The organism is uncultured Lactobacillus sp. (assembly GCF_948948975.1).
Lineage (GTDB): Bacteria > Bacillota > Bacilli > Lactobacillales > Lactobacillaceae > Lactobacillus.
In genome coordinates, this window is sequence record NZ_CARBVX010000007.1 from 1 (window position 1) to 57,671 (window position 57,671).

The 57,671-nt window shown below is 34.8% G+C and carries 51 protein-coding genes and 1 riboswitch (1 of these 52 running past the window's edge); of the genes, 43 read left to right on the forward strand and 8 right to left on the reverse strand.

Translation table 11 applies throughout. The features are described from left to right. The 4 genes from Q9R40_RS04165 to Q9R40_RS04180 all read right to left on the reverse strand — a co-directional run. The coding region (locus Q9R40_RS04165; RefSeq protein ID WP_304676441.1) for an amino acid permease at window positions 1-321 on the reverse strand (321 nt) is incomplete at its 3' end. Window positions 322-489: 168 nt separating this feature from the next. After that, a complete protein-coding gene (locus Q9R40_RS04170) occupies window positions 490-1,287 on the reverse strand; it encodes a site-specific integrase (protein ID WP_304676442.1) in 798 nt (265 codons plus the stop codon). Window positions 1,288-1,393: 106 nt separating this feature from the next. After that, on the reverse strand, window positions 1,394-2,005 hold the full coding sequence (locus Q9R40_RS04175; RefSeq protein ID WP_304676443.1) for a DedA family protein: 612 nt from the start codon (window positions 2,003-2,005) through the stop codon (window positions 1,394-1,396). A gap of 8 nt (window positions 2,006-2,013) precedes the next feature. Continuing rightward, the gene (locus tag Q9R40_RS04180) at window positions 2,014-2,940 is read right to left on the reverse strand and encodes a nucleoside hydrolase (protein WP_297940872.1); all 927 of its coding nucleotides are present in this window, start codon (window positions 2,938-2,940) and stop codon (window positions 2,014-2,016) included. A 141-nt stretch (window positions 2,941-3,081) separates the two neighbouring features. Here Q9R40_RS04180 and uvrC point away from each other — a divergent pair, with 141 nt between their 5' ends. The 8 genes from uvrC to Q9R40_RS04220 all read left to right on the forward strand — a co-directional run bounded on the left by uvrC (window position 3,082) and on the right by Q9R40_RS04220 (window position 12,244). After that, a complete protein-coding gene (gene uvrC, locus Q9R40_RS04185) occupies window positions 3,082-4,884 on the forward strand; it encodes an excinuclease ABC subunit UvrC (protein ID WP_304676444.1) in 1,803 nt (600 codons plus the stop codon). A gap of 107 nt (window positions 4,885-4,991) precedes the next feature. Continuing rightward, a complete protein-coding gene (gene obgE, locus Q9R40_RS04190; RefSeq protein ID WP_148421505.1) occupies window positions 4,992-6,278 on the forward strand; it encodes a GTPase ObgE in 1,287 nt (428 codons plus the stop codon). A gap of 29 nt (window positions 6,279-6,307) precedes the next feature. Beyond that, window positions 6,308-8,233, forward strand: a complete 1,926-nt coding sequence (locus tag Q9R40_RS04195; RefSeq protein WP_304676445.1) for an acyltransferase family protein — start codon at window positions 6,308-6,310, stop codon at window positions 8,231-8,233. Between the two features lie 13 nt (window positions 8,234-8,246). Continuing rightward, window positions 8,247-9,176 carry a ribonuclease Z gene (rnz, locus tag Q9R40_RS04200; RefSeq protein WP_148421510.1) on the forward strand — a complete coding sequence of 310 codons (930 nt, stop codon included), beginning with the start codon at window positions 8,247-8,249 and terminating at the stop codon, window positions 9,174-9,176. Window positions 9,177-9,180: 4 nt separating this feature from the next. Next, window positions 9,181-9,975 (forward strand): SDR family oxidoreductase, encoded by a 795-nt coding sequence (locus Q9R40_RS04205; protein ID WP_300592340.1) that lies wholly within the window; start codon window positions 9,181-9,183, stop codon window positions 9,973-9,975. A 9-nt stretch (window positions 9,976-9,984) separates the two neighbouring features. Beyond that, window positions 9,985-10,311, forward strand: coding sequence for a lipopolysaccharide assembly protein LapA domain-containing protein (locus Q9R40_RS04210; RefSeq protein WP_004897460.1), 327 nt, complete (start codon window positions 9,985-9,987; stop codon window positions 10,309-10,311). Between the two features lie 116 nt (window positions 10,312-10,427). After that, window positions 10,428-10,619 (forward strand): 50S ribosomal protein L32, encoded by a 192-nt coding sequence (gene rpmF / locus Q9R40_RS04215; protein ID WP_004894461.1) that lies wholly within the window; start codon window positions 10,428-10,430, stop codon window positions 10,617-10,619. A 59-nt stretch (window positions 10,620-10,678) separates the two neighbouring features. Beyond that, on the forward strand, window positions 10,679-12,244 hold the full coding sequence (locus tag Q9R40_RS04220; protein WP_148421514.1) for a bifunctional UDP-sugar hydrolase/5'-nucleotidase: 1,566 nt from the start codon (window positions 10,679-10,681) through the stop codon (window positions 12,242-12,244). Window positions 12,245-12,295: 51 nt separating this feature from the next. Here the strand turns inward: Q9R40_RS04220 and Q9R40_RS04225 are convergent, their stop codons facing one another. Beyond that, on the reverse strand, window positions 12,296-12,496 hold the full coding sequence (locus tag Q9R40_RS04225) for a YjzD family protein (protein WP_012846275.1): 201 nt from the start codon (window positions 12,494-12,496) through the stop codon (window positions 12,296-12,298). Window positions 12,497-12,598: 102 nt separating this feature from the next. On the opposite strand from Q9R40_RS04225, the gene Q9R40_RS04230 reads away from it, so the two are divergent. The 23 genes from Q9R40_RS04230 (at window position 12,599) to Q9R40_RS04340 (ending at window position 42,572) form a co-directional block, all read left to right on the forward strand. Further along, window positions 12,599-15,715, forward strand: a complete 3,117-nt coding sequence (locus Q9R40_RS04230) for a DNA polymerase III subunit alpha (RefSeq protein ID WP_304676446.1) — start codon at window positions 12,599-12,601, stop codon at window positions 15,713-15,715. A gap of 173 nt (window positions 15,716-15,888) precedes the next feature. After that, window positions 15,889-16,848: a 6-phosphofructokinase gene (gene pfkA / locus Q9R40_RS04235; RefSeq protein ID WP_148421518.1), complete on the forward strand. Its 960-nt coding sequence runs from the start codon at window positions 15,889-15,891 to the stop codon at window positions 16,846-16,848. Between the two features lie 34 nt (window positions 16,849-16,882). Then, window positions 16,883-18,652, forward strand: coding sequence for a pyruvate kinase (gene pyk / locus Q9R40_RS04240; RefSeq protein ID WP_148421520.1), 1,770 nt, complete (start codon window positions 16,883-16,885; stop codon window positions 18,650-18,652). Between the two features lie 112 nt (window positions 18,653-18,764). Further along, window positions 18,765-19,658, forward strand: a complete 894-nt coding sequence (locus Q9R40_RS04245; RefSeq protein ID WP_004897451.1) for a S1 RNA-binding domain-containing protein — start codon at window positions 18,765-18,767, stop codon at window positions 19,656-19,658. Next, window positions 19,648-20,538, forward strand: a complete 891-nt coding sequence (gene xerD / locus Q9R40_RS04250) for a site-specific tyrosine recombinase XerD (protein WP_370648926.1) — start codon at window positions 19,648-19,650, stop codon at window positions 20,536-20,538. The genes Q9R40_RS04245 and xerD overlap by 11 nt, the downstream gene beginning before the upstream one ends. 5 nt (window positions 20,539-20,543) lie before the next feature. Next, a complete protein-coding gene (locus tag Q9R40_RS04255; RefSeq protein WP_004897447.1) occupies window positions 20,544-20,906 on the forward strand; it encodes a hypothetical protein in 363 nt (120 codons plus the stop codon). Beyond that, a complete protein-coding gene (locus Q9R40_RS04260; RefSeq protein WP_148421524.1) occupies window positions 20,899-21,642 on the forward strand; it encodes a ScpA family protein in 744 nt (247 codons plus the stop codon). The genes Q9R40_RS04255 and Q9R40_RS04260 overlap by 8 nt, the downstream gene beginning before the upstream one ends. Further along, a complete protein-coding gene (gene scpB, locus Q9R40_RS04265) occupies window positions 21,632-22,222 on the forward strand; it encodes an SMC-Scp complex subunit ScpB (protein WP_300857324.1) in 591 nt (196 codons plus the stop codon). Before Q9R40_RS04260 ends, scpB begins: the two co-directional genes overlap by 11 nt. Before the next feature lies 1 nt (window position 22,223). Then, window positions 22,224-22,943, forward strand: a complete 720-nt coding sequence (locus Q9R40_RS04270) for a pseudouridine synthase (protein WP_300723162.1) — start codon at window positions 22,224-22,226, stop codon at window positions 22,941-22,943. A 61-nt stretch (window positions 22,944-23,004) separates the two neighbouring features. Then, a complete protein-coding gene (locus tag Q9R40_RS04275) occupies window positions 23,005-23,742 on the forward strand; it encodes a LysM domain-containing protein (protein WP_304676448.1) in 738 nt (245 codons plus the stop codon). Window positions 23,743-23,812: 70 nt separating this feature from the next. Continuing rightward, a riboswitch (FMN riboswitch) is annotated at window positions 23,813-23,924 on the forward strand. A gap of 82 nt (window positions 23,925-24,006) precedes the next feature. Continuing rightward, on the forward strand, window positions 24,007-24,600 hold the full coding sequence (locus tag Q9R40_RS04280) for an ECF transporter S component (protein ID WP_004894495.1): 594 nt from the start codon (window positions 24,007-24,009) through the stop codon (window positions 24,598-24,600). A 108-nt stretch (window positions 24,601-24,708) separates the two neighbouring features. Further along, complete coding sequence (cmk, locus tag Q9R40_RS04285; RefSeq protein WP_012846264.1) at window positions 24,709-25,374, forward strand: (d)CMP kinase; 666 nt, start codon at window positions 24,709-24,711, stop codon at window positions 25,372-25,374. 62 nt (window positions 25,375-25,436) lie between these two features. Beyond that, on the forward strand, window positions 25,437-26,639 hold the full coding sequence (rpsA, locus tag Q9R40_RS04290) for a 30S ribosomal protein S1 (RefSeq protein WP_011161934.1): 1,203 nt from the start codon (window positions 25,437-25,439) through the stop codon (window positions 26,637-26,639). A 73-nt stretch (window positions 26,640-26,712) separates the two neighbouring features. Beyond that, window positions 26,713-28,020, forward strand: a complete 1,308-nt coding sequence (gene der / locus Q9R40_RS04295; protein WP_304676449.1) for a ribosome biogenesis GTPase Der — start codon at window positions 26,713-26,715, stop codon at window positions 28,018-28,020. A gap of 164 nt (window positions 28,021-28,184) precedes the next feature. After that, window positions 28,185-28,460, forward strand: coding sequence for an HU family DNA-binding protein (locus Q9R40_RS04300; RefSeq protein ID WP_004894504.1), 276 nt, complete (start codon window positions 28,185-28,187; stop codon window positions 28,458-28,460). A 99-nt stretch (window positions 28,461-28,559) separates the two neighbouring features. Continuing rightward, window positions 28,560-29,819 carry a tetratricopeptide repeat protein gene (locus Q9R40_RS04305; RefSeq protein WP_304676450.1) on the forward strand — a complete coding sequence of 420 codons (1,260 nt, stop codon included), beginning with the start codon at window positions 28,560-28,562 and terminating at the stop codon, window positions 29,817-29,819. A gap of 286 nt (window positions 29,820-30,105) precedes the next feature. Then, on the forward strand, window positions 30,106-31,308 hold the full coding sequence (locus Q9R40_RS04310; RefSeq protein ID WP_300857320.1) for an SIR2 family protein: 1,203 nt from the start codon (window positions 30,106-30,108) through the stop codon (window positions 31,306-31,308). Continuing rightward, window positions 31,301-33,211, forward strand: coding sequence for an ATP-binding protein (locus Q9R40_RS04315; protein WP_304676451.1), 1,911 nt, complete (start codon window positions 31,301-31,303; stop codon window positions 33,209-33,211). The genes Q9R40_RS04310 and Q9R40_RS04315 overlap by 8 nt, the downstream gene beginning before the upstream one ends. A 133-nt stretch (window positions 33,212-33,344) precedes the next feature. Then, complete coding sequence (locus Q9R40_RS04320; protein WP_304676508.1) at window positions 33,345-36,824, forward strand: restriction endonuclease; 3,480 nt, start codon at window positions 33,345-33,347, stop codon at window positions 36,822-36,824. Then, window positions 36,824-40,279, forward strand: coding sequence for a helicase-related protein (locus tag Q9R40_RS04325; RefSeq protein ID WP_304676452.1), 3,456 nt, complete (start codon window positions 36,824-36,826; stop codon window positions 40,277-40,279). The genes Q9R40_RS04320 and Q9R40_RS04325 overlap by 1 nt, the downstream gene beginning before the upstream one ends. 193 nt (window positions 40,280-40,472) lie before the next feature. Beyond that, window positions 40,473-41,387: a restriction endonuclease gene (locus tag Q9R40_RS04330; RefSeq protein WP_304676453.1), complete on the forward strand. Its 915-nt coding sequence runs from the start codon at window positions 40,473-40,475 to the stop codon at window positions 41,385-41,387. Between the two features lie 44 nt (window positions 41,388-41,431). Next, entirely contained in the window at window positions 41,432-41,662 is a 231-nt protein-coding gene (locus tag Q9R40_RS04335; protein WP_304676454.1) for a hypothetical protein, read from the forward strand. Continuing rightward, window positions 41,631-42,572: a restriction endonuclease gene (locus tag Q9R40_RS04340; RefSeq protein ID WP_304676455.1), complete on the forward strand. Its 942-nt coding sequence runs from the start codon at window positions 41,631-41,633 to the stop codon at window positions 42,570-42,572. Before Q9R40_RS04335 ends, Q9R40_RS04340 begins: the two co-directional genes overlap by 32 nt. 152 nt (window positions 42,573-42,724) lie before the next feature. Here Q9R40_RS04340 and Q9R40_RS04345 read toward each other — a convergent pair whose 3' ends face one another. Then, the gene (locus Q9R40_RS04345) at window positions 42,725-43,642 is read right to left on the reverse strand and encodes a prenyltransferase (protein ID WP_304676456.1); all 918 of its coding nucleotides are present in this window, start codon (window positions 43,640-43,642) and stop codon (window positions 42,725-42,727) included. A gap of 120 nt (window positions 43,643-43,762) precedes the next feature. Continuing rightward, window positions 43,763-44,653, reverse strand: a complete 891-nt coding sequence (locus Q9R40_RS04350) for a YitT family protein (RefSeq protein WP_148421094.1) — start codon at window positions 44,651-44,653, stop codon at window positions 43,763-43,765. Window positions 44,654-44,709: 56 nt separating this feature from the next. On the opposite strand from Q9R40_RS04350, the gene Q9R40_RS04355 reads away from it, so the two are divergent. Then, window positions 44,710-45,906, forward strand: a complete 1,197-nt coding sequence (locus tag Q9R40_RS04355) for a CCA tRNA nucleotidyltransferase (RefSeq protein WP_304676458.1) — start codon at window positions 44,710-44,712, stop codon at window positions 45,904-45,906. A gap of 44 nt (window positions 45,907-45,950) precedes the next feature. Here Q9R40_RS04355 and Q9R40_RS04360 read toward each other — a convergent pair whose 3' ends face one another. Continuing rightward, window positions 45,951-46,616 (reverse strand): hemolysin III family protein, encoded by a 666-nt coding sequence (locus Q9R40_RS04360; protein ID WP_304676460.1) that lies wholly within the window; start codon window positions 46,614-46,616, stop codon window positions 45,951-45,953. 144 nt (window positions 46,617-46,760) lie between these two features. On the opposite strand from Q9R40_RS04360, the gene Q9R40_RS04365 reads away from it, so the two are divergent. From Q9R40_RS04365 to hslU, 11 genes are all read left to right on the forward strand, one after another. Continuing rightward, complete coding sequence (locus Q9R40_RS04365) at window positions 46,761-47,618, forward strand: DegV family protein (protein ID WP_300592289.1); 858 nt, start codon at window positions 46,761-46,763, stop codon at window positions 47,616-47,618. Beyond that, entirely contained in the window at window positions 47,618-47,845 is a 228-nt protein-coding gene (locus Q9R40_RS04370) for a YozE family protein (RefSeq protein WP_004894551.1), read from the forward strand. Before Q9R40_RS04365 ends, Q9R40_RS04370 begins: the two co-directional genes overlap by 1 nt. Before the next feature lie 7 nt (window positions 47,846-47,852). Then, entirely contained in the window at window positions 47,853-49,304 is a 1,452-nt protein-coding gene (locus tag Q9R40_RS04375; protein ID WP_304676463.1) for a S41 family peptidase, read from the forward strand. A 1-nt stretch (window position 49,305) separates the two neighbouring features. Next, on the forward strand, window positions 49,306-50,145 hold the full coding sequence (gene ylqF, locus Q9R40_RS04380; RefSeq protein WP_011161945.1) for a ribosome biogenesis GTPase YlqF: 840 nt from the start codon (window positions 49,306-49,308) through the stop codon (window positions 50,143-50,145). Further along, entirely contained in the window at window positions 50,142-50,894 is a 753-nt protein-coding gene (locus Q9R40_RS04385) for a ribonuclease HII (protein ID WP_304676466.1), read from the forward strand. Before ylqF ends, Q9R40_RS04385 begins: the two co-directional genes overlap by 4 nt. 52 nt (window positions 50,895-50,946) lie before the next feature. Further along, entirely contained in the window at window positions 50,947-51,792 is an 846-nt protein-coding gene (gene dprA, locus Q9R40_RS04390; protein ID WP_297940453.1) for a DNA-processing protein DprA, read from the forward strand. 65 nt (window positions 51,793-51,857) lie between these two features. Beyond that, on the forward strand, window positions 51,858-53,939 hold the full coding sequence (topA, locus tag Q9R40_RS04395) for a type I DNA topoisomerase (RefSeq protein ID WP_304676468.1): 2,082 nt from the start codon (window positions 51,858-51,860) through the stop codon (window positions 53,937-53,939). Window positions 53,940-54,036: 97 nt separating this feature from the next. Further along, window positions 54,037-55,353: a methylenetetrahydrofolate--tRNA-(uracil(54)-C(5))-methyltransferase (FADH(2)-oxidizing) TrmFO gene (trmFO, locus tag Q9R40_RS04400; RefSeq protein ID WP_304676470.1), complete on the forward strand. Its 1,317-nt coding sequence runs from the start codon at window positions 54,037-54,039 to the stop codon at window positions 55,351-55,353. A gap of 2 nt (window positions 55,354-55,355) precedes the next feature. Continuing rightward, window positions 55,356-56,279 carry a tyrosine recombinase XerC gene (xerC, locus tag Q9R40_RS04405; protein ID WP_304676472.1) on the forward strand — a complete coding sequence of 308 codons (924 nt, stop codon included), beginning with the start codon at window positions 55,356-55,358 and terminating at the stop codon, window positions 56,277-56,279. Between the two features lie 4 nt (window positions 56,280-56,283). Further along, the gene (gene hslV, locus Q9R40_RS04410; protein ID WP_004894572.1) at window positions 56,284-56,808 is read left to right on the forward strand and encodes an ATP-dependent protease subunit HslV; all 525 of its coding nucleotides are present in this window, start codon (window positions 56,284-56,286) and stop codon (window positions 56,806-56,808) included. A gap of 10 nt (window positions 56,809-56,818) precedes the next feature. Continuing rightward, window positions 56,819-57,671 carry the 5' portion of an ATP-dependent protease ATPase subunit HslU gene (hslU, locus tag Q9R40_RS04415; protein ID WP_304676475.1) on the forward strand. It continues 542 nt past the right edge of the window, so the window shows 853 of its 1,395 coding nt (coding positions 1-853); its start codon is at window positions 56,819-56,821; the stop codon falls past the right edge of the window.

Here is a 57,671-nt window from a genome sequence, read left to right on the forward strand (position 1 = left end):
TACTTCGGCAGAGAGAGTTGTACATCCTAAAAACCAAGTAAAAATACCTAGTTCATAACCCGAAAAACGTCCAAAAGCATTATATGAATAAAGCCAAGCGGCTCCGGATTGTGTAAAACGGCTGGATAAGTCCGCATAGCATAAAGCAATCATACTGACAGTAACAGCAGTACAGAGAAGAACAAGAATAGCTGTTAGGTTCATGTAACGATAAATTACAGAAGGTAACAGGAATGTTCCGGATCCAATAACTGCATTAATACCTAAGAAATAGATGGATATGAAGGAAAGCTTCTTAGGAACAGAACTTTTATTAGTCATATTTTTACCTCTTTATCTAATAACATTCTCCTTTATCTATTGTAGTATTTTTGTAAAGTAAATCTATACGAAATATTTAAAAAAGATAATTAAATTAATCTTAAACAATTTATTTATTAATAATAGAGGCTGCTATTAAATTTAATAAATAAGAAAAAAGAACGGTTTTCAAACCGTTCTTTTTGGTGTAAATGGAGCAAGTTTAAGCTTATCTAGTTGATTACGATAATAAGTTAAACTCTTACGATTACAGTGTAGGATTTCCATTAATTTCAAATCAGAGAGGCTGGGGTCATTTACTTTATAGTAAATGTAAGAAAGGCGAAGTTTCCCTGGGGTAAGATCAAAATTTAAAATATCCTTGTCTGGAGCAATTTTTCTAGTTAAAGAGGTTAAGGCAGAGATTTGTTTACCCGTCTTTGTTTGAAAAATAAGAGGATTTTCTTCAGTATTAGTCAATAGAAGGGAACGATAACTTGAATCTTTAATCCTTGAAATATTAGCTTTACTTAAATTAAGAAATTGTTTTGGATCAAAGCCATGTGCAATTAATATTAGAACTTTTTTACAATCAAGACTAATTTCAGGCCAAGTTATAATTTCATCAAGCTGATCAATCCAGTCAATACAAATATGAGGGGTTCGATCAAAAGTATAGCCATGTAAGTCGGTAAAAAGATAATTTTTGACTAATTGGTGGTCATAGAGAAAAGAAAAATATTTCTTTAAATGGGTAACATACTTATTAATCGTACTAATTGTTTTATTTTGATCTTGCTCTAAGTGGTCAATAAAGGCCCGAATATCCTGAGCAGAAACATTACTAACTTTAGGTTCTGAATTTGAATTTTGTAAAAAATAGTTCCAAAAATAATAGATCGATTGATTAATGGAAGTAAGAGTTCGTGGGGCTAGATTTTGACTAGTGCACCATTGATTAAAATTCTTTTCGTAAGGAAATAACATTTTTATACCTCATTAACAAAAATGTAATTGTTACTTTAACATAAATACAATTATAACAAAAAAGGTTGGCGAACTTCCAGTCCGCCAACCAGTCTACAGTAAAATTTTACTTCTTAATTCGAGTTTTGTACCATTTAATTCCAAAATAAATAAATAAGATTAGTAAAAGGGCAATAATTATAAGGGTATAATCATCAAAGATTTTAACTACTAGCTGCCAATTTTTTCCCATGTAGTGACCTAAGCCAACTAATACACTATTCCAAACTAAACTACCTAAAGTAGTTAAGACTAAGAATTTAGTCCAGCCGACATGTGCAATACCTGCAGGAATTGAAATTAAACTTCTAACGACAGGGATGCAACGTCCATAAAAAATGGCGCCAATTCCATGTTTGTCGAACCAATTGATGGCTTTTTGGGCATCATCTTTTTTAAATCCTAAAAGTTTAAATAATTTAGTTTCAAGTAATTTTTCAAATCGTGGTAGCGTCAGGTTACGACTTATTGAAAACAAAATAATCGCACCAATAATTGATCCTAAAGTTGAAGCTAGGATAACTCCGATTAGAGTTAATTTAGTTCCACTAACTAAGAATCCTCCAAGGGTCAAAATCACCTCTGAAGGAATAGGTGGAAAAATATTTTCAACGGCAATTAAAAGAATAATGGCAAGATAGCCGAAATTTTCGATAAAGTGTGTTAACCAAATTGTCATTTATATATTTATTGTCTTTCTAAAATTTTATCTACTTTCTTAAAGAATAAATCTTTATCTGCTTTTGTTACTTCAGTAATTTCTTTTCCATTAGGATCGATAAACATACGGCCACTTGCCAGTCCTGATGTAATAACATTTGCTTTTACCTGACGTGTCTCAACAAGTTCAGGGTAGAGAGCTGACATAGTAGTTAAAACGTCCCACAAATATAGCTCTGCATTTGGAACAGAAATAATTAAGCTGTATCCTAAACCAACTAAGTCAATAGCTGGATACTTTCTTAAACTAGCCCAGTGCTGGCGAAGTTCATCAGTTAAGGGAAGTTCTTCGGTGCTTTCTAATCCAACCATTTGAATTTCAAGATCTGAATCTAGAACTCTTTTCACTGCATCTGGATCCCAAAAAGCATTCCATTCTTGAGTGCCGTCGGCATCAACGCTGACTACATTTCCATGTCCGTCTAGAGAACCACCCATCCAGTAGACTTTTTCGATTTTTGATTGAATTGAAGCATCTTCGTCTAATGCTCGAGCTAAATCAGTAATTGGACCAGTCATTACTAAGGTAACTGGTCCATCTGCTTTTTTAATTTTATCGATCATATCTAGGTGAGCAGGTAAAGCAGCTTCTGGGGTCTTGATTTCACCGCTCTCATTTAAAATTGGAAAGTAGTTAAATGAGTATGTTGCCATCCGCCACTCTTTAGGAAATTGATGAACAGCACGTGAATTAGAGCGAGCAACTTCTAATTTATCACCACGTAAATTGAATTTATCAACCATTTTTCGACAAGCTTCTACTGAAGGATCAATATATCCATCACCATCAATAGCACTAATCCCAATGAGTTTAATATCAGGCGCTTGTAAGAGTAAAAGAAGTGAAACTAAATCATCGATGTTTCCATCATGATTAAAATAAATATTTTTCATTATTTGCGACCTTTCTTTTTGGCTATTTACTATTCTATAAGAAAATGAAGGATTGAGTAAACAAAAAAGTCATCTTACTTGGTTTTAAGAAGGAACGTGATAAAATACTATGGGAATTTTAATAGGAAGGAAAAATAATTTATGGCAACGGAACATATTGAAAATAAATTAAAGCTTTTGCCCGATAAGCCAGGTTGCTACTTGATGAAAGATGTTAACGGCAATGTGATTTATGTGGGAAAGTCTAAGAACTTAAAGAACCGCGTTCGTTCCTATTTTAAAAGTAAGCAAGTGGGAAGACGTGCTGAACTTGTACGTGAAATACGTGATTTTGATATCATTACTGTCTCATCTGACAAGGAATCTTTTCTGTTAGAAATTACACTAATCAAAAAATATCAGCCTTACTATAATGTCCAATTAAAGCAAGGTACAGGCTATCCTTACATTGAAATTACTAATGAACGTGATCCGCAAACACGTTTAACATCAGTTGTTCATAAGGATCATGGTTATTATTTTGGACCATATCCAAATGTTTATGCAGCACAAGCAACTTTGAAATTTATTCAAAAAGTCTGGCCTCTAAGAAGATGTACAGGTCATCAAGGCCGGCCCTGTCTTTATTATCACATGGGGCAATGTCTGGGAGCTTGCTTTAAGGAAGTGCCAAAGAGCACCTATGATGCTCAGATTAGAAAAATAAAGCGATTTTTAAATGGAGATATCGCACAAGTTAAGCAAGATCTGACAGAAAAAATGACGCAAGCTTCAATGGATCTAGAATTTGAACGTGCTGCTGAAATTAGGGATCAATTGAAATATATTGAACAAACTGTTGAGAAACAAAAGATTATTTCTAATGATCATACTCAGCGGGACATCTTTAATTTTTACGTTGATAAGTCTTGGATTTCAATCCAAATTTTCTTTTTAAGACAGGCTAAGTTATTACGTCGTGAAACAAGACTATTTCCTCTAACTGATGCCAATGATCCACAAGATGCCTTTGTTTCCTTCATTGCTCAATTTTATGGACAGCGCAATCGCGTCTTACCAAAAGAAGTGTTAGTACCAGCTGGAATTGATAATGAATCTTTATCTGAAGTACTAAAGGTACCAGTAAGGACACCACAACGTGGTCAAAAGAAAGCCTTGTTAGAAATGGCTCATGATAATGCTAAGTTGAAACTAGATGAAAAATTCCGACTCTTAGAACTAGGTAATCGTAAAACCAAGGGTGCACAAAAAGAAATTTTTGATGCATTAGGCCTACCATATGGCCATAGAATTGAAAGTTTTGACCACTCACATATTCAGGGAGCTGACCCTGTTTCTGCCTTGGTAGTATTTACTGATGGTGAAGCTGATAAACATGAATATCGTAAATACAAATTAAAGGGTGAGGTTGAACATCAAAATGCGGCTGATGAAGTAGGAAATACCCGTGAAGTAGTTAGAAGACGTTACAGTCGTCTTTTAAAAGAACATAAAAAAATGCCAGATCTTATTTTAATGGATGGTGGTCAGATTCAAGTTGAAGCTTGTTTGGATGTTTTAAGAAATGAATTGAATGTAAATATTCCTGTTGCCGGAATGGTAAAGGATGATCATCACCGAACTAATCACTTGATTTTTGGTGATCCTACGAAGGGAGAGGACTTAAAGTTAATTCCTTTAGATCCGAAATCTGAAGGATTTTATTTAATGACTAGAATTCAGGATGAAGTTCACCGCTTTGCAATTACTTTCCATAGAAGAACTCATGCCAAAAATGCTCTTTCAAGTAAATTAGATGAAATTAAGGGTATTGGGCCTAAGTCTAGAAATAAGCTCCTAAGAAAGTTCGGTTCTTTAAAGAAAATTAAAGAAGCATCAGTGGATGAATTAAGAGGAGCTGGTCTAACTCTTCCGCAAGCACAAACTGTAAAATTGAGTTTATAAATTAACCAATAAAAGACCTGATTTAATGGGGCTTGATATGGTATTATAGTTAAGAAACTTTAAGGAAATTTTTAATTATAACTTGATATATAAAGGAGGCACACATAGTGTTTGTCGACCAAACAAAAATAGATGTACAAGCAGGAAAGGGCGGCGACGGTGCCGTTGCTTTTCGACATGAAAAATATGTTCCACTTGGTGGACCAGCCGGTGGAGATGGTGGCCGTGGAGGTAGTATTATATTAGTTGCTGATTCCGGCCTAAGAACCTTAATGGATTTTCGCTTTAGACGTAAGTTTAAGGCAGATAATGGTGAAAATGGTCGTATTAAATCACAATATGGTCGTGGAGCTAAAGATGTAAGACTAAAAGTTCCAATGGGAACAAGTGTCTACGATTTTAATACTGGTGAACTTTTAGGCGACTTAGTTGAAAATGGTCAAGAATTGGTAGTGGCTCACGGCGGAAAAGGTGGTAGAGGTAATATTCACTTTGCCACTCCAACAAGAACTGCTCCAGAAATTGCTGAAAATGGTGAACCAGGAGAATTCCGTACTTTACGCTTGGAGTTAAAAGTCTTAGCTGATGTCGGGCTAGTAGGATTCCCATCTGTTGGTAAGTCAACCTTGTTATCTGTTGTAACTAAGGCTAAGCCAAAGATTGCAGCCTATGAATTTACAACTTTAACTCCTAACCTAGGAATGGTTGTTCTTCCAGATGGTCGTGACTTTTCAATGGCTGACTTACCGGGATTAATTGAAGGTGCTTCAAAAGGTGTTGGACTTGGAATTCAATTCTTGCGTCATGTTGAACGTACAAAAGTAATCTTGCATTTAGTTTCAATGGATCCAAACAATGGTCGGGATGCTTACGAAGACTATGAGACAATTCGCAAGGAATTAGCAGGCTACACTAAGGACTTAACTACCAAGAAAGAAATTATTGTAGCAACGCAAATGGATATTCCTGGTAGTGAAGAAAAATTTGAGGAATTTAAGAAGAAACTAGGAGATAAAACTGTCTATCCTATTTCTAGTGTTACCCATAAGGGTGTTAGTGAACTAATGGGTAAGACCGCAGATCTTGTTGAAGAAGTTGCTAAAGAAGAAGCTGAAAAACCAGCAGAAATTAAAGTTGCCGAAAAAGAATATGTTTATAAGAAACCAGAAGATGAAGGATTTAAGGTTGAAAGAACTGGCGAACACAGCTTTGTTGTTACAGGCAATAAGCTAGAGCGTCTTGTCCAAAGAACTAACCTTGATCATACTGATGGAATTATGCTTCTAGCTCGTAAATTAAAGCGCTTGGGTGTAGATGAAGCTTTGAGAGAAAATGGAGCAGTAACTGGCGACGATGTTTCAATAGCTGACTTTACTTTTGAATTTGTAGATTAGAAAATTTGAAAAAGTTGGGAGTAAGACTTTTGAATAAAAAGAACCGCTTTATTACAGGTTATGGCGGACTTCGTGCTCTAGCTGTTATTGGAGTAATTCTATATCACCTTAATCCAAACCAGTTTATGGGTGGATATCTAGGAGTACCGATATTTTTAGTATTATCGGGTTATTTAGTTACAGACCACATGTTTCATGCCTATGAGGAGCGGGGAAAGTATAACTTCAAAGCTTTTTACATCAGACGAATAAAGAAGTTATACCCGCAAATGATTACACTGCTGTGGGGATGTAGTGCGTATATCTTACTTTTTCAGCAGAATCTTCTAGCGAAGCTGAATCAAATCGTCGTTACTAATTTACTGAATGTCTATAATTTTTGGCAAATAAAGAACGGCCAAAGCTATTTTGAACGGTTTGCAGCTAATGAATCGCCATTTATTCATTTATGGACTATGTCAATTGAGGGTCAGTTTTACATTATTTGGCCACTAATAATCTTTTTACTAGTTAGATTTGCTAAAAAGAAAAAGGTAATTTTTTGGATTGTTACGGCCTTAACTTTATTTTCTGCTTTAGAAATGGCATTTTTATTTAAGCCCGGTGTAGATACAAGTAGAATTTACTATGGAACTGATACAAGATTTTTCTCTCTTGGCTTAGGGGCAATGCTGGCAGTTATTTGGCCAACTTGGAAGTTAAATGAAAATCTAGAGAAAAGAGATCACTGGTTCTTAAATATTGTTGGAGCAATAGCCTTAGTGGGTATCTTACTAATGGCAACGAGTCCAATTTTTAATCCGCAAAAAGCATTTGCTTATCGCGGAGGGATGTTCTTATTTTCACTAGTAACAACGATTTTTGTCGGAATTATTGCTCATCCAGGTAGTAGCTGGAACAAGTGGTTAACTAATCCAGTATTTAAGTGGATTGGCTCACGTTCGTATGGAATTTACTTATATCAATTTCCAGTAATGATCTTCTTTGAAGATAAGGTTAAAGATATTGCAGATCATGTGGTTTTATATCATTTAATTGAAGTTATTTTAATTTTAATAATTGCTGAACTTAGTTATCGTTTTATTGAAAAACCATTTGGCCGAATTGACTGGGAAAAAATGCGTCAATTCTTAACTAAGGCACTAAATTTACGAGCAAAACACTATCAAGCAAAAATACTTTTTGCAACAGGAATAATAGTTTTTATTCTAGGTAGTTTTGGAATTTTAAAAGCGCCTACTGTCAAAGCGGAAAATCCCAATCACTCTCAACTAGCTAAGCAAATTAAATCAAATCGTAGTAAGCAGCTAAAGAATAATCAGAAATTAATTAAGGAAGCTCAGTCTAGAAAGAAAACAGCATCAACTTCAAAAGCTGCTCTTGTAAAACAAGCTAAGGAAGCAGCAGCTACTAAACCAGTAAATCAGGATTTTGAGAAATATGGAATTTCCCAAGTTGATTTACAACTAGCACAAAAAATTCACGTGACTGCAATTGGAGATTCAGTAATGGCTGGTTCTAGTCAAAATCTGCAAAAAATGATGCCACATTTAATTATTGATGCCGCTGTTTCTAGACAATTGGGTGATACTATTCCGCTTTTTGAACAATACAAAGCAAAGGGTGCTTTAAATGATAATGTGTTAATTGGTTTAGGAACGAATGGGGCTTTTCAACCTCAAGAACTTGATCACTTAATGCAAATTATTGGTCCAAAGAGACATGTTTTTTGGGTTAATACTCATGTCCCAACGCGTGATTGGCAAGATCAAGTTAATAGTGAATTAGATGCAGCAACGAAAAAATATCCCAACTTAACTATTATTAAGTGGCATGAGTTTGCTGGTAGTCATCAAGATTGGTTCTACGATGATCATACACATCCAACTCCAGAAGGATCGAAATTTTATAGTGCCTATATAACTAAAATTTTAGTTACTAAAGGAAAATATTAGAAATAGGGTTTTCATGGAAATACAATTTTTAGGAACAAGTGCGGGGCAACCATCAAAAAGTAGAAATGTTTCTTGTACCGCATTAAAGTTATTAGACGAATTAAATGAAGTATGGCTATTTGATGTGGGAGAAGCAACGCAGCATCAAATTTTAAAGACTAACATTAGACCTAGAAAAGTAACGCGAATCTTTATTTCACATACTCATGGTGACCATATTTTTGGACTTCCAGGTTTTCTCTCATCTCGTTCTTTTCAAGGCGATGGTGGTCCATTAACAATTTATGGACCAGCTGGTATTGAACAATTTGTACAAACTTCTCTCAGAGTTTCTAAAACTCGCGTATCATATCCGATTAAGTATGTGGTTTTAAAAGAAGATGGCTTAATTTTTGAAAATGATATTTTTGCAGTCTACACAGCTCGTTTAGATCATCGAGTACCTAGTTTTGGCTTTCGTGTAGTTGAAAAGCCGCGTCCAGGTGAATTATTAATGGATAAAGTGGCAGAATATAATGTGCCTAATGGGCCGCTTCTTGGTCAATTGAAGGCAGGAAAAACAATTACATTAAGTGATGGGCAAAAACTAGATGGACGCGATTTTCTTGGAGAAGAGCGTCCAGGACGGATTGTGACAATTATTTATGATACTCGGCCAACAAACAATATTGGTGAATTAGCAGATAATGCCGATGTTCTAGTTCATGAATCAACATTTGATGGCGGAGAAGAAAAAATGGCTCATCGCTACTTCCATTCAACTTGCTTGGATGCAGCTCGAGTTGCTCGAGATCATAATGTTGGAGAGCTTTATTTAACTCACATTTCTGCTCGCTATACTGGAAGAGCTGGTAGACAATTAGAACATGATGCTAGAAAGATTTTTAAACATACTCACTTAGCTAATGATCTAGATAATTTTGAAATCACATTGAGGGGGTAATAATATGAGTAATTCATTAAGGGATAAAGTCGTAGTAGTTACAGGAGCTTCTAGTGGTATTGGACGCTCAATTGCTTTAGAAAGTGCAAGTCGTGGTGCAACAGTTATCTTGATGGCACGTCATCAAGATAAGTTAGAAGAAATTGCAAACGAAGCACGTCAGCTTTCTGGAAATGAAGTATATGTATTTCCAACAGATATTAGCAAAGCTGATCAAATTGATCGTACCTTTAATGAAATTGTTAGTCATGTTGACCATATTGATTATCTTGTCAATGCAGCAGGGTTTGGTGTCTTTAAAGAATTTTTAGAGACTTCACCTCAAGTGGTGACTGAAATGTTTCAAACCAATGTTTTAGGTTTGATGTACTTCACTCGTCTTGTTGCGCGCGTCATGATTGATCAAAAACAAGGGCAAATTATTAATTTTGGCTCAATTGCTGGAATTGTACCAACTACTAAGACTGCAGCTTACAGTGCTACTAAGGCAGCTATTATTCAATTTTCAAACGTTTTACGTCTAGAATTGAAACCTTTTGGTGTTAAGGTCATGACAGTAAATCCTGGACCAGTTTATACTAATTTCTTTAATATTGCCGATGAAAGTGGATCTTACGTGAATAATGTTCAACGTTTTATGCTTGATCCAGATGATGTAGCTTGGCAAGTAGTCCACTTCTTTGGTTCTAACCGTCGTGAATTGAATTTACCTCTAAGCTTAGCTACCTTCGCAAAGCTTTACCAAATTTTCCCTCGTATTGGTGACTGGGCAAGTCTAAAGTTTGCTAGCAGAAAGTAGGGAAGAATGATGAATAAGCAAAGAAATTTAGTAATTGGACTAATTATCGTTTTAGTGCTTGTGATTTTTGCATGCCTCAATACTGAACCAGTAGCGATTAATTTTGGCTTTTTTCAACCTAAAATGCCTCTAATCATCGTTTTAGTGATTATGCTTCTATTAGGTGCTTTAGTGTCACTGTTGATTGGCAAAGGAGAAAAAGTTTCTCCCGATGTAAAAAAAGCACTAGCAAAACAGAAGAAAGAATTAGATAATAAATATCGGAGTGAAATTGAATCTAGAGATAAACAAATAGCTGAATTAAAAAAAGTTAATAATTCTGAAGCTACAAAATAAGATTGGACTTGATTTATCAGCTCTTAGATTGTATCATTGAAATACGTGAGTATTTAGTGAATTTGTTTATTTAAAGGTTCGCAAGTCTCAATTCTATAAAAAAGGAGATCTAACTAATGGCAGTTCCTGCAAGAAAAACTTCTAAGCAAAAGAAACGTTCACGTCGTGGTCATATTAAATTAACCACACCAGCAATGCATTACGATGCTACTACTGGTGAATACCGTTTAAGCCACCGCGTTTCACCAAAGGGCTTTTACAAAGGCCGTCAAGTTGCTAACGAAAACAAGCAACAAAATAACGATTAATTAAAGACACCTTGGGGTGTCTTTTTTTATATAATTTTTGATTAAAGGAATAGGTATTAATGAAACTAGTTATTTTACACTCAAGTGATACGCATGGCTTTTTAATGCCAACTGATTATCAAGATAAAAACAATTATGATGCACCAATTTCACTTAGCCGGGTAAGTAGTGTCGTAAAAAGTGAAAAAGAAAAATACGGCGCAGATAATGTGTTAGTTACAGATAGTGGAGATTGTTTGCAAGGATCTCCTTTAGCTAGCTTTACACACAAGCTCCCTGAAGAGGAAGGATTACGTAAATTTACTGAAGCTTATAATGAAGTAGGCTATGATGCACGTGCATTGGGAAACCATGATTTTAATTATGGATTAGACTACTTGTCATATTACGTTGATAATAACCGTGCGCCATTTATTAATGATAATGTTTTAGATGCAGAAACTAATGTGCCTTTTTTTGGTAAAGAATACACTATTATTGAAAAGGCTGGCCTAAAAATAGGAATTATGGGAATTACTACCCAATATATTTCTCACTGGGAATCAGAAGATCATATCAAAGGATTAAAGTTTGTCTCTGGCTATGATGTGCTTTCTAAATTAGCTAAGAAATTACGTCCACAAGTTGATATTCTTTGTGCTATGTATCATGGTGGCTTTGAAAGTGATCCTTTGACTGGAGAAGCGACTGAGCCTCACACTGGTGAAAATGAAGGCTACAAGATTTTAACTGAAATTCCTGAAATTGATGTCTTTTTAACCGGACACCAACATCGTCGCTTAAACTTAGTTACTCGTGATACTGCAATTGTTCAACCCGGCTATCGAGGAGAAGCTGTCGGTAAAGTAGTTATTGACTTTGACAAGGATGAAAAAGGTAAGGTCAAGATTAATGAGATGACTACTGAATTAATTGACAGTAAAGACTATGCCCCTGATCCAGCTATTGAAAAAATTGTTAAGAGCCTTGATGAAGAGACGCAAAAGTGGTTAGATCAACCAATTGCTCACTTATCTGAGCCTGCTCCAATTGAGGATGCCATTAAGGGGAGAATTGAGGGAGCTCCATTCATTAACCTTATCCAGCAAATGCAACTTTGGTTTACTGGTGCAGATGTTTCAGCTACTGCAATTATGTCAGAATCAGCTCATGGATTTTCAAAGAATGTTACCATGAGAGAAGTTTTGCTTAACTACCCATATGCAAATCAACTCTGCATTGTTAACCTTACTGGAAAAGAATTAAAGGAAATCATTGAATATTCAGCTGGTTTCTTAGAAAAAGACAAGGACGGTAAAATTAAATTTATCGATCGTTGGATTACACCTAAGCCAATGTTATATCATTTTGATCTTTTCTATCCTGTTAAGTACGAAGCTGATTTATCTAAGCCAGTGGGTCAAAGATTGACTAAGGTGACTTTAGATGGTAAAGATCTTGAAGATGACAAGGTTTATAAGTTAGCCGTAAACAATTATCGTGCTTTAGGTGGAGGTTTCTATCCAGCTTACAGTATGAATAAAATTGAAAAGATTTTTGACCAAGATTATGTTCAAATGTTTAGTGAGTACTTAACTCATGATGATATTAAAGTAGATACAAGTAAGAATTATAAATTTTACTAAGAAAAAAGCTGTTTCTTAATTGAAACAGCTTTTTATAATATTCAAATTTAATTATAGTTTGCTATACTTACTTTTATCTTTGTAACTTTTGGCAGTAATGGCAGGAATGATAATTGCGAAGAGCAAGCCAAAGACTGCGCCAATAATCAAAGATTGCATAGGATTAAATTGCATCTGAGTTAGAGATGCAGCGATAAAACCGATAATTTCGCAAAAAATGCATGACCAAATCACTGTAATAATGTAGCGCATAATTTCTCCTTCTTTCGCTAGGTATCTTAGCAAAAATAAGATGTTTTAGCAAGCGAAGATAAGAGAATTTGCTATACTTAAATTATCAGAAAGGGTGAGTATATGGGAGCGGTTAGTTTACAAAATTTAAGCGGTTTTACTCTACTTGAGAGTCCAACCAAAGTTAAAAATTTGGCTGAAAATGCTAAGAAAAAAGGCTATTCTGCAATTGCTTTAACCGATATCAATATTACTTATGGCTTGGTCGATTTTTATAAGGCAGCAAAAGATGTCGGAATTAAACCTTTGCTAGGGATGCAACTTAGAGTTAATGGTTTAATTGATGAAGCTAATAAGTATGATCTCATTGTAATTGCAAAAGATGACCAGGGATATAAAAACATTTTACGTTTATCTAGTGCAGTTAATCTTTTAACTGAAAATGGTGAAAAAGAAAATGTTTTAACTCTCGAAAATTTAAAAAAATATCTTGGACATTTAATTCTAATTACTCCAAGCAATTTACATAGTGAAATAAAAATGTTGCAGACTAATAATCCTAAAATGGGAGCAAACTATTTACGAAAGCTGCAAGATTTTCTTCCGAGCTCATCTTTCCTGTATTTGGGAGTCTATGCTGATTTAGGACAACAAGAATATATCAATTATATTCGCTCACTAGCTACACAATTTAACTTGCCTCTAACTGCTGTAGAAGATGGGCAGTACCTTAACCGTAATGAACAATTTTTAAGACGTACACTTCAAGCAATTAAAACTAATACTCATTTAGAAAATATAGAACAATTAGCTAAACAAGCGGGCTCACACTATTTGAAAAATAGCGAAGAATTGCAGGTAAGTTATCGTAAGTTTGATATTGAAGATGCATTGAAGAATGCAGAAGAAATTGGAAAAATCTGTACTGCAGAAATTAAGTTTCAAGATCCGCAATTGCCTAAATTTAAACAAAATAAGTTTCCCACTTCAAAAGAGTATTTACATTCTTTGGCTCAAGAAGGTCTTGCAAAAAAATTTAATAATCAAATTCCAGCTAAATATCAAGAGAGACTTGATTATGAATTGCGAGTAATTAACGAAATGGGATTTGATGATTATTTTCTTATTGTGTGGGATGTAATGAATTTTGCCCATAGTGTCAATATTACAACGGGTCCCGGAAGAGGATCCGCAGCAGGTTCTCTTGTTTCATATGCTTTGAGAATTACTGAAGTCGATCCAATCGAATATAATTTGCTGTTTGAACGTTTCTTAAATCCTGCTCGTCAGCAAATGCCTGATATTGACTTAGATATTCCTGACAACCGCAGGGATGAAGTAATTAAGTATATGTTTGAAAAGTACGGGATGAATCATGCGGCACAGATTTTAACGTTTGGTACCTTAGCCGCAAAGCAAGTTTTAAAGGATGTTTGTCGTATTTTTGGACTAAATAAGGTCGAAACGTATCGTTGGTTAGATGCAATTCCGCACTCTAAGGGGAAAATCACCTTAGCTGAGGCCTATCAAAAATCAAAAGAATTACAACTGCTAGTGAACACAAATGACTTAAGCAAAATTTTGTTTGCGACTGCTGAGCATTTAGAAAATTTACCAAGGCACTATTCAATTCATGCGGCTGGATTAGTAATTACCGATGATTCATTGGCTGAAATAGTAGGTCTACAAGCAGGGCCTCTAGGAATCCCCGTGACTCAACAAACAAAATCGAATGTTGAATCATTAGGTTTATTAAAGATCGATTTCTTAGGATTAAGAAACTTAACTATTTTGGGGAACATCGTTGCAGCTTTAAGAGCAGACGGAATTGACATCGATCCTAACCAAATTCCCTTAGATGACCCAGATACACTTGCCTTGTTTCAGCGTGGAGATACAGATGCAGTATTTCAGTTTGAATCTGACGGTATTAAGCGAGTACTTGAACAACTTCATCCAGATAGTTTTGAAGATATTGTTGCAGTTAATGCCTTATACCGTCCCGGTCCAATAAATAATATTGATCATTTCATCAATAGAAAACATGGAAAAGAGAGGGTTCAATATCCTGATCCTAGTTTAAAGAAGATTTTAGGTACCACCTATGGAGTTTTAGTTTATCAAGAGCAAGTTATGCAAACAGCTCAAGTTTTAGCAGGTTTTTCTTTAGGAGAAGCTGATCTTTTAAGACGTGCAATGTCTAAGAAAAATGCGGATGTAATTCAACGTGAAAGGTCTAAGTTTATTGAAGGTGCAATTAAATTAGGCCGTAAAAAGGAAACTGCTGAAAAAGTTTATGACTACATTGCACAGTTTGCTAATTATGGATTTAATCGTTCTCATGCGGTTGCCTATAGTAAGATTGCTTTTTGGCTTGCTTATTTTAAAGTACATTATCCAGGCGCCTTTTATTTAGCTTTGTTAAACAGCAATATGGGTAACCGACATAAAATTGCCCAATATTTAATGCAAGCTCAAGAAGCTGGAATTAAAATTTTGCCACCTGATATTGAAAGCAGTAAAGCAGATTTTTCATTAGAGAATGGAAAAATTTTAGTTGGATTAAAGGCAATTCGGGGGTTAAGAAGCGATTTATTGAAGCAAATTTTAGAAATTAAGCGTCCGATTAAGTCAATGACTGATTTCCTATGGAAAATAGATAATAATTTACTGAGTGTAGATGCGGTCGGAAATTTAATTAAAGCTGGCTCTTTTGATAGACTGGCTCCTAATCGAAATGAACTGTTAAAAATAAATAAAGATTTAGTTGAGAGCGTAAAAATGGCAGGCTCAAATTTATCTTTATTCGAAACATTAGAGCCAAAAGTAGAAGAAGAAAAAATGCCAACTGCAGCTGAAAAATCAGCTATGGAAGTTGAAGCAATGGGTTTTAGTACTGGTATTAACCCAATTATTGCGGTTCAAAAATATGCTCGAAAATATAATGCAAAAAGATTGCAGGCTTTTGAGAGCAATGAACAAGGAATCGCAGTTGGAAAGCTAATGAAAGTCAAACAAATTACCACAAAAAAAGGTGATAATATGGCGTTTGCGGTTTTTAGTGATACTAGTGGTGAGAAAGACTTTACTATTTTTCCTCAGGTCTGGGAAAAAGTAGGTGAGAACTTGAAGATTGGTGAGATATATTTACTTCAAGTTAGGACACAAAGTGATCGGTTTAACCCTAACAAAATTCAATTTCTACTTTCTAATGCTCGGCAAGTTAATTTTAAAGATTAATTCAAATTTTTTGGAAGTAAACAAAAGAGAGCCTAATAAGGTTGAAAGCGAAAACATTTATTTCATAAGGATTATTAGTGAAAAAATAGGCTTTTTTTTGAAGACATTGAGTAAAAAAAATGGTACGATAAAATCGATGTGAGTAAAACACAGAAAATCGTAGAGGTGAATTCATGAAACGGATTGGTATTTTAACTAGTGGTGGAGATGCCCCTGGTATGAACGCTGCCATTAGAGCTGTTACTCGTACAGCTTTGGCAAACGGTATCGAAGTTTGCGGAATTCGTTATGGATATGCTGGTTTAGTTGCTGGTGATATTTTCCAAATGACTTCTGAAACAGTTGCGGATAAAATTAGCCGCGGCGGTACTTTTCTTTATTCAGCTCGTTTCCCAGAATTTAAGGAAGAAGAAGTTCAACTTAAGGGAATCGAACAATTAAAGAAGCACGGAATCGATGCTTTGGTTGTCATTGGTGGTGACGGTTCTTACCACGGCGCATTGAAGCTTACAAGACATGGCTATAATGCTATTGGTCTTCCTGGTTCAATTGACAACGATATTCCTTATACTGATTACACAATTGGTTTTGACACTGCATGTAATACTGCAATGGAAGCCATTGATAAGATTCGTGATACTGCAACAAGTCATCAACGTGTATTTGTTGTAAATGTTATGGGTCGTGATTGTGGGGATATCGCAATGCACGTTGGTGTTGCTACCGGTGCTGAAGCCATTGTTATTCCAGAAGAACCTTATGACATTAAAGAAATTGCTGAAACCTTGAAGCAAGGATTTGCTAATGGTAAGAAACATGGAATCGTTGTTTTAGCTGAAGGTGTTATGGACGCTGAAAAATTTAAGGATGAACTTCTTAAATATGGTGACTTTGATGCTCGTGCTAATGTATTGGGCCATATGCAACGTGGCGGAAGCCCAACAATGCGTGACCGTGTAGTAGCAAGTGAAATGGGTGCCTATGCTGTTAAGTTATTACTTGAAGGTAAAGGCGGCTTGGCTGTTGGTATGGAAAACAACAAGCTTACTCACCATGATATTCTTGATTTGTTTGATGCAAAACACCACGGTAATTATGCGTTATACTCATTAAACAAAGACTTAGCCAAGTAGTTTTTGATTTTGTATTATAGGAGATTTTTTCAAGATGAAGAAAACTAAAATTGTTAGTACTTTAGGGCCAGCCTCAAACGATGTTGAGACTATTACTAAATTAGCTGAAGCAGGTGCAAACGTATTCCGTTTCAACTTCTCACACGGTGACCACGAAGAACACCGTGCACGTATGAACATGGTTCGTGAGGTTGAAAAGAAGACTGGTAAACTTCTTGGCATTGCTCTTGATACTAAGGGTGCCGAAATTAGAACTACTGAACAAGAAGGCGGCAAGTTCACTATTAACACTGGTGACACTATCCGTATTTCTATGGACGACACTAAGAAGGGTAACAAGGACATGATCCACGTTACCTACGATGGTCTTTACGACGATACTCACGTTGGTGGTCACGTATTAATCGATGATGGTTTAGTTGACCTTTTGATTAAGGACAAAGATGACGCTAAGAGAGAATTAGTTTGTGAAGCTCAAAACACTGGTTTAATCGGTTCTAAGAAGGGTGTTAACGCTCCTGGCGTTGAAATCCGCCTCCCAGGTATTACTGAAAAAGATACTAACGATATTAAGTTCGGTTTGAAGGAAGGTATCAACTTCATCTTTGCTTCATTCGTTCGTAAAGCACAAGATGTTCTTGATATTCGTCAATTGCTTGAAGAAGCACATTGTGAATACGTAAAGATCTTCCCTAAGATTGAATCACAAGAAGGTATTGACAACATCGATGAAATCTTAAAGGTTTCTGATGGTTTAATGGTTGCTCGTGGTGACATGGGTGTTGAAATTCCATTTATCAATGTTCCATTTGTACAAAAAGAATTGATCAAGAGATGTAACGCTTTAGGTAAGCCAGTTATTACTGCTACTCAAATGCTTGACTCAATGCAAGAAAACCCACGTCCTACTCGTGCCGAAGTTACTGACGTTGCAAACGCTGTTCTTGATGGTACTGACGCAACTATGCTTTCAGGTGAATCTGCAAACGGTCTTTACCCAGTTAAAGCTGTTAAGGCTATGGCTGAAATCGACATGCGTACTGAAAAGCAACTTGCTAAGCGTAACAAGTTAGCTCTTCAAAGATTCGAAGAATACAAGGGTTCAAACGTTACTGAAGCTATCGGTGAATCAGTTGTTAGAACTGCTGAAGAATTGGGTGTTAAGACTATTATTGCTGCAACTGAATCTGGTTACACTGCACGTATGATTTCTAAGTACCGTCCAAACGCAGACATTATTGCTATGACTTTCAACGACAAGATTCAACACTCATTAGGTGTTGTTTGGGGTGTAAAGCCAATGTTGACTGAAAAGCCTAAGTCTACTGAAGAAATGTTTGAAAAAGCAGCTGAACTTGCTAAAGAAACTGGTCTTGCAAAAGACGGTGACTTAGTAATTATCGTTGCTGGTGTTCCTTTGGGCGAAACTGGTACTACTAACTTGATGAAGTTACAATTAATCGGTACCCAACTTGTTAAAGGTTTAGGTGTTGGTGAACAATCAGTTATCGGTAAAGCTGTAGTTGCAACTTCTGCTGAAGAAGCTAACAGCAAAGTTCAAGATGGTGACATCTTAGTTGCTAAGACTACTGATAAGGATTACTTACCAGCAATCAAGAAGGCTTCAGGTATGGTAGTTGAAGCTTCTGGTTTAACTAGCCACGCAGCTGTTGTTGGTCTTTCACTTGGTATCCCAGTTATCGTTGGTGCTACTGACGCAGTAGAAAAGATCAAGGATGGTTCTAAGATTACTGTTGATGCTCGTCGCGGTGCTGTTTACCAAGGCGAAGCAACTAACCTTTAATCTGAATTAAATAGCTTACTAAAATAGTCAGCGAAAGCTGGCTATTTTATTTTTGTCTTTTTTTCCTTATACTATAAGATGATAGACAAAATAAAAGGATTGAGGCGCTATTATGTTAGGTGAAATAAGAAAAGGAAAAGTTACCGATGAAAATGAATCTGCTTTTTATGTGCAGGTTGAAGGGGTAACTTTTGAATTAAAAAAAATAGAAATTACACAAGATGAACCAATCCATTTAGGTGATGAAGTACAAGGCTTTATTTATGAAAACAAGGATAAAAAGAAAGAAATGACACAATTTTATCCTTTTGCTCAAAAAGATCAGTATGGTTGGGCAACTGTAACAGAAGTGCGCCGGGACTTAGGTGTTTTCTTAGATATTGGTTTGAATGACAAAGACGTTGTTGTATCTTTAGATGATCTTCCACTTGAAAAGGATCAATGGCCAAAGAAAGACGATCGATTATTAGTACGTCTTGAAACTGATGAAAAAGAACGTATTTGGGCTAAAATGGCTGAAGAAAATGTCTTTGAGCAATTAGCCGCTAATTTCCCAGCACACTTAGAGAATAAAAACATGTCTGGAACTGTTTATAGAAATTATGAAGTAGGTTCCTTTGTAATTACCGATCAGTACTACTTAGCCTTTGTTCATAAGTCTGAAATGTTTCGTCCATTACGACTAGGTCAAAAGATTAAGGGACGTGTAATTGGAGTTAGTCAATATGGTCGATTGAATTTAAGTGTTCTTCCTCGAGGATTTGAAGAAATTGACGATGACGCACAAATGATCTTGGTAAGTTTACGTCGTGAAGCTACAAAAACTCTACCATTTTACGATAAGAGTGATGCTCAAGAGATTAAGAATCACTTTGGTATTTCTAAATCAGCTTTTAAACGTGCCTTGGGACATTTATTAAAGGATGGGTTAATTACTGAAGATAAAGATGCAGGAACAATTAGCTTGGTAGAAAAAGATGACTCAGACACAGATAATGAAGGATAATTTAGAAGATTATTTACGATTTAGTCAAGTAGAACGTGGCTTAAGCCCTAATACAATTGTTTCTTATCGAACTGATTTAGAAGAATATTTAAGTTATTTAGAAGATCAGAATGAAACAAGTTGGGAAGTTGATTACCTAGTAGTTGACGCTTTTCTTGCAACACAAAAAGATAAGGGAAAAGCCACAACTTCAATCAGTAGAATGATCTCTAGCTTACGGAAATTTTATCAATGGCTTTTGCGACAAGATATAATTGAACGTGATCCTTTAGTTAAAATTGATTCACCTAAAAGTGAACGTAGATTGCCAACAGCCCTTAGTGAGGAAGAAGTTACTAAATTATTGGATGCTCCTGATACCAAGACTCGTTTGGGGATTAGAGATCGAGCTATGCTTGAAGTGCTCTATGCAACGGGAATGCGGGTTAGTGAGTTAATTAATTTACGTACTGGCGATATTCATAGCGAGTTAAAAATCATTAGAGTTCTTGGGAAAGGATCAAAAGAACGTCTTGTTCCAATTACCGGAGTTGCTTTATCATGGTTAGAGAAGTATCAAAAAGATGTCCGAGAGAATCAAGTCTTAAAAAGCGGTCAATTTACTGATGTGATTTTCTTAAATAATCATGGTCATCAATTGACGAGACAAGCTGTTTGGCAAAAGATAAAAAAATATTGTCAACTTATCGGAATAACCAAAAATGTTACACCACATACTCTTAGACATACTTTTGCGACTCATTTATTAGAAAATGGGGCAGATTTAAGAGTAGTCCAAGAGATTTTGGGCCATAGTGATATTACAACTACGCAGATTTATACTAATCTGACGCAGAAACATATTTTGGAGGTTTACAATCAAGCACATCCACGTGCCTAACTATTATGATCAGCAAATATAAAAAAGATTACGAAAAAACTGTAATGGGATATTTATCCTATCTCCCAGATTTTAAAAATATTAAGAATCTGCAAGAAGAGATGAAACTGTATACTAGCGATTCCAATCAATTCGAGGTTCTTATCTATCAACAAGATGGTAATGCTCGCGGTATTGTTGGTATTCAAGAAGAGAAAGATTTTATTATTATTCGCTATTTATCTCTTGATCCGACGATGCGTGATGAAAAAACAAAGCAATTGGTAATGAATGACCTAAAGCATCTTTATCCTGATAAAATGATTACTGCCTTACCTAATTGGGCATCTTTATTAAATTATTTAAAGGAAAATAAAACTGATGAATAATGTTGATGAATTAACTTTAGATCTTCCTAATTTTACGGGACCGCTCGATTTACTTTTACACTTAATCAGGTCACAAAAAATAGATATCTATGATATTCCAATTGCAAAAATTACGGGACAATATTTGGCTAATTTAGCTCGCTGGCAAACTTTGGACTTACAAATTGCTGGAGAGTATTTTGTGATGGCGTCAACATTACTTAGAATTAAGTCCCAGTATTTGCTTCCTAAAAATGACTTCATTGAGGAAGATCAGTATCAAGAAGACCCACGTACTGAACTTGTTGAACAACTAGTGCAGTACTCAGTCTTTCAAAGAATTGCCGAATACTTTAAAAAAAGAGATGAAGAAATGCCAATTACAGTGGCAAAGGATCCATCTGTTTCCCCTAAAAAAGAGATTGAGCCACTTCCTTTAGGAGAAATTACAAGTGATGAGCTTGCAAATACTTTTAAGGTGGTTTTAGAGCGATTCAAACTGAGAAAGCCACAAGTTGGAAAAATTGAGGTTCACGAGACTTCAATTGAAGAAATGACAAGCTTTTTAAAAAACAGGTTACAAAATAAAAGATCGACTAGTTTTTTTGATTGTATTAAAAACTTTCAAGATCTTGATCAAGTAATTGGGTTGTTCCTAGCAGTTTTAGAATTATGTCGTGATCATAAAATTTTGGTAAAGCAAAATAGAGATTTTGGTGATCTAGAGTTAGAGAAAGTTGAGATTAATGGCAAGTAAAGAAGCAGAATTAGAAGCCTTACTTTATGCAGCGGGGGATGATGGTTTAGAAACTGAGAACTTACTACAGTTGTTAGAAATTTCTCCAGCTGCCTTAAGAGAATTAGCTAATCATCTTAAGGACCAATTGAAAAATGATGAAAATTCAGGTTTGCAGTTAATTTGCATCAATCAAACTTATAAATTAACGACTAGTCCGAAATGCGGAGATATTATTTCGAAATTTTTCCAAAAAGATCTATCTAAAAATTTAAGTCAATCAGCGCTTGAAATTTTGTCGATTATTGCGTATCGGCAACCAATTACTCGAGTTGAAATTGACGACTTAAGAGGGGTTAACTCAGCAGGTGCGCTGCAAACTTTGGTTTGGCGCGGATTAATCAAAGTAGATGGAAAAAAGGATGTTCCAGGGCATCCTAACTTATATGTAACGACCGATTATTTTTTACAGTACTTTAATTACGAAAGTTTAGCTGATCTACCAGTAATTGAAGAGTTTGAAGCAGATGATAATCCTGTGAACTTATTTAATCAGGATGATAGTAGAAATAAAGAAATTAATTTTGATGAGGGTGAGTAAAATGGCTGAAAGATTACAAAAGGTAATTGCGCAGGCAGGTGTTGCCTCAAGGCGTAAGGCTGAAAAAATGATTACTGCAGGACAAGTAACTGTTAATGGAAAAAAAGTTACTGAACTAGGAACAAAAGTTGAGCCTAGCGACAAGATTGAAGTAAATGGAGTTCCGATTGAAAAAGAAGCTCTCCATACATACTTGTTTTATAAACCACGTGGTGTCATTTCTTCAGTAAGTGATGATAAAGGAAGAAAGACAGTAGTTGATTTCTTTGAAGATGTACCATATCGCCTTTATCCAGTAGGGCGTCTTGATTATGATACATCGGGCTTATTATTAATGACAAACGATGGTGAATTAGCAAATAAGTTAATGCACCCACGTAACGAAGTACCAAAGGTTTATGTAGCAAAGATTAAGGGAATTCTTTCTCCAGAAGAGATTCGTTCTCTTACTCATGGTGTGCGTATTGATGGAAGAAAGAGTGCACCAGCTAAGTTAAAGATTTTAAAGACTGATGAGAAAAAGAAGACTCAAATTGTTCAATTGACTATCCATGAAGGTCACTACCATCAGGTTAAGAGGATGTTTGAAGCAGTACATCACCTTGTAGAAAAATTAGCTCGTGAAAAGTATGCCTTTTTAACTTTAAAATCATTAAATTCGGGTGAGTATCGTGAATTAACGAATGAAGAAGTCTTTCGTTTAAATCACTTAGCTGACTAACGCTTTATTAAAAGCTATGATAAAATAAAACTAATAATCTATAATTTTGGAGGACTTTTGAATGAAGGAAAATAAATCTCAGGACAATAAAGAACCAAAAGGCCCTTACAAGCATTTTGAGCGTCCTAAAACATCTAGAAGGGCAATGCATCATCGGGAGTCAGAGCCAGAAGTTACTTCTAGAAAATCTACTCAATCAGAAGGCAGTCCAAAAGGTCCACATCATAGTCAGCTCTGGGCTGGATTGATTATTGTTGCAATAATTCTTATCGCATTAATTCCGATTGTTTCTTCGAGATTGCATGCAAACTCTAATAACTTAGCGGAAAAGAGCGTTAAAGTGTCAAAAAGCTCATCTTCTAAGTCTCACAAGCCTAAAAGTAAAAAGAGTAAACAAAGCTCTTCTAAGAAAAGTAAGTCAAAGAGTAGCAGTGTAAAAAGAGAAGAAAGTTCTTCAAGTCAATCTCAAGACACCACACCAGCTGTTGTTAGTCAATCAGAATCTCAAAGTAGTCAAGTTAGTCAAAGTAGTACGCAATCTTATGAATCTAGTGCTAGTCAAACTACTACTCAAGATCAAAGCCAACAATCAACTCAAACTAATCAGAATACTTGGCAAAACAATGGTGGAAGCAGCTATTCACAACATGAGGCACCAAGATCTTACACTGTCCAAGAGGGAGATTCTTTATCAAAGATTGCCCGTGAAAATAACACTTCAGTGCACCACTTAGAACAAATTAACGATTTAGAGTCAGCTGATAGTATTAGTATTGGTCAATCAATAAAATTAAGATAATAAAAAACAATAATGTTTACAATTCTACTAAGAAGTATTATGATTTACTCGTAAAACGTAAATACAAGGATGTTGTCTTCAGGGCAGGGCGAAATTCCCGACCGGCGGTTAGAGTCCGCGAGCTACACATGTAGTTGAACCTTAGGTACCGATAGTTATAGTCTAGATGGAAGAAGACAGACCATAGAATTAAACATGATTTAGATGATTAATAAGGTCTGTTGCTGAAGCGACAGACCTTTTGTATGTTATGGAGGAACTATCATGCAAAGAAAAACAAGTTTAAGTCATGTAAGATTAGCCTACTGGCTCGCTTGGGCAATGATTGGTGCGTTAGCATTTTTGATTATGAAGATTGAAGTGCCAATTATTCCCGGCTTTGATTACTTAAAGATGGATTTTTCTGATTCATTAGTAGCTTTAAGTACTTTGGTTTTTGGCCCTCTGGGCGGAACAATGATTGCACTTTTTAAATCATTGTTGAGCCTCTTTATTTCGGGATTTAATCCAATTTCAATGATTGGCCAATTAGCTGCCTTTTTAGCAAGTTTAGCTTATATCTTGCCATTCTACTTCATTAGTAAAAAGCATGAAGATAAAGTACAATATCAAATTTTGGGATTAGCAGTCGGAACGATTGCGTTAACGGTAGTAATGTCTTTAGCAAACTACTTCGTTTTAACTCCAATGTATATTTCATTAATGGGCTTTAAGCTTAATTCATCACTTTTAACTTACATTGTTTCAGCGATTGTACCATTTAACTTAATTAAAGGAATAATTAACAGTATTGTTGTTCTATTATTGGCCAAGACCTTATTGCCAGTTTTAGAAAAATTTGTAAGACGTAATTTTTAAAGTTTAAATAGTAAAAATAATTTTATTTAGCAGGAGTCATTTGACTTCTGTGTTTTTGTTTTATGGTAGAATTTACTTTGAATGAAAAAGAAAGGACTAAATTATTTAATGCAAGTAGCTATTGATGGGCCTGCATCAGCGGGGAAGAGTACAGTTGCTAAAATTATCGCACATAATTTGGGCTATATTTATATCGATACTGGTGCAATGTATCGAGCATGTACATTAATTGCACACGATAATAATGTTGACTATGGGGATGAAAAGGCAATTTTGAACTTAATCGACCATAGTACAATTGATTTTAAGCAAGAAGATGGAGAACAAAAGGTTTACGTAAATGGTAAGGATGTTTCAATTGACATCAGAACACCTGAAATTACCGAAAACGTTTCTCAAGTTTCTGCCTTAAGATCAATTCGTGAAAAGATGGTTGAATTACAGCGCGAAATGGCGGGTAAGCACGATGTTATTATGGATGGTCGTGACATTGGAACGACAGTTTTACCAGATGCAGAGGTAAAAATATTCTTAATCGCTAGTGTTGCATCAAGAGCTAAGAGACGCTTCTTAGATTTTCAGGAAAAAGGCATTCATCAAGACTTAAAAGATATCGAACATGATATTGAAGTTAGGGACTATAAAGATTCTCATCGTGAAATTTCTCCATTGAAAAAAGCAGATGATGCAATTGAATTAGATACTACAAACTTAACAATTGATGAAGTTGTAGCCAAAATAACCGAGATAATTCAAAAAAAGCAAAAAAATTAAACAAAAGTGTGGAAAAAAGATATCAAGTACTTTAAAATAAAGTATGATATTGGGAGGTAATTATGACAGATAATAGTAATCAATTCTTAGATGCTCTAAAAGAAATGCAGGGAGTTGAAGTCGGCAACATTGTTAACGTTGAAGTTTTAAGTGTTGAAGATGGACAAATCGCTGTTGGTGTTGAAAATGCAGGTGTTGAAGGTGTAATCACTAAGCGTGAATTCACTAACGACCGTAATGCAGATTTGAACCAATTGGTAAAACCTGGTGATAAGTTTGAAGCTTTAGTTCTTAGAAGAGCTGGTGGCGACAAGGAAAACGGTGAATTCTTCTTCTCAGTTACTCGTTTGAAGGAAAGAGAAGCTTACAAGGAATTAGAAAAGGTCTTCGAAGAAGGCAAGACTGTTGAAGGTACTGTAACTGGTGCTGTTCGCGGTGGTTTATTAGTTGACGTTGGTACACGTGGATTCTTACCAGCTTCATTGATTTCTAACCGTTACGTTTCTGACTTGAAGCCTTACATTGGTAAGAAGATGAACTTGAAGATCACTGAAATTGATCCTAACAAGAACAGATTAATTCTTTCAAGAAAAGACTTAATCGAACAAGAACGTGAAGAAGCTTTCGAAAACGTTGCTTCACAATTAGTTGTAGGTGACACTGTTGAAGGTAAAGTATCACGTTTAACTGGTTTCGGTGCCTTTGTTGACGTTGGTGGTGTGGACGGTTTAGTTCACATTTCAGAAATTTCTTACAAGCATGTTGATAAGCCAAGCGATGTATTGAAGGCTGGTCAAGATGTTAAGGTTAAAGTTATCGGCATTGATGACGATAGACATAGAATCTCCCTGTCAATTAAGCAAACTTTACCATCCCCATTTGAAGAAGCTACTGAAGGCTTACATGAAGGCGACATCATTGAAGGTGAAGTTAAGACTTTAACTTCATTCGGTGCATTCATCGAAGTAGCTGATGGAATTCAAGGCTTAGTACACGTTTCAGAAATTGCTAACAAGCACGTTGATAAGCCAAGTGATGTTTTAAAGGTTGGTCAAACTGTTAAAGTTAAAGTTTTAAGTGTTGACCCAAGTGACAGAAGAATCTCATTGTCAATCAAGCAAGCTGATCCTAATGCTGCTAAGAGTGAAAACAACTCACGTCCACGTCGTCGTCAAGATTCTGTAGCTGATAAGTACATGAATGACAATGACAACGGTTTTGCTTTAGGTGACATTATTGGTGATCAACTTAAAGATAAGGATTAATCGTCATTAGTCTAAAAAAAGCTGACTCCGGTCAGCTTTTTTTATTTCATTAGATAGAAAGGGGTAGAATAATATGTCATTACCCGTAGTTGCATTAGTTGGACGTCCAAATGTTGGTAAGTCAACTATTTTTAACAGAATTATTAATTCTCGTGTAGCTATTGTTGAAGATAAGGCTGGAGTTACTAGAGATAGAATTTATGCCCGTGCTGAATGGATGGGTCATGAATTTATCCTGATTGATACTGGAGGTATTACTCTAGATTCTGGTGAAATTGAAGAACAAATTAAGGCACAAGCTGAAATTGCTATTGATGAAGCAGATGTAATTGTAATGTTAGGGGATATTACTCAACATATGACTAACATGGATGAAACAATTGCTAAAATGCTTTATCGAACTAAGAAACCAGTTATTTTGGCCATTAATAAGGCTGATAATCCTGAGCAAAGAACAGATATTTATGACTTTTACAGCTTAGGATTAGGTGATCCAATCCCAGTTTCTGGTAGTCATGGAACTGGAATGGGAGATTTACTGGACGCAATTGTTGGTGAATTTGGAGACAAGGCTAACCAACATGAAGATGGGTCAATTCGTTTTAGTGTGATTGGACGTCCAAATGTCGGTAAGTCTTCACTTGTAAATGCTATTTTAGGTGAACAACGTGTAATTGTTTCTAATATCGAAGGAACGACTAGAGACGCTATTGACACGACTTTTACCAATGATGGACAAAAGTATACCATCGTTGATACAGCCGGTATCAGACGGCGTGGTAAGGTCTATGAGAAGACCGAAAAATATTCTGTCTTAAGAGCGATCAGTGCGATTGAAGAAAGTGATATTACACTTTTAGTTTTAGATGCAAGCACTGGTATTCGTGAACAAGATAAGCACGTAGCTGGATATGCTCATGACGCAGGCCGCGGTGTAATTATTGTTGTAAATAAGTGGGATCTACCTAAAAAAGATAGTAGAAGTATGAAGGACTTTGAAGATACCATCAGAAGAGAGTTCCAATACTTAGACTATGCTCCAATTATTTTTGTTTCTGCTAAGACGGGTCAAAGAGTTCCAGATATCTTGAAGCTTGTTAAAGAAGTTCATGAAAATCAAACTCGTCGAATTCAGTCTAGTGTCTTGAATGATTTACTTCTTGAAGCAACTAGAATTACACCAACTCCACTTGTTAATGGAAAGAGATTAAGAATATACTACATGACCCAAGTTGCTGTAACGCCGCCGACATTTGTTGTCTTTGTAAATGATCCAGAGTTACTTCACTTCTCATACCAGAGATTTTTAATTAATCAATTAAGACAAAACTTTGATTTTGTGGGGACACCAATTAAAATCTTAGCTAGAAAACGTAAATAAGCCTTAAATTTCAAAAAAATAGGGATATATCTACGAAAAAGCTTGCAACTAAGCGTCTTAGTGTGCTAATTTTATTGCAGGGAATAAATGAATAACTCATTTTTCTTATTTTCAAAGGTTTTTGTTTAAAAATACTATTAGTTCATTTCGGGAGGTGAAGTGGAATGGCAAACAAGGCAGAATTAGTTTCTGAAGTTGCTGCTAAAACTGACTTAACCAAGAAAGAAGTTGCTGCTGCAGTTGATGCAATCTTTAACTCTATTCAAGAAGATCTTGCTAAGGGTGAAAAAGTTCAATTAATCGGTTTTGGTACTTTTGAAGTACGTCACCGTGCAGCTCGTAAGGGTCGTAACCCACAAACTGGGGCTGAAATCGAAATCCCAGCTTCTAAGGTTCCTGCATTCAAGCCAGGTAAGGCTCTTAAGGATGCTGTTAAGTAATTGTTCAGTTACTAGCAAAATAAAACGTGCTAAGTTGTATAGCTTGGCACGTTTTTTGTGTACAATTATTGTGAGAGCACAAATGAAAAGAGTGAAAAAATGACTTATTCTGAACAACTATTAGATGCAATTCAAAATCATGATTTTTCTGATAATCGAATTCTCTTGAAAAAGGCTTTAGATAATGATGATCCAGAAATCCTTGCTTCTTTAGCTGAAAACCTGACTGATCTTGGTTTTACTGATCTTTCTAAAGAGGTTTATCGTTTTTTGATTAGACAATTTCCTAAAGAGGACTTATTTAAGGTCTATTTAGCTGAAATTTTGTTAAATGATGGGGATGAAGACGATGGCTTGCAGCTACTTTATGATGTAAAGCCAGATAGTGATGCTTACCTTGAAAGTTTGCTTGATTTAGCTGATTACTATCAAAGTAATGGACTAATCGAAACAGCCCATCAAAAGCTCTTAGAAGCCCATAAATTAGCTCCTGATGAAGATGCCATTAACTTTGGCTTGGCTGAATTAGACTATCTTAGCGGTGACTACAGCGAAGCCTTAGACTTATACCGGAAATTAGCTAAAAATAATAAGACTTTTGGTGAAGTAGTTTTAAGTCAAAGAATTGCAGCTTGTCTTGCTAAATTAGGTGAGTATGAAGAAGCAGCAAATGAAATTAAGAGTCATGAAAATGATATTTTAAGTATTGATGCTCTTTATGAAGCTGGCTTAATTATGCTTTCTGCTAACGATAATAAGGCTGCGATTAAGTATTTAGACCAAGTAATTGAAACTCAACCTGATTATGTAAATGCCTATCCACTTCTAGCGCAAGCCTATGCTGCAGAAGACAATAATGAGGAAGTACTTAGAACTGCGCAAACTGGTCTATCTTATAACGAATTGGATGAAGTTTTGTATAGTTTGGGAGCCAAAGCTGCTGCTAACTTGAATCAATTGGATGAAGCAGAACGCTTGCTTAAAAAGGGACTTGAGGTTGCCCCTGACAATAGTGATTTGCGCTTGCAATTGTCTAACTTATATCTTCACCAGCATCAAGATGAGGCTAATATTAGCTTGTTCAAGGATCTTGATGATGAAGAGTTAGAACCACAAGCTCACTGGAATTTGGCTGTTTCTTATCAAAGACTTGAAGATTACGATAAGGCTAAGAGTGAGTTCTTGCTTGCCTATCCAGCCTTTCAAAATAATGCAAGCTTCTTGAGACAGATGATTAGCTTGTTCTATGAATTGCGTGAAATTCCAACAACTAAGGAATTGATTAAGAAGTACTTGCAAGTTCAACCAGATGATCTTGATATGCAAGATATGTTAGATGAATTGAATAGTGAAGAGTAGTAAAAAGCTGGCTTGTTGGCCAGCTTTTTTGTTTGGTTCATATTTTTTATTATGTAAAGTACGAATACAAGTTTTCTATATTTTATTTTGATATTAAAACATAGGGTTATTAGGAAAATAAATTATTAAATTTTAGTGGTTTGTGTAGAGATCTAAAAACAGTACTTTCTCTTTCTGAACTTAAAAGAAAACAAAGTAGTACTTTGATATACTTATTCTATAAACCGATTAGTAATAAATAAGTAGAAAATCTGGATATTTTTTATCTCAATTAGGGAGGAATAGTATGAATCAACGTGTAATTGATCCAACACAATTTATAGATGATTTACAAGGAAAGAATATTAACTTTTTGATAGGTGCTGGAGCATCAGCTGGATTGGTTAGAACGCTTAATATTTCGCTGCCTAATGAGTCATTTGAAGATTTCTATTCATCGGATGATATAACGCCAGAACAACGAGCAGTGTTAGATTTTATTTGGTTTCAACTATGGATAAAGGATACGCTAGTTGATGAAGAAAAAATGAAGGAAGTAAAAGAGAAGGGAGACAATAAAAGCGATGTAATAAAAAATTATTATGAATTTGTAAATAACTTAGCAGGTTTGTTAGATGCAGAAGGGTATGATAAGCCAAAACGAGCTAATATTTTTACTACAAATTATGATTCATTATTTGAATTAGTCTTTGATGAAATATCAAAAAAGAATCGATTAATTTATTTTAATGATGGTAGCAGAGGTTTTTTCAATAGATATATTTCAACAGAAAATTTTAATCTTAACGTTTCTCATTCGGCCGTAACTGATAATTTTCAACGTAGTATTCCAACTATTAACTTGTTAAAAATACATGGTTCTATTACATGGACTAAGAGTAAGGAAGATAAAATAAAAGTTAGTATGAATTCAGATACTTTTAACAGTTTAGTAGAACTAGGAAATGAGTTGAGCAATAGAATTGACGAACATAGTTCTATTTATAAGGTGTTTTTTGATCACGACCAAGACGTAGATAACGATATTAGAGAAAAACTACTAAACGAATTATTAGAATTTTATAAGGTAAATCAATATGAAATTGAAAGTTTTATACTAAAGTATCATAATCTTCAAGTGGTAAATCCGACTAAAGAAAAATTTAGAGAAACTGTATTTCAACAAAATTATTATCAAATGATACGAATGCTAAGCTTTGAATTAGAGAAGAAAAACTCGGTTTTAATAGTATTTGGTTTCTCATTTGCAGATGAGCATATTAGAGAAATTGTAAAAAGATCGATAATTAATCCATATTTGAAAGTATTCGTCATTTGTTATGACGCTTCTACTAGAGAAAAAATTAGTAGTATGTTTCAAGATGTTCAGACTGATAATATTGAGTATCTTCCTTATTCTTTTGAAAAAAATCAAGATGGTCAAGACTTAGAAATACATGGCAATTTCGATTATTTAAACTTTTTATTTGGTGATATTAGTAATGGATAACAAAGAGTATATCATTGGGACGGTTAGAGAGATTCAAGGAACTTCAGTTATTGTTCGAATGTTTGAGGGAGCAGATCAATTTACTTACTTTATTAATGGTAAAAGATACTCTGGAGTGCTTATTGGGTCCTATATTGGAATAAAACGTGGGCAATATCTAATAGTAGAACTTATTGAGAAAGAAAGTGCCATTGATAATTTAAATGATATAGAAAATCATACCTTTTCTAAAAAAAGATTTGTTCGTGAATTTTATTTGAAAATAATAGGATCTTTTCATCGTGGAATATATACCCAAGGTATGGTGGCATTTCCTCAAATTTTTAATGATGTTGTGCTTTTATCAGACGAACAAATTCATGCTGTGATAGCTGGTGGCCAAGTTGTAAAAAAGGAGTCTCTTGAATACTTAAAATTAGGAAAAATCTGGCCAAATGGGATTGATTATTATGTACACTGGCCGAATTTGTTTAATACGCATATTGCGATATTTGGAAATACTGGGAGTGGAAAGTCCAATACTTTAACTAAGCTCTACACCTCTCTGTTTGATTTAGCCAAAGAGAAGAAAATTGACTTTGGAGAATCAAAATTTTGCTTTTTAGATTTTAATGGAGAATATACTTCTGAAGAGGTCTTCTCTAAAGAAAAAGATGTAATAAAATTATCTACTAGAAAACCAGCTGATTCCATACAAGACGAAAATAAATTTTCAGTTCCATATAATGTATTCTGGGACAAAGATTTGCTATCAACTATATTTGGAGCTACAGAGCAAACACAGCAACCATTTCTATCTAGGCTAATAAATTTTTATTTTAAGGATGATACTTTTATTGACCATATTTCTAATTATGTGGTGAGAGCTTTTCAAGAAATATACACTTCTAGTGCAAATTTAGAATCGCTAAATTTGTTAAAAGAGGTTCTTAATGATCTTGCCTTAAATAATGAGGCTGTGAGTGAGTGGATTGATAATAGTTTAGTAAATAAAACTACTGGAAAATTTTATTCAACTCATAAATTTGATGGGTGGGATCTATTCAAAAGGGACTCTCTTTATTTTTGGAATATAAATACACAAGCTTTGAATTCGGAAATAAAAAACGCCAAAGAAAATATACAGATAGAAACTATATTTGGCTTTCCTCCTAAAGTTTATAATCCAATTCATCAATTAAAAATTGCTGCTAAATTGCAAATGATACACGATCTATCAAATCATACAATTCAGTATGATCATTTAGCACCTCTATTGCATCGTATTGAAGCGAGAAGTAAAGATTTAAATAAAGTAATAATTATTGGGCCAAAAGAACATAAAATTACTGATAATAGAAAGAATATACAAATTATTTCGTTAAAAGATGTTAATAAAGACATTAGATTATTGATACCTTTATTAGTAGCAAAAGTTACATATTCACATCAAAAATCATCTAATTCTAAACACAAAAAAATATTCAATTTAATTATTGATGAAGCTCATAATATATTATCGGATCTCTCAGCAGTTGAATCTGAAAAATGGAAGGATTATAGATTAGATGTATTTGAAGAGATAATAAAAGAGGGAAGAAAATTTGGTTACTATTTAACGATTGCGAGTCAGAGACCCGCTGATATTTCTGCAACTGTTGTTTCTCAGGTACATAATTATTTTATCCACAGGCTTGTAAATGATAATGACTTAAAAATGCTCCAAAATACTTTATCTGCTTTAGATGCTGTAACTAGGAGCACTATTCCAAATTTATCTCCAGGACAAGCTATAGTGACTGGAGTTTCTTTTGAACAGCCAGTGGTGGTACAAGTTGATGAATTAGATGATTCAAAGAAACCAAAAAGTTCTAATACTAATTTGTTGAAGATATGGGGTAGGGACGAACAGGGGGTAAAATAGTTTTTTAATAAAATATTTGCTTTAATTTAAAATTAAATAAGCCCTAGTGTAGCTTTTTTGGAAGAAGTATGATTTGTGGTATCAAGGCGTTATATGATAACTATTTAAAAGAAATAAGGAAATATTGAAAAACATGGTTAATCAATTACATATCAAAGATATATTAACTAATATGGCCGGTGATGAAGTATCTGTTGATATTCTTGGAAGCTATTTAGGATATACGGTAGGGAAAAACCCTATTAATCCAGACAGTAACTTGAGAATATATTTTACCGACAAAACAGAAGATAAAAATACTGGTGTCATGGCCGTACTAGCAATGCCAGATTTAGATGAAAATTCAAATACAATTCAGATTCGTAAACTTTACGAACAGGTAATCGATATTAAGAATAATCAGTTAGGATCAGATTTTTCTGTTTCTGTTGTCGGTTTTATTGGTAAAAAACGTTTAGTTTTCTTCCCAATAGTAGGTGGAAACAGAGATACTCGCTTAGATATAAATCCTAGAACTGTGGATATTAATCTCTATAAGCGCAATCTAAATTACTTAAAGAACGACGGTATTGTAGTAGAAGAGAGCCCATTTGGCTTTGGTGCTGAAATTAAGATTGATGACAAAGCATTTAGACGTGAGCTTTCAAGTGGTTTCTTAACTATGGTATCTCTTTATAGAAAAAAGCTCTCTGAGTGGATTACTGCTTCAGATCTCAAAAAATACTTGGAAAACTTGGTTTCAGACAAGGCGAAGGTATACATAGAGCACAATAATATTAATGAGCTGGTTCAAGATGAATCATACAAAAAAGTTCTATCAACTGTAGTTGATACTATTTCATTAAGACAGTTAATGAGACGCTTTCTTGAAGGATACTACGGTCCTGATTCATTTGATGTTGATGGAATTGCATTAGGTGTTGGTGATGGAACTCTTGATGAAGCTATTGAAAAAGCTGTTAATATTGCTAAAAATGTTAGTGAAGAGAAAGAAATTAAGAAGTTGAATAAACAGAAAACAGCTATTGGTCAACTAGATCTATTTGCGGCTAGTTTTACTCCAGAAGAAATTGAAGCAACTTCTCAAGTTCAAGTGAAAGAAGATCATAAGGACTATCTTGCTGATTTAAGTAAAAATGCCAGCAAGCAGTTTGAATTAGCTTATGGCGGAGACTTATTCGCTGGTTCTATTGGGGACGCGGCTACTAAAATCGATAATGAATTGGCAAAGCAAAATGATGTAGATTGGGTTAAACCTTATATTGACACTAAAGAAGGTAACTTCAGCTTTAGATTTGAAGATATGCCACCAGAAGCTATCGAAAAGCAGTACGAAGACTCTATGAGTCAAAATGTTCAGATTACTTTAGATAAGGAAACTAATAAACCAGTAGTTTTCTTTGGTGATGATGAAGTAGAACAGAAGAATAAGGGCGCATATTACACTGATCAACGTTTTGTTGATTATATGGTAAATCAGACAGTATCAGTAGAGTTCCAAAATAGATATGACGCTATTAAAACATCGCTCAAAGGAGATGACATTACTGAAATAGATGCAGCTATTCAGCACTTATTAGATTTGAAGATAGCCGATTTCTCATGTGGTGGGGGATCATTTTTGAGAGGGGCATTTCTTAAAATTGCAGAACAATTCCCTATGTTCAATGCATTGGATTATCCTCAAGAAATACGAGAAAAGTACAATTTCCTCAGCAATTCAGAAGATAGTCAATATCTCTGGGAAGACTATGTAATGAAGCATATGATCTATGGTGTTGATATTGATTACAAAGCTATTATTATATCAAGTTTAACTTTAACTTTATCATCCCTGGAACATAAACCTAAAAATACTAAGTTACCACAACTCATTGGTCGAACGCTTATCCATGCCAACTCATTAATTAATGCTGTTCCTTATTACAAGCGTGAAGAAGTTTTTAGCAAGTATAAGAAAGATATTGCTAAATTAAGAAAGCTCAAGTTTACCAACTTTTCAGCGTTTACTAAATTACGTGATGATTTAACTGAAAAGGTTATGTCTGAAGCTGGTGATGTATCAAAATACGCTAGTTTTCTTGAAATTAATTGTATTGAATTTTGCTTGCCTGAAATTTTCTTTAATGAAGATGGAACTCTTAAAGAACACGGTGGCTTAGATATTATTATTGGTAATCCTCCGTGGGAAATTTGGAAGCCAAATTCTGATGAATTTTTTTCAGAATATGAAGCTAGTTATCGTGGTTTACCCAATAAGCGTGCAAAGAAAAAGCTTGAAAAAGAAATAATTGCTAAGATGCCTAATATTGCAGAAAAATGGCAGGAGGAACAAGATAGAATTAAAACTGCCTCTAAGTACTACAGATCAACTGATAATTTCCATTACCAAACCTGGAAGGTTAATGGCAGAAAGACTTCTTCAGACTTGAACTTGTATAAGGTATCACTTGAACGTTTTACTCAATTAGCTAAAGACGGTGCATTATTTAGCATTTTAGTACCAGATAATTTTGCAACTGACAACGGATCCACTGGACTACGTCATTTAGTAATTGATCACTATAAACTTAACGAATTTCTTTCATTTGAAAATAGAAAAGGAATATTTGCAGCGGTAGATAATAGATATAAGTTTGCAGTTCTATCATTTGATGGAATGAATAAAGATTTAAAAGAAACAGCATTTCGTTCATTCTTCTATCGTCAAAACTTAGATGATTTAAATAATAATACACTTAAGATGTTATATCCTTTTGATTTCTTATTTGATATGGAACCAGAACGTTATGCGATGGTCGAGGCACGAAACAAAGAAATTTTTGATCTATTTAGAAAGATTAGGACTACTTTTAAACCTCTAAGAGATAGTAAATTAGTTGATTTTAGAAGAGATTTTGATAGAACTAATGATGCTGATAAATTTATTGAGATTAAAGATGCAACAGAAAAAGATGTTCCCTTATATGAGGGAAAATATATTAATCAGTTTATAATTGAGCCAGAAAAAATTAAGTATGCAATAAACAAAGAAGTAGCTGAAAGAAAATTAAAAGAAGATATCTCTCAGTATAGAATCGGAGTACGGGCAGTGGCTAGCTCTACTAATAAACGTTCACTGATAGCGACCCTGTTGCCTCCACATACTACAAGTATGAATAGCTTGCTATCACAAAAAAATGCTAACAAGTTTGGTGCCTCAAATAAGTTATTTATTTTAGGTATATTAAACAGTTACGTATTAGATTTTGTTTTAAGGCAATTAATTTCTATTAATATCAATCAAATCTATTTACAACAATTGCCGATTCCAAAAGAGTCCGATGTAAGAGACGCGCCATCAATTATTCAAATAACAAAAGAACTTCTAAAAAAAAATACTAATCACTATCAAGATTTAGATGAAATAGTTGAAGGAAGGAAGTATCAAAATTATAGGTATGAAGAATTGGTTGCTGAGCTTAATGCACGAGTGATGATTGACTTTGGATTAACTAGACAAGAGATAGTTATCTTGATGCATACTTTTGAAAGTGCAAATCATACTAAAGACGTTCAAGAAGAAACTCAACGTATTTTGGATTGCTATGATAAGTTAAGTGAGGAAAGTTAATGACTGATAATAAATTTGAAAATGAACTTTTGGGTAGAAAGGTTATTGATAATCGGACTGTCTCAATGACAGAAACGTTGAAATACCTTTTAAATAAAGAAGAATTTAGAATTCTCGATGTAGCCGTGGGTTATTTTTATATCAGTGGTTTACTTTTGTTAAAAAACGAATTTACTAATTTTATGGATAATCGTAATGGTCACTTCCGTATTTTAATGGGAAATGAAACAAATGGTGCTACAGTTAATGTCCTAGATAGTGGTAAATATCAAAATTATGCTGAATTGATAAAAGCATCTACAGAAAAAGACACTAACAATATATCGGATAAAGAATTTTTAGGTAAGGTAGCTGAGTGGATTAAAGAGGGCAGAATTGAGGTAAAAGTATATACTGGAACTGCAAATTATTTTCATGCCAAAAGTTATTTGTTTGCTTCGAGCTTAAATACTGGCTATGGTACGGCTATCGTAGGATCTTCAAACTTTTCTAAATCTGGGTTAGAGGGAAATACAGAATTAAATGTATTAACTCAAGACGGGTTCTTTGCATTACATCACTGGTATAACGATTTGTGGCTTTCTAAAGATGAAGTTACAGATTTTGCACCCGACTTAATTAAGATTGCCAATGATAACGGGGCTAAAAAGACACTTCAACAATATAAACCAGTTAAAGAAACTTATTATGACTTCGCTAATATTTTTGCTCAGCCTTATGCGCAGTTAGATACCAGTAAGGAATGGGTAAAAGAACTGTTTCCGCACCAAAGAAGTGGAATCGTTGCTACAAAAGAAAAACTAGATTCACTAAATACAGCTGTTCTTTCTGATGGAGTAGGTTTAGGAAAAACTAGAACTGCTGCCGGTGTCATAAGATTATATTTAGAAACTCAAAATATCAATAGAATATTGATTATTGCCGATAATAAGCTGAAAGATCAATGGCATGATGAATTAAATGCTGTTGGTATAAAAGAGCACGAGTATGAATATATCTCACGTCAGCAACTGGTTAATATGAGCGATGACCAGATTAAAGCTAACAATAACTATACTTTAATAATTATTGATGAAGCCCATTTGGGGTTTAAGAATAATAATACTGAAGCTTATAAAAAGGTATTATTTATGAAACAAAACAATCCTAAAGTTAAAGGTTTATTATTAACTGCTACTCCTTGGAATAACGCTCGTGAAGATGTAATTAATATAGGATCTTTATTCCTTAATGTAAATGGAATTCCTAATGATAGGAAGTATAAACAATACTTTTTACTTTCGCCCAATAAATTGACTAACAAGGTTGTAAAACACCTTGCTAACGATGATGCAGCTTTTAAAGAGTTTTGGTCTGATATTTATTTACAAAGAACGAGAAAAACATACGGTGGTAAGGGAACACGCTTCCCACATAGAAACTTTCCTAGTGTTGATATTCCATATGAACCAAGAAAAAATGAAATCTTTAGCAATAACTTCGATGTAATCTCTGATTTGAAATTTCCATATCAAGATCCAATTAAGTATGTTGATGATAGTAAAGAAGAACTTGGAGCTAAGCAGCTTAAGATGATGCTTCTTAAAAGAGCTGATTCAAGTTGGAAAGCTTATGTGACTTCATTACAACATATTGTAGATAAGCTAGAAAAATTAAATGAACTTTACCTAAAACGTATGTCTTACTTAAAGGGTAAAGATTTATTGGGACACTATCGGAGTTTTTTAAGTACTGCATATGGAGTTTTGGAATACGAAAATAATGTAAATATTTTATTTAAGGATTTTGAACTGTCTACTCCAGAAGATACCTCGCAACAAACTGTTAAGTCTCAACTTAGAAAACAGCGGTATATTGAGAATTTAAAAGCTCAAATTGATGGCCTTACTGTTAAAAATGCTAAGAATGCCATTGAAAAGATGATAGCTGATTATAACAGTGATCTTTCTACTTTGAAGATGCTGATTGAGAGTTTAAATAAAGCCTACAGCAAGGTTGATGAAAAAGTTGATGAAATTATTAAGTGTATTGATGAAGAACACTCAAAAGGTCATAAAATAATATTAGTGTCACAATTTGCAGATACCGTAGAATATTATTATGATAAACTTTATTCTCATTACAATAAGTCTCAGCTTAAATATCCAATGGGGATGATTACGGGAGCAGCTAATGCAATAGGCGAAGATGGTGCTTCAGCTAAGATAAACCAAGCCCCATCTACTAAAAAAGAAGTATTAAAGCACTTCTCTCCACGTTCTAAGAAGGCAATAGAACTAATCGAAAATAATGAGCAAATTGATTTAGTAGTTGCTACAGATACTATTTCAACTGGTCAAAACTTGCAGGACGCTGTAACTTTAATGAATATTGATTTACCATATAACCCTATGACTTTGGAACAGAGAATTGGTCGTATTGATAGACCATTGCCTGAAGGTGATAATAACGATCAAATTTATATTTATACTTTTCCAATTTATCAATCTATTAACTCTCAGTTAAAGATGATGAATAGATTGGGGAGTAAAATGGCTGGTGTTTTGAATGATACCGAATTTGATAACGTAGTTTTACCCCAATATGAAGAGTATCTAAAAGATATTAAGGAAAAGAAGCAGAATGCAGTTAAGGCAATGCTTGATAAGACGGACGATCAATTAATCAACCACTCTGATTTCTCTTCAGAGAAGCATTCCGAAGCTTATCAGCAGGCAAATAAGCGAATGTATGACTTTAAAGCTAATCAGTTTACACCGCTTAAAAATCCATTGATTCCTGATTATAGTTTTTCAAATGGTAAAGATAAGTCTATTGCAGTGGTTGAAATCCAATATTATGATGTAAATGGCTCATTTCTTGAAAAAGAGAACATTTTGGTTGATATTGATGCCGCTAAAAAGATTAAAATAATTGAAGCAGAAGAGAATCTCAATGGCGAAATAGGATTTGATATTCATAACAGTAATGTATTACCAGAAGAAAAAGCTTTAGCAGCGATAGAAAAGGCTAAAGGTCAAATATATCCAGTAATTAAACAGCAAGTGGCTAAATATAATAAACAGCATGAATTTTTTGCTAAAAATATTGATTCAACTAAAAATAAAACATCAGTAAAGGCTGCTGTTGCTTTGCGTACAAGTGCATCTCAAGATCCTAAAATGGTGATGTCTAAATTACAATCAGTAAAAGTTGATCCTAAGCGTTTGAAAGATATTACGCAATATGTAGAGACTATTGATAAAGATGATGATCTGTTTCCAATAGTTAAAGAAATAGCAGCTAACCCTAATGTATTCTGGCTAGAGATTAAGAATTACATTAAATTTTTTAATCCCGATAATTTACAAGAAATGGAAAACGTAGGTAAGGATATACAAAAGGCAAGTACTAGAAAAGCTGACTTGGAGAAGACACAGTATAGAGTTCTAAACGGAAATATTGTAATCAAATAATAATGCGTATTTGTTAATGTTGGATATAAATGAATATTCTTATATAAAAACGATCAAATAAATTTTGATCGTTTTTTAGTAATACTAAATACATTATAAGAAAAATAATATAGAATAATTTTACATCGTTAACTTTGATATACTTATTTCATAATTAAGTACTAAATTAATAAACATATGGAAGAGTAACATAATGACGAACTTCACAAATATGAATAGACAAGACCAGCAAGCTTATTTAATGAAACCCATAATTGATGAATTAAAACAAGTTGGCGGCCAAGCAACTACAAGAGATTTAAAGCGGGCAGTTGTTGAAAGAGAAGAGAATATTCCCGAAAATATCTTAACGATGTATAAAACATCAAGAAATGGGAGAAAGTATCTCCCATTTAATTATGCATTTAACTTTGCAATCTCTAACTTAATTATGGCTGGGATGCTTAAAAGACCTAAACAAGGAATAGTAGTTCTGACTGAAAAGGGACGAGAATACAAAGGAAATAGAACTGAACTTAGTGAGGCAGTTTATAAAATCTCCCTTCCTCAGTGGCAGAAGAAAATTGAACAAAATAAAAAGAGCAAAGAACCTAGCATTAATATAAGAGAAGAAGAATCGTTAGATGACCTTGAAGAAGATTGGAAAGGCCCTCTCCTAAATGCTCTACTTAATCTAAGTCCAGGAAAATTTGAACTTTTTTGTCGTGCTTTAGTAGCAAAAATGAATGTCGACATTGATGAGACTATCGGAACTAGTCTTACTGGTGATGGTGGTGTAGACGGCTATGGTTACATTAAGACAGATGATTTTAGAACTGCACGTGTAGCGATTCAAGCTAAAAGATGGAATCCTAGCAATTCAGTTTCATCCCCTGAGATTGATAAATTTCGTGGTGCAATGGATAAATTCAGAGCTGAATATGGAATTTTTATCACTACTTCAACTTTTACTAGAGATGCAATTCAAGCATCCCGTGCAGGAACAAGAGTAATTACCTTAATCGATGGCGATCACTTGCTAGAATTAATTGCTAAATACGAACTTTATGTGACTAAGAAAGTAATTACTACTTATGAACTAGATGACTTTTTTGAAGAGAAAAACTAATATCTTGAAGTTATAGTAAGATTTAGTAAAAGAGAAGGTTTGAAGTGAATAAAATAATGCCAACAGATAAAGTAATTCATAACAAAGATCAAGAACCCATATCCTTAAATCAACAAGTTTCTCAAGAAACACAATACTTATTATCTACTTCAGCAAATCGAAAGTCATTGCAAAAAGGAATGGGGCAATCGCATAGTAATAGAATACTAACTCCAGAAGAATGGAATAAAATGGTTCAAGATAATGATAGACTACAAAACTTTAAAACACAGTGATAATGGAATGCCAACTTGGGATGCTTTTCTAGGGCCTATTTTACAAGTTGCAAGTACTAAAAATATCTGGAAAAGACAGGAATTAATACAAAGCGTTTTAAATGAAATTAACTTACCTGAAGAACTTATGACTTTGCAGTATCCGTCAAAATACCATGATTTAGTAGCGGCAGACCGAGTTAACTGGGCTTTGAGTGATTTAAAAATTTCGGGTTTATTAACTGCACCCAAAAGAGGTTTGTATCAGATTACTAGTCTCGGACAAGATTCTTTGAATAAATACGGGCTAAACATTACGCGTGAATATATTCACTCACAGCCAGCTTATTTAGATCATCAGAAGAAAATAAAGAGTAAAAAAGAATATGACAACGAAATTACTGAAGAACAAACCTTTGAATTAAGCGAAAAACAAATTAGGGATTGGTTTGAAAAGCAAAATAGTGATCTTTCAGAAGCCTTGATTGCAAAATTGCGAAAGACTGATCCATATCAATTTGAAGAAATGATGGTAAAACTTTTAAATGCGATGGGCTACAAAGGAACAAACGGACAATCCGTAGTAACGCAAAAATCTAATGATGGTGGGATTGATGGCATTATTAATCAAGATCCGTTAGGATTGCGTACTGTATATATTCAAGTAAAAAGATACGCAGAAAATAACGTTGTTGGTAGTCCAGAGATTAATAGCTTTTTCGGGGCATTACGGCGAAAACAAGCTGATCGCGGAGTATTTATTACTACCTCTTCATTTACTAAGGATGCAAAAGAAGCAGCAAAGCAGTTAAATATTGCTTTGGTTGATGGTGAAATGCTTACTAACTTGATGATCCAATATAAAGTGGGAGTACAAGTTAGTCAAACTTATGAATTATATGACATTGACGATGACTTTTTTGAGCAATAGTAAGTATAATTCACGGTGAGCAGATAAAATTGCGGAGAATTTATAATTTTTATTGAAACCGGTCGAAAAGTAATTAATCGCACGCAAAGCGGTTAAAAAACGCACGCAAAAATAAAACCTTCCGATTTAACTTAAAGTCGGAAGGTTTTTTACTATCTTCTTATTAAGGCCAAAATGAAAAATAGACCAATGTAAATTGTGAAGTACAGTGACTCGTTTTTGATGAAAATCATATAGGTTTTATGCTTATCTGGATTATTAAAGAAAGTTTGTAAATTTTTCCATAAAAATGGTGTTATAAGCACAACTAGGGTATTGAGCCAACTAATTTGATTAATAATTGCCAAAAATATAGGAGTAATGAAACCAAGAATTGTGAGAATTTTCAATAAATAAATAGATTTTTTAGTTCCAAGATAACTCGCAAAGGTCTTTCTACCATTAATAAGATCTTCACGTAAATCACAGGTATTATTAGCTAGTTGCGTGGCAAAAAATAAAAAGAATATCGGTAAACACTTAAGTAGGGTAGTTAAGAAAGTGTTCCAGGTAAAAGTGTATTGTCCGCAAATCGCAACATACACGCCGACTTCAATAATAAAAACTGAGATCATCCCGCTAACAATTAATTCACAAAATTTGGTTGCATTAAGTGGCTTAGGACCGGCAGTGTAAAAGATTCCGAAGAAATAGCCAATCATCCCTAGTATTAAAACAATATAGTTAGTTCGGTATACTAAAATTAGGCCTGGAATAGCTGAAACAATATACATAATAACCATTAATTTTTTAACTGCCGGTAGTGAGAGTTTCATGCGCCCAATAGTGTTAGTAACAGTTAAGAAATGCGGATCTTTGCCGTGCAAATAATCAAAATAGTCATCTGCAATATTAACTGCTAGATCAAATAAAAAGACATCTAAAAAGCAGAGTAAAATATTGATGATATTTAGATAGTGAAAATCCTGATAGGCAATTGCACTGGCAAATAAGAACCAAATTAGATTTAAAGGTGCAATATAAATTTCTGATAGCTCATAAAATGCTGCCCAAGTAATTTTATTTTCCATTGTTTTCCTCGATATTATAAATGAAATCCTTAATTTATAATACTAATTTTTTAATTAATTTAAAATAGCATACTATGAGAATAAAAAAGAAACTAGCAACAACTAGTTTCTTCCTAACTATTATCTTCTAAAGAAAATATGTCTCTTTTTTCTTTCATAAGTAAAGCCTTGTCCTAGTGCTTCATGAACATCAATTATTGAAACAAAGGCGTTAGGATCTTCACGCAAGATTAATTCTTTAACCTGGCTAATTTCACGCGGTGAAATTACACAATAAATAATTTTTTTAGCTGATCGATCAAATCCGCCTTCTGCATTTATGAAGGTATATCCTCGATCTAGCTGAACATCAATCATTTTAGCGATCTGTTCATATTTATCAGAAATAATAAACAATCCTCGTGCAGCATAGGAACCGGCTTGAATAGAATCAGTAATTCTCGCTAAAACAAAACTAGCTAGCAAAGTATAAATCATATGCTTAATATCAAGATAACTAAGAGAAATTGTTAATACAAATGCATCAAGAGCTAGTAAAGATTTTCCAACCGGAATTCCTAATTTTAAATCTAAGATTCTAGCAATAATATCTGTTCCACCCGTGGTTCCGCCGTATTTAAATACAATACCGATTCCAACACCAGAAAACAAACCTGCTAGTACACCAGCAATAAAAAGATCATGGTCTAAATTTAATTGGTTTATAATAGGAAGATGAAGCCAAAAGGATAAGAAGAAGGATAGGCAAAGTGTGCCCCAGATTGTTAAGGCAAGGAGCCGTTTGCCCATAAAGCGATATCCGATTATAATTAGGGGGATATTTAGAAGTAACGTGGATAAACCTGGATTGATGTGGAACCAATACCGAAGTAAAAGGGCAATACCACTAATCCCGCCATCAGCAAGTTTGTTAGGGATGCTGATAGCATCTAAGCTAAAGGCATATATGCTACAGCCTAGAGTAATGAAGAAGATTTGTTTAAAGAGTTGTTTATTGAACAATTTAGTCATGTTACTTCCTTCTTTCTATATTAAGAAGTACGAAAATTAAGGGGAATAGGGAATATATGAAGATTAATAATTTACCGGAAGTTTTTACTGCCGCGCTTCCAGTTTTAAAAGAGATTAATGAGGCGGGATATGAGGCCTATTTTGTCGGCGGGAGTGTGCGGGACTTACTTTTAAATCGGCATATTCATGATGTTGATATTGCAACTAGTGCCTATCCAGTGGAAATCAAGCAAATTTTTAAGAAAACAATTGATACCGGAATTAAACACGGAACCGTCACGGTTCTTTATGAAGGTGAAAGTTATGAAATTACAACTTTCAGAACTGAATCAGGCTACCAGGATTTCCGTAGACCGGACCATGTAACTTTTGTCCAAAACTTATCAGAAGATTTAAAGCGACGTGATTTTACTATTAATGCCTTAGCAATGGACGTAGATGGCCATATTATTGATCACTTTGACGGATTGGGCGACTTAGAAAAGCATTTGATTTGTGCAGTTGGGAAAGCTGAGAATCGTTTTCATGAAGATGCCTTGAGAATGATGCGTGCAGTTCGATTTATGAGTCAATTGCAATTTACACTTGAACCAGAAACAGAACAAGCAATTAGTGACAATCATGAGTTACTAAGTAAAATTTCTGTTGAACGTATCAGAGATGAATTCGTAAAAATGGGTATTGCTCCTGGCAGCCAAAAGGCATTCCAAGTTTTTTTGGATACTGGTTTATCAGAAGAAGTACCCGGTTTTAGGGATAAAAAAGAGAATTTAGCTCTTTATCCTCAACTTAATTTTAGCCCTACTAATGAAGCTAATCTATGGGCTTTGATGATTATTTTACTAAAATTACCAAATGACAAGATTCCTCACTTTATGCGGATGTGGAAGAATTCCAATGCGATGGAGCGTCAAGTAGCTGATATTGTTGCTTTCTTTGACTTAATTAGTTCACACGCACCGAATAATTATGATCTGTATAAAGCTGGTTTAGAAACAATAGTTTCAACGATTGATTTAGCCCATATTTTGGGCCAACCAGTCAACGGTAGAGCCTTAGTTGATAGTTATGAAGCATTGCCAATTAAGAATAATCGTGACCTAGTAGTAGACGGACACTTTTTATTAAAAAATGGTATCCCAGCTGGACCAAGAGTTGGGCTTTTATTAGAAGAAATCAAAAAAGCCGTTTTAGAGGGAGTAATTAGTAATAACGAGGCAGCTATTACTGAATTTATTTCTTTAAATCATTAACTAAAAAAGCAGGCAGTGATAATTGTATTCACTGTCTGCTTTTTTTAAACATAAAATAGAATTGAAAAATACATCAGAATTGAACCTAATACAACAAACAAGTGCCAAATCACATGAATATAAGGAACGCCGCGCATTGAAAATAAAATTGCACCGACAGTATAGGCAATTCCGCCCCAGACTAAGAGCCAAAATCCAGTTGGCCCAAGAACTGGGTAAAGGGTACTGGAAGCAATAATCACAATCCAGCCCATTAATACGTAAAGGATAGTATCTAAAACAACATGTTTGCCCTGATTAAAGATATAAAATAAAATGCCAAAAATGGCTAGGGCTAGAATAATACCAAACATTACCCATCCCTTTACTCCGCCAATTGCGACTAGAGTATAAGGAGTATAGGTTCCAGTAATTAAAATAAAAATTGAAGAGTGATCGAATATTTGAAACACACGTCTAGCTCGGGTAAAAATCAAACTATGGTAGAGTGTTGAAAAAAGATAAAGGATAACCAAACTAGAGCCATAAAGAGTAAAAGCTGTCACTCGCAGGGCACTTCCTGTATGAGCCGCTCTCACAATTAAAATTACTAAGCCTGCAACAGCCAGTCCAAAGCCGATTCCATGAGTGATGGCACTAAAAATATTGTTTAGAATGTTGTAGGTTTTAGATCGATTCTTTGGGTCTTGCCACAATTGTTTAAAAGACATTCATTTATTCCGCCCTATATAATAACTTTATAATCTATTTAATAAATTTTAACTCATTTTTGTATTTTTGATATACTTGAGATTGTACTTAATAAATTCTAACATAGAATAATAATTATAGAAGAATAGGGGATAGCACCTAGAATGGCTAAGATTAAAGTAGTAACTGATTCCTCAGTTCAATTAACTCCTGAAGAAATTGATAAATACGATATTACAGTCGTTCCATTAACTATTACCATTGATGGTCAGACTTACACAGATGGCATTGATATTAGTCGGCAAGAATTTGTAAAGAAGATGGATGAGTCTGAAGAGCTACCGAAGACAAGTCAACCATCAATTGGGATTTTCGAAAAAGTATTTAAAGAATTAACTGCCGATGGAAGCCAAGCAGTAGGAATTTTTCTTGCTCGTTCTTTAAGCGGGACAATTGAAGCTGCTAGACAGGCAGCTGACATAATTGGAAAGACAAAAGAAGTAACTTTAATTGATTCTGAACTAACTGATCGTGCAGAAGCTTATCAAGTGCTGGCTGCTGCTAAGGATGCACAAGCAGGCAAGAGTCTTAAAGAAATTGTAAGTCATGTTGAAGACCTTAAAAAGAAGCAAAAATTGCAGATGATGGTAGTTAACCTAAATAACTTGATTAAAGGTGGCCGTCTTGGCCCACTAGCTGGTAAAATTGCTACTTTACTAAATATTAGAATTGAATTGCATATGCCGGGTGGAAATTTAGACGTTGCTAAAAAAGGTCGGGGAAAGAAGTTTTCTAAGAACTTTGATAAACGTGTTTTAAAGGATATTGAAGAACATAAGCACGAAATTAAAGAAGTAGCAATTTCTTATGTCGATACGCCTGAAGATATGGAAGTTTGGGCTAATAAAATTAAAGAAATTAATCCTGACATTAAAGTATTAACACGCGTTACTAGTCCAATTATTGCAACGCATGCTGGTAGTGGTGCCTATGCAGTGTTTTATACAGCGGAGGACTTTTAATGGCTTATCGTGAGAGCTTTTATCGTTTTTTAATGACGCAAAGAAATCCTGATTCTTTAGATGATATTGCTGAATTTGCTAATAACGCACAACATGACAGTTCTTTTCCAAAACAAGAAGAAGACTATGAAAAATTGTCAGAATATTTAGAATTAAATGCTGGTTATTTACCAAGCATGAGCGTTTTTGACAAGGCATATCAATTATATTTAGATAATATGAACTGAGGCTAATATGGCAGAAGTAGAACCAAATAATTCTCATCAAAATAAAGAAATTTCAAATAATAAAAAGAAGCATCTTCCCAAATATGCTCAATTTTTGTTAACTGGTATAGCTGGTGCGGCAATTGGTGCAGGTTTGACCTTTGGAATCATGGAAGTTAAGGAACTAAAGTCACCTTTTTATCAAGTTGAAAAAGTGTATGAGCAATTACAGGGTTCATATTATAAGAAAGTCTCACCGCAAACATTGCGCCAAGGGGCAATTAACGGGATGCTTAATAGTCTTAATGATCCTTTTTCTGAAGGATTAAGTGGAGCAAATCAAGAACAAGTCAATAATATTTTAGAGGGCTCCAGTTTTGGCGGAGTAGGTATTCAGATGGCAGTACGCAACAATAAAGTTGTTGTGGACTCTATTGTTGCTGATTCTCCAGCTTCGAAAAGTACTATTAAGCCTGGCGATGAGATTGTTGCCGTTAATAATAAAAAAGTAAGTGCAGCTCAGTTTAGTAAAGTAGCTCCTTTAGTCAGAGGAAAAATTGGTACAAAAGTTACCTTGAAACTTAGACGTGCTAACTCTACTTTTAATGTTACCTTAAAACGCGCTAAAATCTCCCAATCCAGCTTAACTAAACGCACTGAAGGTAACGCAACAATTATTACAATTACACAATTTGATGTTAATACGGCCAAAGATTTAAAGAGTGCTTTAAAGTCAATTGATACTAAAAAATATCCTAAGCTAATTATTGACTTACAAGATAATCCTGGTGGTGCAATGGATGCTGCTTTGAAGTCTGCATCGTATTTCTTGCCAAATAATAAGATTATTATGCAATATCAGGATCGCAAGCAAAAAGAAGTAATTCGCTCTGATAAAAAGCTTTCTGGTGGCTTCCATACAAGTCTAAAGCCAATTATTTTAATTAATGCCAATACAGCTAGTGCCAGTGAAATCTTTACCGCGGCTCTTGTTCAAAATCACTGGGCAGTTTCTGTTGGTCAAACAAGCTATGGTAAGGGAACAGTGCAGGAAGTAGGGCAGACGCAAGATTCTGAATATAAATATACAATTGCTAAGTGGCTTACTCCAAATGGAACTTGGATCAACCAAAAGGGGCTAAAGCCAACTTATCCTGTACCTGAATCTTCTTTAGCTAAGCTACCTCAATTCCAAAGTATGAGTATTTTGAAGAAATCAATGACTGGTGTTGATGTGGCAACTCTGCAGCAATATTTGACTGCCTTAGGTTATATGCCAAAGCATGTTACAGGAGTTTTTGATGATGAAACTAAGAATGCAGTTATTGAGTTTCAAAAAGCCCATGGCTTGACAACAGATGGTATAGTAAATGGGCAAGTACAAGCGCAACTTTATTTAGCAGTTGCACAAAAACTGCAAGATGATAATCCTGCTTTAAAGAAGGCAATGAGCTTAAATCTAAAGGATATGGAGGATTAAAATGGCAACTATTCAATGGTATCCAGGACATATGAATAAGGCTAAAAATCAGCTAGAAGATAATCTAGACTTGATTGATGTCTTAATTGAAGTTTTAGATGCGCGTTTACCAGTTTCTTCTCGTAATCCAATGATTGGACAATTAACGAAGAAGAAACCGCATATTATTGTTTTAAATAAGGCCGATTTGGCCGATCCAATTCAAACTAAAAAATGGACTCATTATTATCAAGATGAGGGTAACTTCGTGATTTCGATGGATGCCCAGCATACTACAAATATGACTAGTCTATTTAAAATTATTAAGTTAGCTGGTAAGGAAAAGACAGATAAATTAATTGCAAAAGGTGCATCAAACCCAATGATTCGAGTAGCTATTGCAGGAATTCCAAACTGTGGTAAATCTACTATTATTAATCGTATGGTTGGAAGAAATGCCGCAATTGTTGGTGATAAGCCTGGTGTAACACGTGGACAAAGTTGGTTAAAGACAAAGACTAATGTTCAGATTTTAGATACACCAGGGATTTTGTGGCCTAAGTTTTCTGATCAAGAAGTAGGTTACAAATTAGCAGCTTGCGGGGCAATTAAGGCAGATATTTTTCATCCCGATGACGTTGCCTTATTTGTGATTGAATTTTTGAAGCAAAATTATCGCGATGATCTTGTTAAATTCGCACGAATTTCAAGTGAAGAGATGGACAGTATGTCTAATCCAGATTTATTGTTAGCAATGACAAATAAGTACGGTATGCGGGATGATTATGATAAATTTTCACTGTTCATGCTTCAGCGCTTACGCAAAGGAAAATTGGGAAGGATTACGTTCGATCTTAGATGACGATTACAGAAATAAAAAACTTACTTCAAGGAGAAGTAAGTAAAGAGCAGTTAGAAGAATTAAAAGCAGATGAACGAAAAGGCGTCCAAAAGCTCTTAATTAGCTATGAAAAAAGACAAGCTAAATATGCTAAAGCATTTGCTCAATTTCAATCACGTTTTTCTTATGAAAAGAAATTTTGGCAAAAAAAGCAACTTGTTGCTGGTGTTGATGAAGTAGGGCGTGGTCCACTTGCTGGCCCTGTAGTTACAGCTGCCGTTATTTTGCCACATGATTTTGATTTAATTGATGTTAATGACTCAAAAAAATTATCACCTAAGAAGAGACAGACGCTTTTTCCAAAGATTCTAGAAAAAGCTGTTAGTGTTAGTGTTGGCTTGGCTAATAATGATGTAATTGATCAGATTAATATTTATGAAGCAGATCGTGTAGCAATGGCTCATGCGGTTCAAGGCCTAAAAATAAAGCCTGATGCCTTGTTAGTTGATGCGATGAATGTGCCCTTAAACATTCCTCAAGTTAAATTAATTCATGGGGATGCTAAGTCTAACTCAATTGCTGCTGCTAGTATTGTAGCAAAGGTGTTTCGGGACAACTTAATGGATGCTTATGGTGAGGTCTATCCAGAATATGATTTTAAACATAATGCAGGCTACGGAACTCGTGAGCACATGGAAGCTCTTAAAAAATACGGTCCAACTCCGATTCATCGGAGATCTTTTGCTCCAGTTAGTGAATACGAAAAATAATTTAAAAATAAACCTTCACTTTTGCGTACATGATAGTGGAGGTTTTATTTATATGAATTTGAAAGAATTTTGTTTAAGATTAAAATTACAGCAAGGTCTTGGCATTACTACTATAGGAAAAATTGTAGCGAATTTTACTACTGGTGAAGAAGTAACAGTTGACAAAATAGAGAGTTTATCATTAAAATCAAATATCCAAAATCTTGTTTTAGCTGCAATGAAGAATGATAAGTTCAATTCTTGGATTGAAAGAATTGAATTACAGTGTGATGTTATCACTATTTTTGATACAATCTATCCAAATGCACTCCGTGAAATGTATAATGCACCAACACTTCTTTTTACTAGAGGAGACTTATCCTTGCTTAAAAAGGAGATTACAGTTATAGTTGGCGCAAGACAGCCGACAAATTATAGTCGATTTGTCTTAAAACAATTAATTCCGCAGCTGATACAGCAAGATTTTGTCATTGCTAGTGGCTTAGCACGCGGAGTGGATGGAATTGCTCATCAAGAAACATTAAAAAATCACGGTAAGACAATTGCCGTCATTGGAAATGGGCTCAACCATTTTTATCCGCAAGAAAACAAAATGCTCCAGGAAGAAATTATGGCGAAGGGACTATTGATCAGTGAATATTTACCGGATACTCCTCCAAGGCCTTATAGGTTCCCTGAGCGCAATAGAATACTTGCGGGCTTAAGCAAAAATATTATTGTGACTGAAGCTAGAAAAAGATCGGGCTCCTTAATTACTGCAAATATTGCTTTAGAAGAAAATCGCAATATTTTTGCAGTTCCGGGACCAGTCTCAAGTCCTTTGTCAGAAGGCCCTAATGAGCTAATTGCCGCTGGTGCTTATCCATTGGTTAATGCTGATTTTAAAAACTTGCTTTAGTTGACAAGAGTAAAATTTTTGGTATTTTAGAATTTGGTAGAAATTGTGCAAGGAAGGGGCATTCTATGCCTACTAAACGAAAAAATAAAAAGAATTTAGTTATTGTCGAGTCTCCTCATAAGGCTAAGACAATTGAAAAATATTTAGGAAGAAATTATCATGTTATCGCTTCAAAAGGCCATATTCGTGATTTACCCAAGTCTCAAATGGGAGTGGATATAGAACATGACTATGAACCAAAATATATCTCCATTCGTGGAAAAGGCGATACGATTAAAGAATTAAAGAGCGAAGCTAAAAAAGCAAAATATGTTTATCTTGCTTCCGACCCAGATCGAGAAGGAGAAGCGATTGCTTGGCACGTTGCTCATGCATTAAATCTAGATCCAAAAGAACATAACCGCGTTGCTTTTAATGAAATTACTAAAGACGCTGTTAAGAATGCCTTTAAGAATCCAAGAACTATTGATATGGATATTGTTGATGCTCAACAAGCTCGTCGTGTCCTAGACCGTTTGGTTGGTTATTCAATTAGTCCGATTTTGTGGCAAAAGGTAAAGAAGGGACTGTCAGCTGGACGTGTTCAATCGATTGCCTTGAAGTTAGTAATCGATCGTGAGAATGAGATCAAGAACTTTAAGCCAGAAGAATACTGGACTATTGATGCTGATTTTGAAAAGGGCTCAGAAAAGTTTAAGGGTGCTTTTTATGGCATTAAGGGCAAAAAGCAAGAGTTGCCAAATAATGAAGCAGTTCAAGATGTTTTAAAGCGAATTGATAAGCGGAAAAACTTTGAAGTTACAAAAGTAGTTAAAAAGGAAAGAAGACGTCAACCTGCTGCTCCTTTTACCACTTCAACTATGCAACAAGAAGCAAACAAGCGCTTAGGTTACAGAACTCGTCGAACAATGAGAATTGCTCAATCTCTTTATGAAGGTGTGAACCTTGGTAAGGGATCTGTCGGTTTGATTACTTATATGCGTACTGACTCAAAGCGTATTGCTAATGTAGCAAAGCATGAAGCTTCAAAATTTATTCATGAAGAATACGGTGAAAATTACGCAGCAGTTAAGCCGCAACATTTTAAAAATGATGAGGATGCTCAAGATGCCCACGAAGCAATTCGTCCTACTTCAGCTTTTAGAACGCCAGCTTCTGTAAAAGAATATTTAACAACTGAAGAATATCGTCTCTATACTTTAATTTGGTCAAGATTTATTGCTAGTCAAATGACCCCAGCTGTTTACGACACAGTTAGAGCTGATATTGAGCAAAATGATGTAACCTTTAGAACAACTGGTTCAAAACTTAAATTTGCTGGATTCACTAAGGTATACGATAACCAAAAAGAAAAGAGTAATGAACTTCCTGAGTTAAATGAAGGCGATAAGGTTAAACTTAAGAAGACTGATGATCGTCAACACTTTACTCAACCACCTGCACGTTATACAGAAGCTAGTTTAGTTCGTGCTCTTGAAGAAAATGGTGTTGGTCGTCCATCAACTTATGCACCAACAATTGATACCATTCAAAAACGTTACTACGTAAAACTTGAAGGTAGGTCAATTGTACCTACAGAATTAGGAGAAATCGTAGATAAGTTAATCGAAGAATTTTTCCCAGATATTGTTAATGTCGACTTTACAGCTCAACTTGAAAATGACCTAGATGGGGTTGAAGTAGGGAAGAAGAACTGGATTAAAGTAGTTGATGAGTACTACAAGCCATTTTCTAAAGAGTTAGATAAAGCAGATCAACAAATTGAAAAGGTTCAAATTAAAGATGAACCTGCAGGCTTTAACTGTGATATTTGTGGGGCTCCAATGGTTATCAAAATGGGACGCTACGGTAAGTTCTATGCTTGCTCACGCTTCCCGGATTGTCGTAATACTAAACCAATCGTTAAGAAGATTGGCGTAACTTGTCCTAAGTGTGGTAAGGGCGAAGTTATCGAAAAGAAATCAAAACGTAACCGTAAGTTCTATGGCTGTTCACGCTATCCAGATTGTGATTTTGTTTCATGGGATCAACCAATTGGTCGTAATTGTCCAAATGATGGTCACTTCTTAGTTCAAAAGAAGAACAAGAAAGGACTAGTAATTCTTTGTCCAAATGGTGATTACCGTGAAGAACCAGAAGAAAATTAAATTATAATAAAAATCAATGATATCATTAAAACGAAAGCGGTTTAATGATATCATTTTTATATAGACTTGAAAGAGTCGAGCAGAAAGGAAAGATTGCATGGTAAAGAATGTAACCGTAATTGGCGGAGGTCTTGCAGGGAGTGAAGCTGCATGGCAATTAGCTAAGCGTGGCATTGAAGTAGATTTATATGAGATGCGACCTACGAAAAATACGCCTGCTCATGAAACTGCAAACTTTGCAGAACTAGTATGCACTAACTCAATGAGATCTAACCAACTGTCAAATGCTGTTGGTTTGTTAAAAGAAGAAATGCGGCAGCTGGATTCCTTAATTATGAAAGCAGCGGATGAAACAGCAGTACCTGCTGGGGGAGCTCTAGCTGTTGATAGAGATAAGTTTAGTGCAGTTGTAACTAAGACCTTGAAGGACTTGCCAAATGTTCATGTTCATGAGGAAGAAATTACTGAAATTCCAAAAGATGGGATTACGATCATTGCGACTGGTCCATTAACCTCAGATACACTAGCAGAACAGATTAAGGAGTTTTGTGGTACTGACTCACTTCATTTCTTTGATGCGGCAGCTCCAATTGTGGCAGCTAGCTCCATTAATCGTGATATTGTTTATAAAAAATCACGTTATGACAAGGGTGAAGCTGCATATTTGAATTGTCCCATGACTAAAGAAGAGTTTTATAATTTCTATAAAAATCTAGTTGCAGCAGAAACAGCTACTTTACATGGCTTTGAAGATAAGAATGTCTTTGAGGGATGTATGCCAATTGAAGTAATGGCCAAAAGAGGAGAAAAGACAATGCTCTTTGGTCCACTTAAGCCAGTTGGTTTAGAAGATCCTAAGACTGGAAAGACTCCTTATGCAGTTGTGCAATTGCGTCAAGATAATGCCGCTAGCACAATGTATAACATCGTTGGTTTCCAAACTCATCTAAAATATGGCGAACAAAAGAGAGTCTTTTCAATGATTCCAGGTCTTGAAAATGCAAAATTTGTTCGCTATGGTAAAATGCACCGTAATACCTATATTGCTAGTCCTGAAGTTTTGAATGCAAATTATGAAGCTAGAAAGCAAACTGGTCTCTTCTTTGCGGGACAAATGACAGGGGTAGAAGGTTATGTTGAAAGTGCAGGTTCTGGTTTAGTTGCCGGAATTAATGCGGCTAGAGAAGCTTTAGGAGAAGATACGCTAGTCTTTCCTAAGTCAACTGCCTTGGGTTCGATGGCAAATTACATCACAACCACTAGCGCAAAGCATTTCCAACCAATGAATGCTTCCTATGCACTCTTGCCAAAATTAGATTATAAGGTAAGAAACAAACAAGAAAGACACTTAGAAATTTCTAAACGAGCATTGAAGGATCTTGAAGCCTTTAAGGAAGAAAAGAAGCTTGGTTAATAATGTCTAAAGAAAATGATAAATTAATCAAACAATTTCAAGATTACTTGAACTATGAACGTAATTATAGTAAAAATACTGTAAACTCTTACTTAAATGACCTAATTGAAGCTAAGGAATTTTTTAAAGAAAATGGTGGCTTTAGCGGCTGGGATCAAGTTAAAAGTCGCGATGTTGAAATTTTCTTACAAAACTTGGCTACGCAAAACAGGTCAAGAACTACTCAAGCGCGTAAAATGTCTAGTTTAAGATCTTTTTATCGCTTTCTTGTTAAGCGAGAAGTGCTAGATAGTGATCCAATGCAGACAATTAGTTTAAGATTAGGCGAAAAGAAATTGCCACAATTTTTCTATGAAAAAGAAATGCGGCAGGTCTTTGATAGTCTTGCTGGTCATGACAAAATAGTGGTAAGAAATCGTGCGATGTTTGAACTTTTTTATGCGACTGGGATGCGTTTAAGTGAGATGGCATCTTTAAAGCTAGATCAGATTGATTTTGATTTAAAGATTATCTTAGTTCATGGGAAGGGTAATAAAGACCGCTATGTTCCCTTTGGAAAAGATGCGGCCAATGCTTTAAAAGAATATTGTGATAAAAGTCGACTAGCTCTGCTAGGTAAAAACGAAGATCTAGGCTATGTATTTTTAAATAACCGGGGACAAAAGTTGACGGGCCGCGGAATTGAATATATTATGCAGCAAGTTTTTATTAAAGCCGGAGTTGGTGGAAAAGTTCATCCCCACATGCTTAGACATTCTTTTGCAACTGAGCTGCTCAATAATGGAGCAGACCTACGGAGTGTGCAGGAGCTTTTGGGCCATGAATCTTTGTCAACGACGCAAATCTATACCCATGTCACAATGAAACATTTACAAGCAGATTATCAAAAATTTTTCCCAAGAAAAGATAAGAAAGACGAGGCATAATAATATGACAACAATTTGTTCTGTTAGATATAACAATAAAACAGCCATCGCTGGTGATGGTCAAGTTACCTTAGGTGAAAAAGTTATTGCTAAGGCAACTGCTAAAAAGATTAGAAGAATTTATCATGATCAAGTGGTAATCGGCTTTGCTGGGGGTGTTGCCGATGCAGTCAGCTTACAAGATATGCTTGAAGGAAAGCTTGAAACTTATTCAGGTGACTTACGTAGAGCTGCCGTTGAAATGGCTCAAAGCTGGCGTAAAGATCCAACTTTAGCTAAATTACAAGCTATGGTAATTGCTTTTAATGATAAAGACTTATTATTAATTTCTGGTAATGGTGAAGTACTTGAACCAGATGAAGACGTGGTGGCTATTGGCTCTGGTGGTAACTTTGCCCAAGCAGCTGCAATTGCTATGACTCGCCACAGTAATGGGATGAGCGCAAGTGAAATTGCTAAAGAAGCTGTTAAGATTGCTTCCGGAATTGATGTGTTTACAGATGACCACATTACTACTGATGAAATCTAGGTGAAATATTTTGACTGAAGAAAAAACTCCAAAACAAATTGTAAAATTACTTGATAAATATATTATTGGCCAAAACGAAGCTAAAAAGTCTGTTGCTGTTGCATTGTATAACCGTTATCGTAGATTGCAACTGCCAAAGCAAATGCAACAAGATATTACGCCAAAAAACATGTTAATGGCTGGTCCTACTGGTGTAGGTAAGACAGAAATTGCACGTCGACTTGCTAAGATTGTTGACGCACCTTTTGTAAAGGTTGAAGCAACTAAGTTTACTGAAGTTGGTTATGTTGGACGTGATGTTGAATCAATGGTCCGTGACTTAATTGAAGAAGCAGTTCGAATGGAGGAAAAAGATCAATTTGAACATGTTAAAATGCAAGCTACTAAGAAAGCTAATAATCGTCTAGTTAAATTAATTGTGCCAGGAATTAAGCGTGAAAATCGTGAAAATTCGATGCAACAAATGATGCAAATGCTTTCGGGTAACTTCAACATGAATCAACCTCAAGATAATGAAGAAGTAACTGATGATATTCGTAATGAACGCCTTAGTGTAGCTGATCAACTTAATAAGGGATTACTTGAGAATCGTGAAGTTACCATCGAAGTAGAACAAGCTCCCAAAGTAAACCCCATGGGCGATATGATGGGCCAAATGGGAATTGACATGTCAAGTTTGATGGGCGATTTAATGCCTAAGAAGACTGTTAAACGTACGCTAAAAGTATCAGATGCACGTGAAGTTTTAATTCAAGAAGAGTCAAAGAAGTTAATTAACTACGATTCTCTCTATCAACGTGCAATTGAGCGTACTCAACAAAATGGTATTATCTTTATCGACGAAATTGACAAGATCACTGCTG

What these genes read in the sequence shown, in the direction of transcription:
- Q9R40_RS04330 (WP_304676453.1), top strand. Translation starts at nt 40,473, where the DNA reads ATGACGAACTTCACAAATATGAATAGACAAGACCAGCAAGCTTATTTA.
- Q9R40_RS04270 (WP_300723162.1), top strand. Translation starts at nt 22,224, where the DNA reads ATGGCTGAAAGATTACAAAAGGTAATTGCGCAGGCAGGTGTTGCCTCA.
- ylqF (WP_011161945.1), top strand. Translation starts at nt 49,306, where the DNA reads ATGGCAACTATTCAATGGTATCCAGGACATATGAATAAGGCTAAAAAT.
- Q9R40_RS04340 (WP_304676455.1), top strand. Translation starts at nt 41,631, where the DNA reads ATGATAGACTACAAAACTTTAAAACACAGTGATAATGGAATGCCAACT.
- Q9R40_RS04370 (WP_004894551.1), top strand. Translation starts at nt 47,618, where the DNA reads ATGGCTTATCGTGAGAGCTTTTATCGTTTTTTAATGACGCAAAGAAAT.
- Q9R40_RS04245 (WP_004897451.1), top strand. Translation starts at nt 18,765, where the DNA reads ATGTTAGGTGAAATAAGAAAAGGAAAAGTTACCGATGAAAATGAATCT.
- trmFO (WP_304676470.1), top strand. Translation starts at nt 54,037, where the DNA reads ATGGTAAAGAATGTAACCGTAATTGGCGGAGGTCTTGCAGGGAGTGAA.
- Q9R40_RS04210 (WP_004897460.1), top strand. Translation starts at nt 9,985, where the DNA reads ATGAATAAGCAAAGAAATTTAGTAATTGGACTAATTATCGTTTTAGTG.
- xerD (WP_370648926.1), top strand. Translation starts at nt 19,648, where the DNA reads ATGAAGGATAATTTAGAAGATTATTTACGATTTAGTCAAGTAGAACGT.
- Q9R40_RS04205 (WP_300592340.1), top strand. Translation starts at nt 9,181, where the DNA reads ATGAGTAATTCATTAAGGGATAAAGTCGTAGTAGTTACAGGAGCTTCT.
- rpmF (WP_004894461.1), top strand. Translation starts at nt 10,428, where the DNA reads ATGGCAGTTCCTGCAAGAAAAACTTCTAAGCAAAAGAAACGTTCACGT.
- Q9R40_RS04325 (WP_304676452.1), top strand. Translation starts at nt 36,824, where the DNA reads ATGACTGATAATAAATTTGAAAATGAACTTTTGGGTAGAAAGGTTATT.
- Q9R40_RS04230 (WP_304676446.1), top strand. Translation starts at nt 12,599, where the DNA reads ATGGGAGCGGTTAGTTTACAAAATTTAAGCGGTTTTACTCTACTTGAG.
- hslV (WP_004894572.1), top strand. Translation starts at nt 56,284, where the DNA reads ATGACAACAATTTGTTCTGTTAGATATAACAATAAAACAGCCATCGCT.
- Q9R40_RS04310 (WP_300857320.1), top strand. Translation starts at nt 30,106, where the DNA reads ATGAATCAACGTGTAATTGATCCAACACAATTTATAGATGATTTACAA.
- xerC (WP_304676472.1), top strand. Translation starts at nt 55,356, where the DNA reads ATGTCTAAAGAAAATGATAAATTAATCAAACAATTTCAAGATTACTTG.
- Q9R40_RS04355 (WP_304676458.1), top strand. Translation starts at nt 44,710, where the DNA reads ATGAAGATTAATAATTTACCGGAAGTTTTTACTGCCGCGCTTCCAGTT.
- Q9R40_RS04320 (WP_304676508.1), top strand. Translation starts at nt 33,345, where the DNA reads ATGGTTAATCAATTACATATCAAAGATATATTAACTAATATGGCCGGT.
- Q9R40_RS04300 (WP_004894504.1), top strand. Translation starts at nt 28,185, where the DNA reads ATGGCAAACAAGGCAGAATTAGTTTCTGAAGTTGCTGCTAAAACTGAC.
- cmk (WP_012846264.1), top strand. Translation starts at nt 24,709, where the DNA reads ATGCAAGTAGCTATTGATGGGCCTGCATCAGCGGGGAAGAGTACAGTT.
- Q9R40_RS04315 (WP_304676451.1), top strand. Translation starts at nt 31,301, where the DNA reads ATGGATAACAAAGAGTATATCATTGGGACGGTTAGAGAGATTCAAGGA.
- scpB (WP_300857324.1), top strand. Translation starts at nt 21,632, where the DNA reads ATGGCAAGTAAAGAAGCAGAATTAGAAGCCTTACTTTATGCAGCGGGG.
- topA (WP_304676468.1), top strand. Translation starts at nt 51,858, where the DNA reads ATGCCTACTAAACGAAAAAATAAAAAGAATTTAGTTATTGTCGAGTCT.
- Q9R40_RS04345 (WP_304676456.1), bottom strand. Translation starts at nt 43,642, where the DNA reads ATGGAAAATAAAATTACTTGGGCAGCATTTTATGAGCTATCAGAAATT.
- Q9R40_RS04365 (WP_300592289.1), top strand. Translation starts at nt 46,761, where the DNA reads ATGGCTAAGATTAAAGTAGTAACTGATTCCTCAGTTCAATTAACTCCT.
- rpsA (WP_011161934.1), top strand. Translation starts at nt 25,437, where the DNA reads ATGACAGATAATAGTAATCAATTCTTAGATGCTCTAAAAGAAATGCAG.
- Q9R40_RS04385 (WP_304676466.1), top strand. Translation starts at nt 50,142, where the DNA reads ATGACGATTACAGAAATAAAAAACTTACTTCAAGGAGAAGTAAGTAAA.
- Q9R40_RS04305 (WP_304676450.1), top strand. Translation starts at nt 28,560, where the DNA reads ATGACTTATTCTGAACAACTATTAGATGCAATTCAAAATCATGATTTT.
- Q9R40_RS04225 (WP_012846275.1), bottom strand. Translation starts at nt 12,496, where the DNA reads ATGCGCTACATTATTACAGTGATTTGGTCATGCATTTTTTGCGAAATT.
- dprA (WP_297940453.1), top strand. Translation starts at nt 50,947, where the DNA reads ATGAATTTGAAAGAATTTTGTTTAAGATTAAAATTACAGCAAGGTCTT.
- rnz (WP_148421510.1), top strand. Translation starts at nt 8,247, where the DNA reads ATGGAAATACAATTTTTAGGAACAAGTGCGGGGCAACCATCAAAAAGT.
- der (WP_304676449.1), top strand. Translation starts at nt 26,713, where the DNA reads ATGTCATTACCCGTAGTTGCATTAGTTGGACGTCCAAATGTTGGTAAG.
- Q9R40_RS04375 (WP_304676463.1), top strand. Translation starts at nt 47,853, where the DNA reads ATGGCAGAAGTAGAACCAAATAATTCTCATCAAAATAAAGAAATTTCA.
- Q9R40_RS04360 (WP_304676460.1), bottom strand. Translation starts at nt 46,616, where the DNA reads ATGTCTTTTAAACAATTGTGGCAAGACCCAAAGAATCGATCTAAAACC.
- pfkA (WP_148421518.1), top strand. Translation starts at nt 15,889, where the DNA reads ATGAAACGGATTGGTATTTTAACTAGTGGTGGAGATGCCCCTGGTATG.
- Q9R40_RS04220 (WP_148421514.1), top strand. Translation starts at nt 10,679, where the DNA reads ATGAAACTAGTTATTTTACACTCAAGTGATACGCATGGCTTTTTAATG.
- uvrC (WP_304676444.1), top strand. Translation starts at nt 3,082, where the DNA reads ATGGCAACGGAACATATTGAAAATAAATTAAAGCTTTTGCCCGATAAG.
- Q9R40_RS04280 (WP_004894495.1), top strand. Translation starts at nt 24,007, where the DNA reads ATGCAAAGAAAAACAAGTTTAAGTCATGTAAGATTAGCCTACTGGCTC.
- Q9R40_RS04180 (WP_297940872.1), bottom strand. Translation starts at nt 2,940, where the DNA reads ATGAAAAATATTTATTTTAATCATGATGGAAACATCGATGATTTAGTT.
- Q9R40_RS04255 (WP_004897447.1), top strand. Translation starts at nt 20,544, where the DNA reads ATGATCAGCAAATATAAAAAAGATTACGAAAAAACTGTAATGGGATAT.
- Q9R40_RS04175 (WP_304676443.1), bottom strand. Translation starts at nt 2,005, where the DNA reads ATGACAATTTGGTTAACACACTTTATCGAAAATTTCGGCTATCTTGCC.
- Q9R40_RS04350 (WP_148421094.1), bottom strand. Translation starts at nt 44,653, where the DNA reads ATGACTAAATTGTTCAATAAACAACTCTTTAAACAAATCTTCTTCATT.
- pyk (WP_148421520.1), top strand. Translation starts at nt 16,883, where the DNA reads ATGAAGAAAACTAAAATTGTTAGTACTTTAGGGCCAGCCTCAAACGAT.
- Q9R40_RS04170 (WP_304676442.1), bottom strand. Translation starts at nt 1,287, where the DNA reads ATGTTATTTCCTTACGAAAAGAATTTTAATCAATGGTGCACTAGTCAA.
- Q9R40_RS04260 (WP_148421524.1), top strand. Translation starts at nt 20,899, where the DNA reads ATGAATAATGTTGATGAATTAACTTTAGATCTTCCTAATTTTACGGGA.
- Q9R40_RS04275 (WP_304676448.1), top strand. Translation starts at nt 23,005, where the DNA reads ATGAAGGAAAATAAATCTCAGGACAATAAAGAACCAAAAGGCCCTTAC.